The sequence below is a fragment of the Sphingobacterium pedocola genome (assembly GCF_015209965.1).
In the GTDB taxonomy this organism is placed as follows: domain Bacteria; phylum Bacteroidota; class Bacteroidia; order Sphingobacteriales; family Sphingobacteriaceae; genus Sphingobacterium; species Sphingobacterium pedocola.
The window spans coordinates 280,809-338,479 of sequence record NZ_MU158693.1; the positions used below are offsets into that span (position 1 = coordinate 280,809).

A 57,671-nucleotide genomic window follows, 5' to 3' on the forward strand; every position below is an offset into this window, starting at 1 on the left:
TTTAATGTGAAGAGTAACTTTCTGACCCCGAATCGGAAAGTCTTTAATCTCTGAAACAGGCATAAAGCCCTTGGATGCTAGTTTAGTGTTTTCATATCCTGAAGGAGCAATATTTTTTTCATCCAAATGGATGTGAAGTTCTTTGTCCTTCTGGACAACTTCCATGATATCGAAATAATCTAACAGCCCTTCGGGCATTAATAAGGCCAATAGTCTACGTTCAGCGTCTTGCAAGGTAATATGTTTTAAGACTGCTAAACTAAGAATTTATTTATCTCTCCCCAAAGATTCAGCTTGATCCTTAATTATTTTGATCGCCATATTGGAACACTTTCAGAAACACTTTATGGAATACTGCCGAAAAAAAAGCCGTTTACCTGTACATGTCGTTGGTTTCTGATTAATCTCGAAACATCTAGTACCTGTCAGATGTAACCGAATACAGTATATAAAGATAGTAGGTCATAATCAAAAAGCCACGGAACATGTCCGTGGCTGCGCTCCTCAGGCTGGGCTCGAACCAGCGACCCTCTGATTAACAGTCAGATGCTCTAACCAGCTGAGCTACTGAGGAATATTTTTCTTCTCTTTCCTGACCCCCTGATTAATCCCAACATTCGGGAAGCTAACCAGCTGAGCTATTCAGGAATCTGGTTATTTGTTTTCGAAACACCATTTCCGTTTCGGTGATGCAATTATCGGAAGTTTAAAGGAGTTGTCCAAATATTTTTTTTATTTTTTATACAAGTCATTCATTGCCAACAAGAATAATTTCTAAAGCAAAACGCCCGATAAAAGTAAGGTAGCAAAAGTAAAATAAATGAGTAGTCCTGTCACGTCGACAAGGGTCGAAACAAAAGGAGCGGATGAACTAGCCGGATCGGCTCCCATCTTCCGTAAGATGAAGGGAAGCATGGAGCCTGTTAAAGATCCCCATAACACCACGCACACTAATGAAAAACTTACAACCAAAGCAATTAAAACCCAATGTTCACCATAGTGGTCCGTAAAAAATTGCCAGGTGGCTATTCTAATAAAACCCAGTATTCCCAAAATAAGCCCAAGCGCTAAACCTGATAAAATTTCCCTTTTCATAACACGCCACCAATCTGAGAGCGACACTTCTCCCAATGCCATAGCTTGAATAATCAATGTCGAAGCCTGTGATCCACTATTGCCCCCACTCGATATAATCAATGGCATTAAAGCGAAAAGCATAACAGCGCTCATCAATTGCGTCTCAAAATGCTCAATAACTGTTGCTGTCAATAATTGCCCTAGAAAAAGAACAACAAGCCAACCCGCACGTTTTTTTACGAGGTGAAGAACAGATACATCCAGATACGGTTCGTCTAACGCCTCCGTACCCCCAAAACGTTGCATATCCTCCGTGTACTCTTCGTTGGCTACCCAAAGGATATCATCAATAGTCACAATTCCCAGCATGATCCCCTGCTCATCAATAACCGGGAGTGCAACCCGGTTATTCATACGGAACACATTGACAGCCTCTTCTTGGGGATCATTCGCATTCAAAGAAATCAAACGATTATCAATCAAATCGCCCACCATCGTATTCAGCTCTGCCAACAGAATATCTTTTATTCGGATATCATCCATTAGTTTACCCTCCGAATCGATAACGTACAGCACGTCGATCGTTTCCGAGGCATTACCATATCTACGGATGTGATCCAATATTCGGGAAATGGTCCAGTGCGCTTTAACAGTGATATAATCAGGCGTCATCAAACGACCGACACTGTCTTCGGGATACCCCAAGAGGGAGAGCGCCTCTTTACGTTCTTCTGGGGAAAGCATAATAATCAAGCGCTTTACCACATCGCCTTTTAGCTCTCCAAAAAACGAAGTCCGGTCATCCGGCGGCATTTCATTAATTATCTCTCTAACCTTCGAGGCGGAAAGCTTTTTAAATATCCGCTCCTGCGTCGGAAAGTCCAGAATTCTAAAAACATTGACAGCCCTTTTTAGATGAAGCGTTTCGAGAAATAAAGCGCCATGCTCCGGAAGTTCATCAATCAGTTCCTCGACATCAGATATATTCAACTCATTAAGAAAATTCTCCAGTCCAACCTGATTGTTCGAGTCAATCAATTGTTCAACTTGCGCGACTTGCATTTCCAGTTCTTCCATATACGCCCTCCTAAAAATATGATCTTACATCGGTCTGCTAATTATTTTTTATGCTGCAAAAGTCGTTTATTTTAATGAAAAAAAATAATGTTTTTTATCTAAGCCGCAAATAGTATTTTTTAAAAAAACACATTTACTTCTGCTCTCTAAAAATCAAATCAACGACATTTTGTCACTATAAATATCCAGTATTTTAATTGCTATTTCTGCTCTATAAACATCTAAAAAATTATCCGAAAACCTAAATTTAATATTCTCACTCAAAAAAAGCGACGTGCGCCTCTTTCCATTTTTCAATTGATCCCCTCAGCACATTTTTAAGATTTACCGTGTGTTAAAAAAAAGTCCATTAATCTCTCGAAGATGTTGCATTGTGAATTTTAGAATATAGTATAAAGAACAGACATAAAATAAAATATTAATAAAAAATTGTACATTCGTTTTGGCGAACTACTATACAGTTTATCAAAAATATTAGGTTTGGATTAAGTAAAATTAGCACGTTAAAAATCGACATATCCCATTATTATTGGATACACATAAAAAACATATAATCAGACAATAAACTTCATTAACTAAATTAAATAAGTATATAATAAAACATATTTTAACTAATATTTTTAGCAAACAACAAAATGAACCCTAAATATAAAATTAAATGCGTATATATCAGAATATTAATACTATTAATATTAACAATAAATTCATCAACAGCATTTTCTCAGTTATTTGATGGTGCGCAGTCTCATTTTCGTATTAAATGGAGACAGATAAATACCGATAAATTCCAGCTTATTTTCCCAGAAGAATTCTCTTCAGCCGCTCCTATTCTGGCGAATAGACTCGAATTATTTATTGAACAGACCGCCTCTAAACTGAATCGACCTTCAAAAAAAATAAGCATTATATTACAGCAAAATCATATCGCACAGAATGGTTTTGTTCAATTAGCTCCTCGTAAATCGGAATTCTACAGCACCCCCTCTTCTGTTGCAGACAACCAGGAATGGCTCCCAAATTTAGCCCTTCATGAGAGCAGGCATTTCGCACAATTTGACAATTTGACAGGAAATCTAAAGAGACCACTTTTTGAACAATTGGCACTTGCGCTCTTTGGGCTTAATCTCCCCGCTTGGTTTTTTGAAGGAGATGCTGTGCTTCAAGAGACACTTTTTTCAAGTGGTGGAAGAGGAAGATTGGCATCTTGGAACATGCCGATCCGCGCGAATATCCAATCTGATCTATCATTTGATTTTAACAAATATGTACACGGTTCCTTTAAAGATCTTGTTCCGAGTTACTATACAATTGGGTATTTCATGAACAGTTTTCTATATGAAAAAGACCCCGAAATCCATGGCAAAATTTTGGAAGAAATGAATGGGAAGTTACTTCGTCCTTTCAACTTTGAGCGTAGCTTAAAAAAGTACTCGTCACAAAAGAGTAATCAACTTTTTAAATCCACCGTACAAGATCTCACCGAAAAATGGAATAAGGTACCCGATATAAATGCGTCGGATTCAATTGAAATAGCCGATCGATTTCCTACAGATTACTTTCTTCCCCAAACGGTAAACAACACCGTATACGCACTTCAGCATAGCCGACAATTCACGCCTAGAATCGTCCGTTTCGAAAATAATAACACGAAGCGGCTCTATAAAAAAGTTGTACAGATTGGTCAACAATTAACGCCTTATTTCGATGCTCAAGGTCATCTGATGGTATGGGATGAATACCGAAAAGATCCCAGATTCGAAAAGCAGACATATAATATCATTAATGTATATGATGTCAACACCGGAAAAATACATCATCTTACCCAAAACACACGCTATTATTCTCCCGTACTTTCAACAGACTTGAGCGAAATAGCCGTTGTAGAGATAAGTTTAGCAAACCGTGCTCAAGTCGTTTTTTTGGATACAAAGACCGGTAACAAACTTGACTCGATTCCCGTGCCAGCGGGCACCCACGTTCAGCAGCCGCAATTTAACACAGCTAGCGATAAACTCGTTGCAATAGCAGTGAATGAGAAAGGTACAAACCTGATTGAGATAAATAGAAATAATAAAGAGATAAAATACCTGCTCGACTGGTCTAATTTTCAATTGGAAAGACCTGTTTATGCTGGAGAACGAATTATTTTTAAAGCCAATTTTAAGGATAAGGATGGTATTTATGCATTGGAAAACGACAGTGTTTCGTCATTGACAGATAGTCAATTTGGGGCGTTTAATCCCTTTGCAGCTAATGATACTTTATATTACAACACGTATACCACCAATGGTTATAAAGTAAGAAAACAGTTGCTAGCAGAAGATACTGAAAAGAGGATCATTCCATCGACAGCACAGACCTTGTATCCCCGGCAAAACGATGCCGCACAAGAGTTACTCCCCCCCCCTGCAAATGATTACCCCATTCAGGATTATAATGTCACAAAACACAGCTTTAACTTTCATAGTATTACATTAAGCGGCAGTGATTTCGAAAGCTTTGACAATTTGAAACCTGGAATATTTTGGATTTCGAACGATATACTAAATACCACCGCAACAAAAATTGGCTATGAATACGACGCGGAAATCGAAAAAAGCACCTATTCCGCGGAACTAAGTTATCAACGATATTTCCCCAAAGTATCTCTTTCTTATAGGAATAGAGGACAATTGGGTCAGGCCACTCGTAACGGCAACAGAGATTCAATCATCAATTTTGATTATCGTGAACATTATTTTGCAGCAGATATCCAACTCCCCTTTAGCGTATATAGGGGAAATAAAGTATACAGCTACGGTGTCAACATGGGAACTTCTTATCAAAAAAGATACGATCTTAGCTTAACTACGCTGAGGAATTTCAATGACGTCATTAGTTTTCCATTAAATTATCAGGCCTATTTCAATAAAAATAGCTTGAGAGCCGCCATGGACATCGCACCCCGTTGGGGACAAAACCTTAGTTTTACCTATCGTCATCTACCGTTCGAAAACGAATTAAGTGGCGACATTTGGTCCCTACGCACGAGCTTCTACTTTCCGGGAGTCCTATTAAATCACAGCCTACAGGTACGTTATTCTATGCAAGAATCCTCAGGAAGGTATTTATATTCGAATGATATCCCTCTCGTCAATGGATTCGCAAATTTCTTGTCTCCAGCAGTGAAAAACACATTGTTATTTGACTACCGCTTGCCGATTGCCTATCCCGATTGGTCTATCGGCAATATGGCTTATTTAAAAAGAATTAGAGGGGTTATTTCCGCCGACTATCAAAACCTTGCAGAAGCGAATTTGTCGCCCAAGACCGCTGGAGCGGGCCTTTCATTCGATTTCAATGCCTTTAAATATCCTTTGCCCCTATTTACATTTGGCTCTCGATTAACTTATATTAATGATAAAACGGCGAAAAACCGAATAGTACCCACATTTAGTTTGGGATATAGCTATTAGCGGACACGACACACTGTAGGGTAATATTCTTACTATCAATATGTTATTTAAAAAAAATTAAAACAAAAAATATTTGAAGGCGTTATAACAATTACAGCAAATAGTAAATCCCTCAACAAAACAAGTTATAATATGGCAATTATATCTACTGAGGCCGAGATACAAGAAAGATTATCCGCCGTTTATGAAGAATTGATAAATGCAAAAGACCTCATCCGTCATGAACTCATTGAATCTCGGTTAAACTATGATAAAGCCTGTGACAAGCATATTCAAACAGGTTTTAGATGCGAATACGAATGGATTGACGCGGAGATATCCCACCAGGAGAACTTTATAAAATATGACATCTATTGTCATCTTCTTGAAATCGTAAATGATTTCCGAGACCTGTACGGACAATTCCCTGAGTACCATCAAATGTACGTGACGCTGAATCTAATCATGCTTCAATTGGCTAGAGAGGAAAAATATGAGTTAGCAGCTATACTTAAAAATTGGGTGGATCGTATAAATTGTATAATAAAAGAAAGGTCACCAAATCTCGAAGAATCTGTTAGAAAGAATTAAAGACATCGAAAATCTTCCTAGGTTCCTATATTTCCGATGCGGAACTTAGTTTAAAAAAGTTATCAACCGAGGAATTAACGAAAATTTTTCAAACAAAAACCTGAAGTTGCCCACGATTTTAGTGGGTAACTTCAGGTTAGTTGCGACAGGTGTAATAACGTTACCTCCAACGGGGATCGCCGATACCTTCAGTGTAGATGGGGTGGTTAAGTACCTCCGGTGTGTTTTTATAACGCAGGCCATTCAAGTTATAGAGATGCGCATTCGTATCCCAGTTTGCACCCACTTTTTTGCCCTTCGGATACGGATCGACCATTAGGTTCTCCGGCGCAATCGGGGTTGGGCCGGTAGTGACTTTTGTCGCTTCCAATCCACCTGCATTAAGTACTCCATTGTTAAATCCAGCGCCTCTGCTGGCATGGCTAAACGGTTGGTTGTTGAAAATCTCTGCAGAAGAATAGTAGGTAACCGCGTTGTTTGCAGATTTGGCGGACGTCGCGTAGTTGTCGGCAATATCGAAGCTTAAACCTGGACGATACGTCCGGAAATCCATACCGCTTTGGTAAAAATCCCTATTATCTCCGGTAGCTTTAACGGAAATAAAAAGGTTTTTCTTGACCGTATATGTACTGTTGGCCGGTGGGTTTTGATGTTGGATCAAGAAGCGTCCGTTGGAAACTGAAAATGCGTTTAGAAACGTATTGTTCTCGATCGTCACATTCCAAACCACACTTGAAGCCCACGCTAAATTTGCATTCTCGCGTACCAGTTGATCCCAGCTGATGCCAATAAAGGAGTTATTTTTAATGACCACATTGTTGAAAATATTTGTTGCTACCGAAACGGCGGCGCCTGTAATTAGGGGATAACCACGTCCATTGGTATCGTACATGCCGGCGTCATGGAACAAACAATTGTCAATAATAATATTTTCGATGACCTGTCGATTAGAACCCTGTGTCCTAAACCAAGACCGCACCATACCCTGAAAATTACAATTTCGGGTCTCTAATCTGGAACAGGTGAATGGCATGGATGCCGAGTGTTGGTTGATAAAATAGTTTCCGTTAATGGACTTACCTGGATAGAGCGATTGGTTGAAAAAGTTTACGGCAAGCGGTAATTCGAAACTAATATCATCAAAGATCACATCGCCCACCGTGATACTGCCGATTTCACCAGCTTGTGCCGGTCGACCGAGTTGGAAGTTCAACGCATTGGACCCCGTATTGGTTTCATTGTAGCCAAGCCCCATATAGACAATTGGTTTCGTACCCGGAAGGTTTGATCGTAAGGTTAGGCCTTTCGCCAGCACCACGTTGCTGCCCATATAATATTTTTTGCCGGCTTCGAGCATAAATATCGTCCCCTCAGCGAGTGTATTATCAAGTAGAAAATTATTCAATATCGTATCTAAACGGGATACATTGTTTTGTTGTGCCCAGACATTTTCACTATCTAAGATGTGTGGAATAAGGATCGGTTCGCCGACCTGACCTCGCATACGCACCATACTGGTATTATATAACCTATCCCAATAACGCCCAACCTTACCGTTAAGCCCGTTAACTACATACAGGGAGTTGGAAGTCAGGCCTGTTACATCTACGTACCCATTGGCTCTGTCTGCATCTGTCAATTTAATAGACTTCGTTTCTAGGTCTCTATTTACCGAGGCAGGTTGTACGAGGATTTCATCGATTAGGAATTTTCCATCCTCATATTGAAAGCTGGGATTCAATGGCGTAGTAGGATTAGGAGGGGGGACGGTGAGGTCAAACCAAACCCGCATACTGGTTTCAGTAACATTAGCGACTGACACCACATCAGGGATTCCTATCCGCTCGCCCATTTCCCATTCTGCACGATCGTCGTTGTGTGCTCCATCACCTAGTCCATACCACTTCGAGTGATAGGCCTCGCCCATCGGCGAAAGGGTTTGGATCGCAAAATTATGCTTGGTCGAATATTGTAAATCTATTTTGGTCAATTTGAGTACGTCCGGCCCCACAATAGTATCCCATAGAATGTCGCCAGGGATGTCCCACGAACCGGATTGCACTTTCATCTTCAAACGATAGCCCGCAGCACCATGAATACCGTTCCATACGAGGTACATGTCGTTTGTATTCACCACCTGGCTGGCCAGAGGGTCGCTCGATTTACCGGTATTGCCCTGATGACGGAATACAGCCATAAAGGACCTATTCTGATCTTCATCAGTTAGGGTAAGCAGATTTTTTTGACAGCTCTGGAGGAACATGGTCAGCAGACTTGCCAACACCATGTTCCATGTTAAAATCTTAGTTTTCATTGTATCTTCTTTTTTTATCAAACTAATAACCATATTGATTTTTGTACGCGCCATTGCTCAACTGAATGGCTTGGTTAGGGAACGGCAAGATATATCGCACCGGTGGCAAACCGTTACGGTCCATCGATTCCCAATTTCCCGTAGGACCGCCTTTGATAAAGCCACGGAAGGAATACAGAATCTGCGCTCTCGGCATAGACGTGTCTTCATTATACCAGCTGTATAATGTGGTCATCTCCCAACCGGTACCCGGATGCAACACGCCTTCCCATGGGTTATAAAATTCAATAATTGGCAAGGTTGTATTTGGATAGATCTCTTTATTTCCAGGGTTTGCTACACGCCTAAAGAACTTGTTAAACGGGAGCGACTGATAGGCTTCAGAACCGTCCATAAAGTCGCCGCCCACCATAGAAGCTACGATCAGGTACTCTTTAAAGCTATCGTACACGACTTTGGAATAGAGGTTCCAGCGAACAAGGTCTTTCCATCGCATATTTTCGCCGCCAAATTCCCATTTGCGCTCCTGGACAATAGCGTTAAAGAATGATTCCTTCGAGGCGGCAGCGGCGTTGGTATAGCTTTCTACTTTGGTGGCATGGTCTGCTTCTACAAAAGCGCGTCTGCGTACCTGCTTGAAAGCATCTAGGGCTTTCGCACCGTGCGGCCCACTTAGTCCGTCTTCGACCTCATTGACGGCTTCGGCATACATCAACAAGATGTCAGCGTAGCGCATATAGGGTAGATTGATGCCGGTACCGCCTTGACTTTGGCTGCCTAAAGCTCTTGAGGGATCGGCCCATAGTTTGGCCCATTTGTTATTATATAGGCTATAGTCCACGAGTACTTGAGGAACGCCTGCTGCGTCATATCCCCACGTACCAACGGTATAATCTTTACGCACGTCTGCACGGTCAAAGGAGTACGCATAGAAGGCATTTAAGCGCATGCCGCCATTGATAACGCCCCACATATGGTTCGTCACGTTTTCGACGCCTTCAACCCGTGGACCGGTAATATTACCCAAATTGCTACTATTATTCCGTAAAAAAGGGATCTCAAAAATAGGGTCGTCGTTATTGTTTACCACGTTGTTGGTCTGATCGATAAATACATCCCGGTAGGCTTTGCCTAACTTATGCGTCCCGGATGAAATCACAGAATCGGCATATTGCATCGCTGTTAGATAGTAATCTTTGTAATCCGGCATACGCTTCATGGTGCCGCGGGTACCCTCGGAATAGAGCGCATAACCGCCACGGGTTAAGGCCATCCGTGCGATCATGCTATAACAAAAGGCTTTTGAGGCACGTTCTACACCTTCATCTATATAGGCGTCGCCATCTTCGATCTTGGAGGCGTATTTCATTCCCGCTGCTGCCCCTTTTAGATCGTTGATGAGAAAGCTGAGAATTTCATTGCGGTCTGTAACCGGGATCACAAAATTCGATTTAAGGTTCATGGCGGGCTCGGTATTAAAAGGGACATCGCCAAACATCACGACCAAATCGTGGTAAAACATCGCGCGCAACACCTTGGCTTCGCCGAGCATCTGCGTAAGGTCCTTGTCGCTCGTGCTGAAAACCGGGCTATTCTCTATGCCGGAAATAAAAATATTGGCCCGTTCGATGCCTTCGTACTGCTTATTCCAAAAGCGTTGTACGGAAGGCGCGTGTTGGGCACCGTCAAAAGCCCTGAAATCTTCGCCGTTTACATTTGGTAACTCACCGGCGAAAGGCGTAAACTCCACATCACTGTTTAAAGCGAAGGTACTGAAGTAGGCATTGCCGTAGGAGTCATTACTCATTAAAGAAGCATATACGGCGGTTAATACCCTGTTGATTTCCTCTTTGTTGCTGAATACATAATCCGTTTCGTATTTGGAATCCGAATTCACGTCCAGGAAATTTTTCTTGCACGAAGCAAGGAATAGAAATAGGGTGCTGAGAATTAGAATATATTTCCTCATGGTATACATAGTTTATACTGCAATAGGTGGATACTTAGATTAGAACGTAATATTTAAACCGGCCAAAAAATTTCGGCTCCGGGGATAGCGATTATAGTCTACGCCGGGGGTAAGCCCGGTTTGTACATCGACTTCCGGATCATATCCCTTATAATTGGTCCATAAAAATAAGTTATAACCACTCACAAATACCCGTACGTTACCCAATTTAAGACGGTCTAGTGTACTTCTTGGTAACGTATAGCCTAACGTAACGTCTTGTAAACGCAGGAAGGAACCGTCCTCAATAAAGTACGAGTGCGTGACCTTCTTACCGATATCAACCGGGTTGAATATCGTCGCATCGGCGTTGACTTCTTGGTATTGCGTAGTATACAGCGCATTGCTGACCATCCGGTCGCCGTATACATCGTCGGCATACCGCCAGCGTGCATTTTCGTTGAATTCCGGCAGGATATTGAAGTAGTTATTGGCGTTGCTCTCGAATGAGGACAGCGTGTAGCGTGTCGCGTTGTTTACATCGAAGCCATACATAAAAAAGAAGTTGGCAGACAGATCGAAATTACGCCAACCGCCGACGAGGTTTAACCCGCCGCTGAATTTAGGGTTGGTATTTCCGATTACCACTTTGTCCCGGTCGTTGACCACGTTTTCTTCACCCTCTACATCCACATGGTTTTTGAATTTTGGTCTTCCCGGTTGGGTACCGAAAAGCGCGTCGTTATTTACGGTTCCGGGCTTAGCCACCCAGTTGAGACCTTGTAAATCGAATTCATCAAATTTATAAATGCCGTCGTACTGGTAGCCATATATTAGACCCAGCTGATCGCCCACCTGCAACATATAGTCAAAATCGGAGGATTTCCAACGATCAGACGTCATCCAAAGTACGTCTTCCGCACCGTTTAGTTTGTCTACCCGCGTTTTGGTCGACCCAAAGGTGAATGTAGTATTGAAATAGGCGTGGTCCCGCTTGATAAGCTGTGCATTGATCGCGATGTCGAACCCGCGGTTGGTAACCTGCCCAATGTTTTGCATCTGTTGCGTGTAGCCCGTTGTGGTAGGGATATTGCTGAGGTACAGCAAATCGGTTGTGGTGTTCCAATACGCTTCTGGTGTAATAGTAAGACGCCCTTGCCAGGTTTCGATGTCGAAGGCTACGTTACGCGTAAGCGTAGTTTCCCATTTAATATTTGGATTCGGCAGTGTACCACCGCCCGTATTCCCGTAATATTCGTATCCCGTTTCGTTGCTTTCGCCCCAGCCCGGTCCGCCCGTCGGATAAATGGAATACTGGTACCGCCACATATCGTCCGTAATCCGGTTGTTGCCAGATTTACCGATCGCCGCACGTAGTTTAAGTTGCGAAAACACATCTTGGTCCGCCATAAATTTTTCATTCGAGATGACCCACCCTCCCGAAACGGCAGGGAAGTGCCCCCACTGGTTTCCAGGTGCAAACTTGGTCGAACCATCGGCGCGGTAAGTAAGCGATAGCAAGTATTTACGGTCATAGTTGTAGTTTGCCTGCCCGAAATACGACGATAGTCGCTCCGGTGAGGACATAAACGACGCCGCTGTCCAGGGTGTTCCTAAGGCTAGGTTTCGGATCGCGCGTTCGGCTTCGACGGCTTTTGGGAAATAACGAGAGCTATTTCCGGTCGAGTATTCCATTGCAGTCTGAAGTTCCTGGCCTGCGAGAACGGTATAGTTGTGCTTGTTTGCTGACCCCCTGTATTCTAAGGTATTGGTCCAGCCGTACCGGTTCTGCCGAATCGTTCCCAATTGCACGACGGGCAGGCCATTGTTGCTTCTGGCCAAAGGGGTTAAATCTCCAGAAAATAGGTCTGTAAACCGAAATCCCATAAACTGTGAACCTAACGTACGGAATGTCAGCTCGGGCAGAATGCTCCACTCAACGGAAGCTTGGTTAGTAAACTCATACCGATTTTCTCTCCGGTAGTTTTGATCGATGTCTCCCCTAGGGTTGGTATATTCAAAGAAGCGCTCATCTTCTGGATCAATGTCTTCTGCTGGTACAAAGGAGAATTCGCGAAGACCATTCGTCGGCCGGTAGCGCAGTACATTGATAAGACCGCCGCTTCCCACTTTATCCGCACCTGGACCTCGGTCTTGGCGGTAGGTAAAGCGTGGATTAATCAGCAATTTCAATTTTTTAGAAAGGTCGGTGCTCACTTTGGTATTGACGTTGGTTCGAATAACGCCGGTTCCAATAAGCACACCCTCTTCATCGTGGTGCGTCACACTAGTATTGAATTTAAACGTCTGTGTTCCGCCGCTCAGCGTCAGGTTGTACATCTGGCTAATCGGATTACCACCTAAAATTTCATCCTGCCAATCATTTCCTTCAAATCGTTTGTACAGACTAAAATCAGCCGGGTTACCAAAGTTTCCCCGAAATTTCTGGCGGTTGGTGTTGTTGCCGACCACCGATTCATATTGAATCTTCACGAATTCGTAAGGCGACATGACCTCTATTTTCCGGGCAAGGCTTCTTACCTGTGTATTGTGGTTGAAATTGAGACTTAATTTACCAGCTTGTGCACGCTTGGTGGTCACAACGACCACACCATTTCCACCACGGGCTCCATAAATAGCTGTCAACGAGGCGTCTTTCAGGATGTCAATACTCAAAATATCGGTGGGAGGGATATCGTTGATGTTATCCACCGGAAAACCATCCACAATAAAAAGAGGGGCGTTACTTTGGGTTACCGAAGTACCGCCGCGAATCCGGATGTTAATCTCTGCACCGGGGGCACCATCGGCCATGGTGACCTGTACACCAGCTGCTTTGCCTTGCAAAGCTTCCGCTGCCGAAGACACGGGAACGCGTGCCAAGGTCTTTCCCGAAACCGATGAAACTGAGCCCGTCAAATCTTTGATAGCGGTAGCCGAACCGTACCCGATGATGACCACTTCGTCTAAGCCCGAAGCCTCATCCACCAGTTCAATGGTGACGGGATCGCTTCCTTCCACCGGAACAAGTTGTGCGACAAAGCCTATCATTTTAAATTCCAACCGAATGGGGCCTGTGTCTTTTGTCCGGAGGGAGAATTTTCCGTTTTCATCCGTTGTGGCAGCTACCGTAGTTCCGCGAAGCAGGACGGTTACCCCGGGTAAAGTGAGCCCAGTGCCTTTTTCCGTCACAGTACCGGTAATTTGCCTTTCCTGCGCAAATACGCCGAGAGACACCCACAACAAGATTGCAATAAGGAGCAGTCTTTTCATAATGTAAGTAGTTTAAATTTATTAGTCAGTTAGCTTGTAATTCTCGAGGTTCACTAGTCTCCTCATGATTTTTTTGTAAAAATTGATTTATACTGGTTTATTATTACTCAATAAGAACATCAGCCTTCAAAACAAGGAGATTCTTCTCGGTTTCAAAATTTAATTTCTCTGTATGTATGAATTATAATAGATTCATATTGGTCTGACCCACGTATATTCCTATACAACTGTGTATCATCTATGATACAATAATAGCATAATTTACTTGTTGTGCTTCAAAAAGGTCGGTTAAAAAATACGCAATCGTTCCCGACAACGATTGCAGGACGGCACAGGATGGTTAAATCCGCTCTTCTTCGTAATTGGCAATTAGGTTATGATTTCTCAAAATTAGAACATTCGAAAAAGCAGATCTACAGAGAACACTAGTTTTACACTGGAATTTTGAGAGACACCGACTAGGCTATTTTATAAAATTTTGTTTAACAATAAAAATTGACAAATATCGATTAAGAAATTTAATACCTATCTTTGAAAGAAAACCAGCCAAATATGTCGATTCCTTCTAAAAAAACTTCGCGGCTTCGAAGTTTACTCATTTATAGTCTCATATTTTCGTTTCTCTTTCTCAGCGTTATATTCGTATATCAATACGGTCAATACAGACTTGTAGAGAAAAGGTTAAATGCGGCTTACGCTGTTGGGCACACTCCTTCGGATGGTTTATATAAGCTTTTTTCCACCTATAGTGAGGCCGACAATCTTTTTAGACTATATACCATAGATTTCACAGCGGAGAATTATGCTGCTTATAAAGGTAAACTGGATACAATTAAATATTATGTCGATTCATTATCATCTCTTCCTATTGCAGAAAATCTATTCAACAACAGTGCTACAGTGATTGCCACGAAGGATAACTTGGCTATGGAATACGCCAACCTTAAAAAAAATGTGGATCATCTCATTTTATTTGCCAAAGACTCCCTATCGATATTAGCTGAACCTATTAGTAATTATAAACCGCAAAAAAGCACTATCTCTACAGATCAAGTCATAAGTAAAATTCTAAAGGATACAAGTCATCTTGTGACTTTTCAGGATACCGTCATTAACAAGAAAAAAAGCCTGTTTAGTCGGATATTTAATTCTAAAAACGACACATTAGTTTCCAACAGGTCTAACCAAAATTTTAATATCAATCAAATCGATCTGATACAACGAAATATAGAAAATTTAGTAACACAACAGGAGAGAACATCAAATAGCAACATAAAAAATCTGCAGCGTGCCTTTTTAAAGTTACAAGAAACAGAAAGAATACTAATTTTTTCAAACTATCATTTATTAAACAATCTCAAAACCGGAATAGATCGCCTAAACCAGCATGAGCTGGAACTACGAGGAAAAGCAGAAGAACTTGATTTTATTCAATATAGGAAAAATACACAGCAATTCGGGCTACAGTTAGCAGGGGCTTTGGTCATTATGCTTTTAATGATCTTGTTTATTATTTACTATCAATACAACGCGACCACCTATGAACGAAAAATACGAAATGAAAAAGAGTATGCAAATAAGATTGCCGAAGAGAAGACTAGCGTACTTGCTACGATAAGCCATGAGATACGGACCCCAATCAATGCGTTATTAGGTGTTGTCGATATCATCAAAAAAAGCAAAGGACTTAATACGGATGATCAAAAACTCATCCTGTCGGCTAATTATGAGCTTATGCTTATCAACAGTACGGTAAACGATATCCTGGGCTTAAGCAAATTGGAAACTGGCTCATTGCATGTTATTAACGAATATTTTGCCCCTCATCAGCTGTTATCAGATGTTATAAAACTGCACACGTATCAAGCCGAAGCAAAAGGACTCCTCTTCACACATCATATCACTTTTGATCCGAAAATACAGATATATGGCAATGCACTGCGAATAAAACAGATCGCCTCCAATCTGATTGGAAATGCAATAAAGTACACCAAGAAAGGTTCTGTTGGTTTCTATGCCCGAATAGAAAAACATAAAGACAAACAAAACATACTTATAGAAGTAAGAGACACTGGAATAGGGATATCCGATGAAAATAAAGCTCACATATTCCGCAAATATTATATTACAGAGACAAAAAACAAAGTTGGCGGATTCGGACTAGGATTGTATATTTCCAAACTTTTATGCGAACAATTAAATGGTAGTATTTCATTTAATAGCAAATTTGGAGTGGGTTCGACTTTCACGTTATCGGTACCAATTGAGAAGCAACTTCTTTCTGAAGAAATATCCGAACCACCCACAATCGCTGATTTACCAGATGATCTTCGCATCGTCATAATTGATGATAGTCGGATTAACTTGCTTTTTATACAGCAGTTCTTCGGTCAAAAAAAACATGTATATACCTTCGATGAGGGACAAGATGCGCTAGATTTCCTAAAAGATAATGATGTTGACATTATACTTACGGATATGCTAATGCCCGGATTAAACGGATGGGATATTCTTAATAATATTAGGGGAACTGAAAAATATCAGCATATTAAAGTTTTCGCACTAACCTCAGAAAAAATGCTACTGGAAGGGCAAAACATTTCCAAATTCAAACATGCATTTGACGGAATCCTCAGTAAACCCATCGATGAACAGGAATTCGTTATTACTCTACTAAAGAATTCACCACACCACACTCGTTAGTCGTAATAAAAAGATAAGAAATCGAAGATCTCCAAAGAGAATATTAGTGTGTATTCTCTTTAGAGATCTTTCAAACAGGGACATTCTTATTTTAATAGCCTTAACTCAAAAACTTTCACCGTTGGTTGTTTATCAACCGCTTTAAACGCGATCTTAAACGACTGATTATCCTTCAAGCTGTCCAACAAAGGTATTTCAATGACCTCAGAGACAGATTGGCCCGAAGATTTAAAAACCTTTATAACGTCATCATTAATATGTATTTCGACTTGTTGGGCAACAACCGAATTGTCCAATTCAATTCGTAGGATTCGCGCATTTTCATCATATGGAAAAGTATACTCAAAAAAATCTGTTGTATTTCTCCAATGTCTATTATTCTCATAACCTGCTGTCGATTGGCTCATTTGGATAAAATGATCGGATTCTGGCTGCTGTTGCCCACATATAATTCGATCTATGCTCCTAGCCTCCAACTCTTCATTTTGAGAAAATTGTTCATTGGCATTTTCATACGGCCAATAAAGAATATACCGGCTATTATGTAACTGATAAAATGGTTCTAAAGCATACTCGACTATTTGTCCGCTATTGTCTTTTACATTTAATGCAAAACTCATTTCATCCACATCTTTTCGTTTAACCAAGTCAACTACATTAGCACGTTCTCCGTATAAAACAGGAATTTCGGAAAGATCCATTTTTTCACCTTTAGCGATATGTCCTCCTCGACTATCATCTGCATGTAATCCGGTGAGAGGAGATCCGTCGATTTTAGCAGATAACACGATCGGACCATATAAAAAAGCATAATAATCAGACTTATCCGGTAATTGCTCGACAGCGACTTTCATATCAAACTCTACACGTACCCTATCCCCATCCTTCCATTTTCTACTCAGTTCGTAGAAACCATTTGAAATTTTAACGCCATTGATTGGTTTACCATTTACATAGAATTTAGTGACCTCTGACCAAGCTGGTTTACGCACTTTGAAAGCAAATCGCTGGGTTTTGGTCAAATTAAGCGTAAACTCGGAAAAGTTTTGATCAGGAAAACTATTTATTTGCGTGACAGTAACGTCTTTTTCTTTCCAATTGACCTCCGAAGGAATAAACAGATTTACATAGAAGCTGTGTTTATCGTACGCATAGATCATTTCTCCATATTTCGAATGATTTTCGATACCTGACCCGACACAACACCACATGCTCGTATGCGGCTGAGAATATACACGATAATGTCCCGGTCTCATCTGCGTAAAATAAACCAACCCGCCTGTTGTTGGATTTTGGGTCGAAAGAATATGATTATAGACCGCTCGTTCATAAAATTCGAGGTATTTGGATTGCGGATGAGTTTGAAACAGCATCTTACTTAATCTCATCATATTATACGTATTACAGGTTTCCGGACCTTCCACACTTTCGATCATTTTAGAAAAGTCCGTGGTTGGATGAAAATGCTCGCCGGCTGAATTCCCTCCAATTACTACACTACGCTCTGTCGTAACTTTATCCCAAAAATATTCCGACGCACGATCCCAAGAAGCATTCTGATCCAAATCAGCGATACGTTTGTAACCGATTACTTTTGGAATTTGTGTATTCGCATGCAATCCTGTTAACTGGTCTACACCCTCTAACAAGGGATTCAAAATAGACTGATGGGAAAACTGCTTAGACAACGTCAAATATTTGGCATTTTTCGTAAAACTGTATACATCTGCAAATACTTCATTAAGTCCACCATGCTCGCTGACTAATATATTTTGAATCTGCTGATCCGATAGCGCCGAGACTTCTTCTATCATCCAATCCGTAAAATCCACCAACATCTGTCTTGCCTGCTCAGAACCCGTATACAAATATGCATCTCGTAGCCCCGCATAGGTCTTATGAATATTATATAAAGGAACCCATTTGCCGTTCAAATCAAAATTTCCAGCTTTAATTTCTCCCCTTTTTATTTCCTCCCAGATTTTCAAACCTTGCGGTACACCTCCTATATAACCGTTACCGTTTTTCTTTTGCACGGTTTGTAGTACATCAAGCATATAATCCAAACGCCTTTTAACCGCTACGTCATTATCTGCAGCATACAATAAAGATAAAGCAGACAAATAATGCCCCCCTATATGCCCGTCCAATCCAGTATTTTCCCAATTTGTATACTGTTCTTTTTTAGTATTCAGTCCCGCCTCTTTTAGAAATGGAGCTAGCAGACGGTCTGGATCCATTTCAAGGATGTACTTCTTGTTTAAATTCTGTGCATTTAAAAACGGGCTCTTTAATAACTTTACGTCTGTATTATCAAAATAATGCACTTGTGCACTAGCGCTATGCAATGTCAGAAAAATGATAACAACATAAATAACATGTACTAATTTCATTTTTTTGTTAATTTAAATATAGTTAAGGAATAGGGCTGTAATTTCAGTTGGTTTAAACACTGCAAATCGACGACTGACTTAGCGGGTTTAACCGTCTTCGAACTTGGCACGTCATTTAACTCGGTTTTCTCTATGTTAGCATCAAATGATGTTAAATGAGCTGTATCGACTTCAATTTCTGCCGTGACAGGTAACATATTAACCATTTTCAGAATTAACTCGCTTTTATTTTCATGCCAAACCACTGAGGTCGCGATACGACTTGTGACCTTGAAATCAGTTGAGTGTATACGGATAGTATTATCAACATAATGTGTACCGGCATTTTCACCAAACAACTTTTGTACCTCATAACCGACCGTTGGTTTTACCTCATCATTATTGAAATAAATCAGATCTGGATTCCACTGTGTAAATCCTTCTTTCGCTAATAAAGGTGCATACGAAGTCATTTCCACAATATCCCCATTACGCTCTAAGGCGGTTAGATGAATAGCTTCTGCTAAGGCAGTTTCCAAATTATTTGGCCTTCCGGGCAAATGAGCGGCATACTCGCCAAGATAAACTTTAGCCTTATTTCTGTCATATCGGTCGTAAAAATCCTGATTATAAATAAACCATCCCGGTGTTTGGTAATAATGTTCATCCATCATGGGTATATTCAGTTTATCAGCGATATTCCAACCTTCAACATAATCTGTCCCCTCATTGAAAGGTCCGGCTGTACCTATAACAATTATTTCAGGATATTTTGCCTTGATGGCATTGAAAATCAAGGTAAAACGTTCCTCAAAAATATCCGTGATCAGATCTTCATTGCCAATGCCTAAATATCTCAAATTGAACGGCTCGGGATGGCCTGCCGCTGCTCTTTTTTTGCCCCAATAGGTATTTCTATCGCCATTGGCGTATTCGATCAGATCTAAAATATCTTGGATGTAGTTATCCATTTCATGTAAGGGAATACCACATTGTTGCCCCGCTCCACCATCAGAAGAATTCTGACAAGGCACACCTGCTGCAATTACGGGTAGGGGCTCCGCACCCAAATCTTTACAAAATTGGAAATACTCATAATAGCCCAATCCTACGGATTGGTGATACCCCCAAAGATTGCGCTGTGGCTTACGTTCTTCCAGTGGACCTATCGTATTCTTCCAATTGTACATATTGTGAATACCGTCTCCATGGGCTACACATCCCCCTGGAAAACGAACAAATCGAGGGTGCATCGCTGCAATGGTCTCGGCCAAATCTTTCCTCAAACCATTTTTTCTTTCTTTAAACGTCTCTTGAGGAAACAATGAAACCATATCCAATGCTACTTCTCCCCGACCTTGTGGTGTTATTCTTAATATTCCCTTCTTAGCATTCCCATTGGCTATTAATACCAAAGATTTTTTTTGCCATTTTTTGTTGAATGATTTCACGATCTGCTGGGCAATTGTTTTACCATTCTCGTCCAATAATTCCACCACAAAGCCATTAATATTGCCTTTAACATTCTTCACGAATACTGAAAAATCATATTTCTGCCCGTTGCGAACGACAATACCATCAAAGCCCTCATTCAATAATGCACCGCCTTCTGCTGTTACAGAGAGCGCGATGTAATTCTTGCTATTAATATGGACCGGGTTTAGGGTGTCTATTTTATGCGCAATCCCCTTCCCTTCTAATTTCCAGGATTTGAAACTATTCCAGTTGGCGTCCGAGCCTTTTTTATCGTGAGGATGATATTCAAATCCTCTATTTTGCACAAGTTCCGCATATAGCCCTCCGTCTGCCGCGTAATTGATATCTTCAAAAAAGATTCCCATTAGGTAGTCGCTTATCCTCTTTTGGTCATTGAACTCGATTGAAAAATTTGCTTTAACCGATTTTAAATCTGCAAATCGGACCATATCATCTTCAGTACGTTCGTTGTGCAATAACGACTTATACGCTTCCAGTTTTTGCGCATTAACTATCTTGTCTATAACTTCCCACGCTACTTTATGAAGTGTCCCCTCTTCTTCTATTCCATTTAAGTCAACCTTCACACGCTGTTTTCCATATGAACTCGAGTCCAGCTCTTTCACCTCTCCATAATTTATTAAATCTTTAGAGACCGCGCTGAAAGGTTTATTACTTTTTGGACTGAACCATGAAATGATATACTGATTACTAATTTTGTCGCAGCTTATTTCGGGTTTCGACACATTGTCGCCTACCAGCACCTGTGGATACGATTGCCTGTACCAAAAAATCAAATCCTCAGAAGATGCAGATGCAAAAACTCCGTCCTGTTCATTAAGTTGCCAGATAGCATGCCATCTATTATCAACACCTTTAATCAGAACAGGCGCAATCATTCTCTTTTGGGCGCCCCATGTTCCGTAATCCGAACGCACAAAACTGTGTTCCGGACCAACAAGGTGCCATTTCTTTTGGTCGATAGTCCACGCATAATGCAGCCCGTTCTTATTGTTATTTTTCGTTGTTGCATATGCAAATAGCAGTGCTGAATCTGGTTCGGCAGTAATTTTTGAATGCGCAGAACGCATCGCCACCAGCATGATTAAAAATAGACAAATGTTTTTCATAATTATTTACCGCGGTTATTGATTAAGTAGGTGATCAGACTTACGCTCTCGTGTCCTTGATTAAAAATGTGTATATGAATAAGCACAAGGAGAAATAAAGCGGCAATTCCCATGGTTTATTTTGGTTGATTTCAACTCTAAGGTAGAAATTTATTTTTATACGTCAAAATAACAATTATAAAACCCAGCCTAACGCAACTAGAATATTACAATTCATAATGCGTTTACTTCTTAGCGAAATGCAGAATAGAAAAAATGATGTATAGCACAAATATCATTGGTATCGCCAATACCTTAACTATTAAAACCAGTATAACGGATACGATAAGGAATAGGTATTTGAATTTATTTTCTTCCCACGCTAGTGAAGAAAGTTTCATGGAAAACAATCTCAATTCGCAGACGAGTAAAAAACTGCATGTCAATACAATTGCCAATAGTACGTATATATTTTGCAATATAGATGGGTATTGCACACCGATAAAGGGCAGTGAAATAACTAAAAATGTATTCATCGGCGTATTTACACCTATGAAATCTGAAGTCTGACGTTCGTCAATATTAAATTTCGCTAAACGTAATGCCGAAAATATGGTAATAATAAATCCTAAAAATGGAACATATTCATTTGTTGTCGCATTCTCCAATAATTTAAACATAACAGCTCCGGGAAGAAATCCAAAACTGATCACATCAGCCAGAGAATCCAGCTCTTTTCCGATCAGTGATTTTACATGCAACAATCTAGCTACCATACCGTCGAAGAAGTCAAAGACACCGGAAGCCAATACACAATAGAAGGCTGAGAGGAAATCACCTTTTAAAACAAAGAGGATTCCGATACATCCGCTAAATAAATTCAAACATGTAATGGTATTCGGTATGTGTTTCTTCATCAATTGCAATTAAAAAAGCCACCTAAAATTAGGTGGCTTAAACTTAGATAAAATGCTTTGCATTCACGAATACCTAATGTAAAAAAAATAAATTATGAGTAATTTGTTTTTATATGCAATTATAATCGCATTGAATATAAAGGCAAATTTTCGGTTTACCTACGGTGAGCTCCCTACGATCGGTACCCCTCAGCCTTTAAAAACTCATTTATAGAGAAACCTGCATGAGCGACAACTCAAAAAAGATGTGAACAAAATAGCTCATGCATGCTTCACTGCCATTTAAAAATACTTTATTCAATTGATAAATATCAATAATTCGTGGGATTATCGATTCATACTTATTAAAAATTCGTCATTGGATCTGGTACCACGCATTTGTTGCAACAAAAACTCCATCGCTTCTGTGGAATTCATATCTGACAAATGGTTTCTAAGTACCCAAAGTCTTTGTAACGCATCTTTGTCCATTAATAGATCATCACGACGCGTGCTTGAAGCAGTAAGATCGATAGCAGGGAAGATACGCTTATTTGATAATTTACGATCCAATTGTAATTCCATGTTACCCGTTCCTTTAAACTCTTCAAAGATCACATCATCCATCTTTGATCCTGTTTCCGTCAGCGCCGTTGCCAAAATAGTTAACGAGCCACCGTTCTCGATATTACGTGCCGCACCGAAGAAACGTTTTGGTTTGTGTAACGCATTTGCATCCACACCACCCGATAAAATCTTACCCGATGCCGGAGCCACCGTATTGTAAGCACGAGCCAAACGGGTGATAGAATCCAATAAAACGACCACATCATGCCCGCATTCTACCATTCGTTTTGCTTTTTCCAAAACGATATTTGCAATTTTGACATGTCTTTCAGCAGGTTCATCGAAAGTAGAAGAAACTACTTCAGCGCGTACATTACGTGCCATATCTGTCACCTCCTCTGGGCGTTCATCAATTAAAAGAATAATCAAATAAACTTCCGGATGGTTCTTTGCAATTGCATTCGCTACTTCCTTCAACAAATTAGTTTTACCCGTTTTTGGTTGTGCAACGATTAATCCACGTTGTCCTTTACCAATAGGTGTAAACAAATCCATGATACGTGTAGAATAGTTGTTTGACCCCAGGTCCAAATTCAATTTTTCATCAGGAAATAACGGTGTCAAGAAGTCAAAAGGAACACGGTCCCTTACTTCTGCGGGATTCTGTCCGTTAATAGATTCGATACGTACCAACGGAAAATATTTTTCACCCTCTTTAGGAGGACGAATACTCCCTCTCACATTATCTCCTGTCTTTAACCCAAAAAGCTTAATCTGTGATTGCGATACATAAATATCATCGGGAGAAGTCAAGTAATTATAATCTGATGAACGTAAAAAGCCGTAACCATCAGGCATAATTTCCAACACACCTTCATTTACAATGACATTGTCGAAATCAGTATTTGAAGCGGAAGAAGTTTCTGTCTTTTTAGTTTCTACAGTATTTGATGATGTAGCAGTATATTGTTCTTCAGACTTAGGACCATCTGAGGGGAATAAGGTAGGCTCGTTGTCAGTGTCTGCTTTTGTGCGCTTAGTTACAGGAACAGGCTCTGTCTTTAGCGTTCGTATTCTACGTCTGGGCCTATCTTCTGATTCTTCTTCCACAAGAACAGGCTCAGTTATTGCACTTTTTTCCTCAACAGGTTGTTTTGCTATATCTGAGATTTTGTCGATAAGTTCTTGTTTACGAAGTTTATCTGCATCTACGATTCCCAAGACCTTAGCTATCTCGCGTAATTCTGACACGAGTTTAGAATTCAATTCGGTGATATCCATTAATGATATTTATGAGTTTTTGGATTTTATTGTTTGAAACTTATTCCAGGCAGTCTCAGAGATCTTTTTTCTAAGCTTTTTTATTCAAAACGAAAAAACAAGTAGTTTCTTATTTCTGAACCAGAACAAATTTGAGAATGCACAAAGAAAAACATAACTATTGTAAAAACAAAAAAAAAATTAAAAAAGTTTTCCGAAACAGGAAATATTAACAGTTTATTTTTTAATAAATTGATTTAGCAATAAAAAAAATTAAGAAAAACTATTTTAATTCTCAGAATTAAGTTCGTAAGTTTATCACCGATAAAACCACAAAATATGAACAATAAACTGAAAGAAACCAATTATCCTGCCCTATACACCTTAATTGTTGTATTCTTTTTTTGGGGATTCATTGCTGCCGGCAATAGTATATTCATCCCATTTTGCAAAAACTACTTTCATTTAGATCAATTTCAATCGCAATTGATAGACTTTGCTTTTTATACAGCTTATTATATAGGAGCATTACTTCTTTTCATTTTCAGTACTTTCTCGGGAAAAGATATTGTAGGTAAATGGGGCTATAAAAAAAGCATTGTTTATGGTCTCCTCTTTTCTGCACTAGGAGCCGGTGCGATGATTATTGCGGTAGAAGTCAATTTGTATATCGGTATGCTTATAGGTCTATTTATAGTCGCACTAGGCTTTTCTTTGCAGCAGACCGCGGCGAATCCTTTTGCTGTGCTATTAGGCGATCCTAGAACAGGCGCATCCCGCGTAAACTTGGGGGGAGCAGTAAATTCATTTGGTACTACAATAGGTCCGCTCGTAATTGGTTTTGCTTTATTCGGTACATTCGAAACCATTTCCGACACAGAAATTGCTAATTTACCGCTTAACAAGGTAATATATCTTTATATTGGAGTCGGCTTGCTCTTCATACTGGCAGCGGGTTTGTTCCATTTTTCGAAGAAAGTTCCTTCGGGAATTAACAACGAACCGATGGAATCGGCCAATAAAGCGAAAAATATGCTGATCGTCATGACCATCCTTTTATTACTCATGTTTGTTCCGGTATTCTTAAGTTATAAAAGTGATACCGCTTTGCAACTTGAAGCCTTAAACGCCCAATTAGCAGGCACAACCGATGCAAATGCAATCATACAGTTACAAAATCAAATTACAGATTTAAGCCATCCCCTTGAATTACAAAGAATGTCTTGGTTATTGGGTGCGCTAGTGGTTGTGGTGGGTTGTTTAATATTTGCCTATAATAAGGCGTCTAAAAAACCGCAGGGCTGGGGCGCCATGAAATACCCGCAATTAGTCCTGGGTATGCTGGCTCTATTTATTTATGTCGGCGTGGAAGTAGCGATTGGCAGTAACTTGGGCGAACTTTTAAAATTAGAAGAATTTGGAAACTTGCAATCTTCGGAAATAACTCCTTACATTTCCATGTACTGGGGCGGGATGATGATCGGTCGATGGGCAGGCGCTATTAGCGCATTTGAATTTTCTAGATCAACCAAGCATGTACTGCTGGTTACTGTTCCTCTTCTTGCATTTGGATTAATAATTGGGGTCAATACATTGGCAGGATTTGATATGTCACACCTTTACTTCTTTCTTGCTTGTGTAGCTGTTCAAATTATTGCATTCTTTCTAAGTAAAGAAAGACCCGTTCGTACATTAATTATTTTCGGTACACTAGGTTTGTTATCTATGCTGATCGGACTACTTTCGGTTGGAACTACAGCGATATATGCATTCCTAACAGGAGGCTTAGCCTGCTCTATCATGTGGGGATCGATATTCAGTCTTTCCATTTTGGGCATTGGTAAGTACACGGAACAAGGATCGGCATTTTTGGTGATGATGATCTTAGGCGGTGGTATCATCCCTCCTATACAAGGAAAATTAGCAGACATTATTGGTATCCATAATTCGTACGTATTGCCCTTGTTTGGATTTGTCTATATTATATTATTTGCCTTCTTAGCGAGAAACTTTTTGAAGAAGCAAAATATAGATACGGATAATATCCAGGCTTCAGTTAGTCATTAACCACAGACTAATTGTACAAAATACACTAAGAAATTTACCTTAAAATAGGCCTTAAAGAACCCTTTAAGGCCTATTTTAAGCTCTTACAGATTTATATGTTAAAATTAAATCAAAGTTGTGTGTTGTTTTTTGTTTAGAAAAATGTATCTTCGGAAAGCATATAAACATTGATACCGAAAAAATTTTAAACAAACAACAATGATAATTATTGCAGATGGCGGATCCACCAAAACCAATTGGTGCCTATTAGATGATAATCAAAAAAAGATTTATTTTAACACGGAAGGTTACAATCCTTATTTTGTAGATAGCGAATACATTCTTAATTCTTTGAAAAAAGGTCTTCCGAATGATTTGCCTCTAGATAAGGTGAAAGAGGTAAATTATTACGGAGCGGGAGTTCACAATGAGGAAAAAGCAAAAATCGTAGCAGACGCTATTGAAGCATTGTTTCCCAATGCACAAGTTGAGATCGGTCATGACCTTCTTGCTGCTGCAAGGGCTTTATTAGGTAATCAAGCAGGTTTTGCGGCGATTTTGGGTACGGGCACGAATACCTGTATTTATGATGGTGTTGAAATCACTTTTAATATCAATTCAGCAGCGTATATATTAGGAGATGAAGGAAGTGGCTGCTATATCGGAAAGAAATTATTAACGGATTTTGTTCGTGGCTTAATGCCTGAAGATGTTTCAAGAGTTTTCTTCGAGACCTACCAGCTTACTCCTGACGAAATCATTGATAATGTATATACCAAACCGTTAGCAAATCGATTCTGCGCGAGCTTTAGCAAATTTGTGTACGACAATAATGTAGACATTGAATATACACGCAAAATTGTAGATGATGCATTCGAAGCTTTCTTCGCTAATTTGGTAAGCAAATATCCGGATTATCAAGAGTATACCTTCAACTGTATCGGATCTGTTGCTTACAATTTCCGCAACGTACTGGAACATAAGGCCACTCAATATGGAATGACGGTTGGAAAAATCATCCGTTCCCCGATAGACGATTTAGTTAAGTTTCACATCGAAAGAGCTGTTGAGAAGAGCTAAAAACAAAAGCCACATTTTCAAGGATGTGGCTTTTGTTTTATACAAACGCTATAAGATGATCTTTTCTCCAATAGAAGGGAGTTCTAATCGCAATCCTGACTCCCGAAATAATGTCACAGCTTCCTTCTTATCAATAGTAATAGGGGGAAAAGTATCGTAATGTATACCAACAATGTTTTTACAATTCACAAATTCAGCAGCCCTTACTGCATCAAACATATCCATGGTATAATGTCCTCCAATTGGTAAAAACGCCCAATCTAAACCTAGGTCACTTAATAATTTCATTTCTAACGTCAATCCGGTGTCCCCCGCAAAATAAATTCTTCTTTCCCCTATAAAGAAGACATAACCACAGGGAAATCCGCCATAATTTCCATCTGGAGTGGAATTGGTATGCAGCGCGTATACCATTTTAACCATCCCGAATGGCAACCTCAATGTTCCACCGAAATTAAATTCAACGACTTTTTCCGACACTACACCTTGTTTTCTTACCCACTCCGCGGTTTCAACAATAGCAACGACAGTGGCATTGCTATTCTTTTGAATCAGCGCCATATCCGCTACATGATCTTGATGCCCATGGGATAAAAAAATGTAATCCGGTTGTATAGAATCAATATCAATACCTTTTGCTAACGGATTATACGTTATAAATGGGTCTAAAAGAACTTCTGTATCGTTAAAATTAAACGCTACACAAGACTGTCCATAATATGTTACCGAAATCTGATCCGCCATCTGATTATAAATTTAGTATGTATAAAAAACGGCTAGCCGTTGTTAAATAAATTGCCCAACCCTCCAAGCATATCCTGCGTAGCAGCCTGCATCTCTGTTTGACTTACGTTCTCCGCTTGCGTCAGTGCTTTATTTAATGCAACAACTAATAGTTCTTCGATCTGCTCCTTATCTCCATTCTGAAACATTTCCTCGCTAATGACTATTTCTTTGATTTCTTTATTTGCGGTCGCAACGACGCGCACTTTCCCTCCTTCTGCCTCTCCCGATACAGAAATATTATTCAATCTAGCTTTGATTTCTTCCGCTTTTTGTTGAGCTTGAAATAATTTATCGAACATAGTTGTTATGTATTAAATTTAAGGCAAGTTACAAAATCAGTATCGCAGCTCAAAATTCAGATTTGCATTAGGTTAATACAAAAGACCTAGTTACCTTTGCAACATGGCAAAATACGAAGAACTAATCGAGGAATTAAAATCGGTTAACCCGGAAGAAGCAGCGCGTCTGGAAGAAGAAATGAACATCATCGTACATAAATTAAAATTCCTTCCCACAGAAAGTTTTTCCAATGTAATTTTGTTGAAGCAACAAGAAGGCTTCGAACCGTATACTTCTACTGCCATAGCTGAAAAGGTAAAAATAGCAGGAGGTAATTTGACAGATAGCCTAGATGCAAATCCAGATAAAATTATTATCGTACAACAAGACGAATCGCTTTATAGCACGCTTCCTCTACTACTAAATCAACCAGCGATTATACAATCAAAAGCTTTCGCAAATAATGCAATTTATATCATTCATAACGCGGAATTCGACAAGGAAGATGCGCTTTATCTTTCCGACATCGAAATTTTAGCTGAGATATTGCAACCTAAATATTTTTTCTATGGCAGAGATGGAATCGACTGGGTCAAATTTGAAATAAACTAAAAAATAGGGGGCTTAAAAAATTTTTAAGCCCCCTATTTTTAGTTTATGAACTTCTTCCGAAGGACGACATATAATTTATCGACGGTTTGCGGCTTTTCAGACCAACCATTTTTCAAGGCATAATTAGATTGTAAAAAAGCATCCGCCTCGCCAAAATTATCAAAACGATTTAAGAGCTCTACCGCTTCACTATAAGCCAGACTATAACCATTGAATAGATCTTTTATAAATAACAGTTTATCATTCAAACTTATGGCGGATTTCAGATCTAAGACGCGTTCGGCGGATGTTGAGGTCTGAAATTGTTGTGTAAAATTCGTGCCAGTTTGTTTTTGTTGTTGAATCATCTCATTTAGCGTAAGCGGACGGGAAGGTTTAATAGGCTCTTCAAATTCCACCGACTTTTCTTCCACCACGACTTCCTTGACGATCGGAGTATCGATCACCGATTTTTTAACCGCTTCGGCCTCCACACGAGATATAGGTTGTTCGGCTTTCTGTTCTTGAATGAAAGGTTCTTCTTCTCGTTCCGGAACTTCAACGACTTCTTCTATCACTTCTTCTTCGACACCCGGAGCTTCCTCTTCCTTTGCCGAAATATCATTATCCATACTAATTTCCGTTTCTATAAACAACGGCTTTTGTTGCGGAACTTCCACAATCTCTTCCTTTACTTTTTGTACATCTACTTCATTTTGTTGCAATTCAGATGGCGGAGTAAAAATAGGACTAGAAACCTCATTTTTTTGATCTGTGGGTTTATTCTCGCGCTTTACCGAAATGTCTAAGGTTGTCAACTTTCTCAAAGCCTTGAGATGGACAGATAAATAATCAATTTTACCAGCAAGCAAAACCAACTCTACTGGATCTGTATTCTCTTCTGCTTTTACATGAGCATATTGCGAATTTATTTCTGCTAATAAAGTATCGATTTTCGCGAACAATTGTGATTCAGACGTTGCCATTAGATATATTAAAATTTATAGTAATCATTAAATTTGGTGAAGAAATCTGACAAATCAAATCTCTTGATTCTGATGCAGTTCAAAAATATCTTTCACACTAATACATCAAAAATAATATATAATTTCGATATTCGTGCAGAAGTATCAGGGTTTTATAGAAACTTAACAGTTTCTGATGTACATTCAAATTATGCTTTTTTCGGAACACAATTTCAACAATAGGAATAGACAGGTAGGGAGTATTGAAGTCATTTGTGGCTCTATGTTTTCTGGAAAAACGGAAGAATTAATACGTCGGATGAGAAGAGCACAGTTTGCGAAACTTAAAATAGAGATTTTCAAACCTTCACTAGATAACCGCTATGCGGATAAAGAAGTCATATCGCACGATAGCAACAGCATCCATTCTACTCCCATCAACCATTCTTCTGCGATATTATTACTGAGCAGCGACACGAAAGTAATTGGAATAGACGAAGCTCAATTTTTCGATGATGAATTACCGAATGTTTGTATTCAATTGGCAAATAAGGGCATTCGCGTCATCGTTGCCGGATTGGACATGGATTACCAGGGAAAACCCTTTGGACCGATGCCGAAGCTTCTTGCTATTGCCGAACATATTGTTAAAGTTCATGCGGTATGCGTGCAATGTGGGGCTCCCGCAAATTATTCGTATCGTTTTAATGATAATAAAGACATTGTTTTACTGGGGGAGAAAGAAAGCTATGAACCGAGATGTAGACACTGCTACTATAATCTACCTTTATAAGGCACCTAGAGCAAGTACTTCATAAAAGTTAGGGCTATAATTTACTCACAATGCTTTTGTCAAGCGGTGTCACCGCCGAACGATACCGATGTATCAATACCCCCTTTTCATCAATTAAATATTTTTCAAAATTCCATTTTATGTCACCGGTAAAATCGGGATTAACTTGCTCATTCAAATATTTAAATAAGGGATTTATACCATCGCCCTTCACTTCAACCTTTTCTGAAAGAAGGAATGTAACACCAAAATTTTTCTCGCAAAACGACTGGATTTCAGCATTAGTACCCGCCTCCTGATTTCCAAAGTTGTTTGCGGGGAAACCAATGATAACAACTTCTTCACCATAAAGGGTATGCAACTCCTGCAACTCTTTATATTGCTTGGTAAAACCACATTTAGAAGCAGTATTCACTATCAAAATTTTCTTCCCTTTGAAATCTGACAGGCTTATTTTTTCGCCATCCATAGAGGTAAAAGAGAAATCGTAAATAGACGTTGGCGGAATAACCATATTCAACATCATAATTAAAGACATGATAAGCATAATTTTCTTTTTTATATTAGATTTGCTGGTAATTCATCTCGCGCTGAATTACAAATTCATACAGTTCTTCTATTGGTGACTTTAAAATTTTGCCAACCCGTACACCATGCACCTCGCACACTTCACGAAGGTGCATATCAAAATGGTAGGCGATCCTTCCCACAAAGTTACATTCGTATTCCCAATAATTGGGATAGCTCATTATATTCGTTCGCACATATTCGTCAAATCCGTTTCTCAACAAGTTATCGATAAAGGGATGCAATCGATTTTCATTCATAAACTCGGCGAATGACGCCAAATAGGAATTAGCTCGCTCCTTTTGGTACACATTTTTAATAACAATATCTTTGGTCAGCCGATATTTTTCACCAAATATCTTCGCTAAATCACGCGGCATTTTTTCATACAAATAACTTGTTATTAATTGCTTACCAAACCAAGACCCTGAACCTTCGTCTCCTAGTACATATCCGTTACCATTATGACTTGGTGTCAAGTTTTCACCGTCAAAAAAGCTAATATCTGATCCGGTACCTATTGTAGAGACATAACCTTTCTTATGTCCACAGGTGGCGTATGCAGAACCTAACAAATCGCTCTCCACAGATATAAAAGCATGTGGAAATAAATTTGTAAGTGCATTCGAAACAATTTCCCGTCGATCAGGTGTAACACACCCCGCACCAAAAAAATACACCTCTCGTATCTCATCTATGTAAGGAATAATTTCAGGAACTTCTTTCACGACTTTCTCAATATCCTTTTCACTCATAAAGAAAGGGTTCAGGCCCTTAGTTCTAAATTGCAACGGTTTGCTATCTGGAACATTCAATATCCAATCTGAGCTCGACGAACCACTATCAGCCACTAATATCATAGTTATACTATTTTTTAGGTATCTACTCGTACCTCAAATTTAACTAAAATGCTTTGCATTTACAAACTTAGCAAACCATCTCATGCATACGCTAAAAATAAACGCGAATAAATAACCGGACGAAGCGATTTCATACATAATCTTATAAGGCAAGCTCAGGTGAATAACTCATCCTAAAAAAATTATTTAGGTGTAATTTACTTTTATATGCTGCAATATCTCTCTTGAATCCAACAAATATTTATTTTGGAGTAGGCTACTTTAAAGTTAATTTTGTAAATTAACTTCATTCACATAATAGCTTTTTTACTATGTCTTCACCAACCGTATTTTTTCATGTATCTTTTGTCGAACCTCAAGCTCATTATGCGGAAATAACCATGCGAATTCAAGGATTACAGAAACCCTTTGTAGATGTCAAAATGCCTGTATGGGCGCCGGGGTCTTACCTAATACGTGAATATGCCAAAAATGTAGAACGGTTCCGAGCGTATAACCTTTCCGAAGAATTAATTCCACACGAAAAGATTTCGAAAAACACATGGCGTATATATTCGGACGATAAGGAGATTCACATTCGTTATAGCATATACGGTTTTGAAAATTCAGTACGCACAAATTTCATAGATGATTCCCATGCATTTCTAAGCCCTGTAGGAACTTTTATGTACGTAGACGATTGTTTAGACTATCCTGTGCATATACAGATTAAAAGACCTGATTTTTGGTCAAAAATATCTACTGGATTGGAGAAATCCACCGATTTACCAGACACCTATATCGCTCCAAATTTTGACATTTTATTCGACTCACCTATTGAAATTGGCAACCAAGATACATGGTCGTTTGATATCGGTGGTACGCTGCATGAATGCGCAATGGTCGGTGGAGGAGTTTACGACAAACAGAAACTTACGCAAGATATCACCACCATTGTAACGGAAGAAAACCGAATCTGGGGAACCAATCCTAATACATACTATCTCTTTATTACCCACAATTACCAAAGTAACAATGGTGGATTAGAACATCTCAATTCGACCGTGCTTGCTACCTCAAGACTGGGCTATAGTCAAGACGCCACTTACAAAAGCTATTTAAGCCTGATCGCACATGAATATTTTCACCTCTGGAATGTAAAGAGATTAAGACCTAAGGCATTGGGTCCCTTTGATTACGAAGCGGAAAACTACACAACCGGACTGTGGATCATGGAAGGCTTTACGTCGTATTACGACAACCTGATTATCAGAAGATGTTCCTTCTTTGACGAAAAGGAATACCTTCAGATGCTTGCATTGGATTTCAATACGGTGTATAATAGACCAGGGCATGAAATACAAAGTGCGGCGTTAGCCAGTCATGATACGTGGATAAAACAATATCGACCCGATGAAAATTCACATAACACCAGTATTTCCTATTACAATAAAGGAGCGATGCTTGCAGCTGCAATCGATTTAAAAATACTTGTTGAAACCAATGGCCAACAACGTCTAGACGATGTACTCAAAACAGCTTATCAAAAATTCTATCTATTAGAAAATCGTGGTTTTGAAGAACATGAACTCATGGAACTCGTACATCAAGTTACAAACGTAAATGTTTCCGAAATATTCAACGCTGCACACACCTTGGAAGAACTAGATTACAATTTATATTTCAATAAAGTCGGATACGAAATTATCGATCTCAATGCAAACTCACAGTCTCTTTCAATGGGCATGAAAACCGTTAACAATGACACACGGATAATTGTTAAAAACATAGATCGTGATTCTGCTGCTTGGAAAGGTGGACTCAACGTAGATGACGAAATTCTCGCCGCTAATGGTTATCGGATGGATCCAACGGGCCGTACGATCGATTACATTTTGGCGAATTCCAAAGAGGGGGATCAGGTAAGTTTGATTATTTCGCGTGATGGCTTAATCAAAAACCTAAACGTACAACTCCAATATTCCGATAAGAAATCTTTCATCATTCAACGCAAGGAAACCGCAACTGTTGAGGAAAGAAGATTGGGAAATATATGGCTTTCTATAGAGTAAAAATAAGGGTGATTTTTCTAGTATCACCCTTTATTTTTTAAAATTTATACCGTATAGAAAGGCCAAAAGGATCAATCAATCGGATTGAACTCTCTTGTATAAAATCAAAATAAGGCTTTACATCTAGCGACACGGCTAAGGGTGTTGTAGGAATGTTGTATTCCACACCAATAATTCCATCCACACTAAGTGCCAATTCCGTGGAAGCGTTTATTTGTTCTCCAGCGGCATTTCTGTAAGCTTTGTATTTATAACTCCCTATACTTCCACCTACACCATAAAACCATGAAAAATCTCCTGTGATGGGTTTGTGCCATTGGTATAGACCAACTACTCTAAAACGACTTGATCTTGAATTACTCTGCACACTCATAATACCTTCAATCGCACGATCTTCAGCCAACGTATACCGATAAGTAATACCGGTAGCGCTACCAAACCTTGCTCCTATTGCATGCTGACTAGGAAGCTGAGCAAATGCATCTTTACCAAAAAATAAAACGGTACCTAATAAAAAAATACTGCGTAATGTGTTCTTCATATATCTATTTAAAATATCCAACTGCCAAAAGTAATACTATTTTTAAACGTATAAAATTAAAAACAGGTATATATCAATGATAATTTATGTTCGTTAAGAAGAGTTAGCTTGTTCGATTTCCTCCATGAATAAATTTTCGGAGGCAGCGGAGAGAATGTTAAATCGCATAGTGCTCATTCATCCCATTAAAACGTACATTGATGAAAAATTTGTTTTTTACAAGCGTTGTTTCTTTGGAGTTTCAAGCCGCTACGTCCATATTTTCGATGCGATTATACTTGCAAATAAAAGCAAATTTCTTTAAGTTTAGAACTGTTGATAGGAAACAAATTATAAACACACATTAAATTCAATGTATATGGAAACTGCAACTAGATTATTCGACTTACTAAAAGGCAATACTCACGCGTCTTCAAAACAACTTCTTGTTGCAAAGCGTCATGAAAATGGGTGGCGTGAATACGAATTAACGGAAATACTACAAATTATAAACAATCTAAGTAAAGGACTATTAACTAAAGGATTAAAAAAAGGGGACCGCATCGCTTTAATGTCTGGAAATAGACCCGAATGGAACTTTATAGATTTCGCGTGTAATCAATTAGGTATCGCATTAGTCCCCCTCTATCCTACCCTATCCAGCCAGGACTTATCATATATTGTAAAAGATGCAGATGTAAAATATGTATTTGTCAGCAATGCAGATCTAGCAGCAAGAGTAGACGCGGCAATTACTGAAGGTCAACTTAGTCTTGATGTATACACCTTCGAAGATGTCTCAGGCAAACCAAACTATAATGAGCTTATCGAACTCGGAAAAAGCCAAGAAACAGACCTTAAACCTTATAATGACGCCGTCGACGAACAAGATTTACTGACACTGATTTACACTTCGGGTACAACCGGCAAGCCTAAAGGGGTATATCTAACGCACAAAAACATATTAAGCAATGTCAATGCTTCTGCGCATCTACTAACAGATGATTACAAGACAGCGCTTAGTTTTTTACCGTTGTGCCACATTTTTGAACGAATGGTCGTATATCTCTATATTTCGAGAGGTTTGCGTATCTACTATGCTGAAAATCTAGATAACATTGTCGTAGATATCAATGAGGTGCACCCCGAACTATTCACTACAGTGCCGCGTGTGTTAGAAAAGGTGTATGACAAAGTAGTAGAAAAAGGAAAGGCACTAACTGGGATTAAAAAGTCTCTATTTTTCTGGGCATTGGATTTAGGACACAAATATCAAGAACCACCTTTAAATAGCTGGTGGTACAACGTTAAATTAGGTGTAGCACGCAAATTGATTTTTTCTAAATGGAAAGAAGCATTAGGCGGCAATATTAAACTAATTATTTCTGGCGGAGCAGCGTTACAAGAGCGTCTTGCTCGAGTATTTTGGGCTGCAGACATTAAAATTCTGGAAGGTTATGGCCTCACCGAAACATCGCCAGTAATCGCCGTAAACTCGTGGGTCGAAACCGATGTAAAATTCGGCACAGTAGGCCGTGTTCTCGGGAATCTAAGTGTAAAGATTGCGCCAGATGGCGAAATTTTGGTAAAAGGCCCTTCTATTACTCCTGGTTATTATAAAAACGACGAAGCAACCAAAGAATCGATTGATCAGGAAGGCTACTTCCATACCGGAGATATTGGCGAACTTACGAAAGACGGCTTTCTGCGGATCACAGACCGTAAAAAAGAAATTTTCAAAACTGCTGGAGGTAAATATGTTGCACCACAGGTATTGGAAAACAAATTAATGGAATCTACGTTAATAGGTCAAGTAATGGTGGTCGGAGAAAATCAACGTTTTCCTTCCGCATTGATCGTCCCTGCATATGAAGAGCTGGAAAAATGGAGCAAGTACAAAGGAATATCCAGCACTTCGCGACAAGATCTCCTTAAAAATGATCAAGTTCTCACTAAATACCAGCAAGAAATAGAAAAAGCAAATGCCAATTTTGGTCAATGGGAAAAAATCAAAAAATTTATACTTTTAACAAAAGAATGGACCATTGACAATGGCGAATTGACGCCGAAATTATCTTTAAAGAGGAAGGTTATATTACAAAAATATGATGGTCAAATAAAAGAAATATATGCAGAACACCAATAATGCAAATACAAGAATGGAGAAAGAATCTTTTTTATTAAAAACAAAGGGCTTCGGTCGATTATTAATAGATGCAGGAAATGGCTTCATCGAAGATAAATGCATGAAGCTTAGTGCATCATTAGCTTATTATACCGTTTTCTCCATCGGACCATTGATTATAATCGTAATTTGGGCCCTTGGATTCTTTTATGGTGCGCATCTTGAAGGATCGGTGGGTGCACGCGACGAAGTAATGGATGAACTAAATGACGTCTTCGGTCGAGATATAGCTGCTCTCTTGGAAGGCGCTATTCAAAAAATATCGTTCGAGAACAAATCGAATATAGGTTTGATCATTGGTATATCCACATTGGTCATCACGTCCACCACTATCTTCGTCGACATTCAAAGCTCAATCAATGAGATTTGGAAAGTAAAACCCAAACCGAAAAAAGGTTGGTTAAAGCTTATTATCAACAGACTCATTTCCTTTTCAATGATACTGGGATTAGGTTTCTTATTAATGGCGTCCCTGCTGATTAGTAGTGTTATCGGCATGCTTACTTCCCGTATCGAAAGCGTATTGGAAAACTGGAATATCCAATTGTGGGATTGGCTTAACACAGGAATCACCTTTCTGGTTATCGCGACGTTATTCGGTTTTATTTTTGCTTTTTTACCTGATGCCAAAGTTCGTTTTAAGGACATCTTAGGAGGAGCTCTATTTACAGCCCTCTTATTTATGGTAGGTAAATATGGTATATCATTTTACCTAGCGAACAACGCGACTGCAACGGCGTATGGTGCTGCGGGATCAATTATTATTCTTTTAGTGTGGGTTTATTATTCATCCGCAATATTATATTTCGGAGCAGAGTTTACAAAAGAATATGCCGTAAAATATGGACAGGGCATACATCCCGCGTCTTTTGCCGTTCTTGTAAAGCAAACTGAGCTAGAGATTGATCCAGAAACAGGTAAACGAGAAGTAGTCAAGAAACACAACGAACCCGTGCAATAGAGATTCGATAGGCTCTTCAAAGCGCAAAGCCTATCGAATTTCTTAGTTTACATTATAATAATAAACGGATCGGCCTATTTTTCCGGCATCATCTATCCCTTCTACTACCACTTTATATTTACCGTTACCATCCGCATTATAATAATCCAGACTGATCTCCCCACTCTCGTCGATCACAACAGAAGGGTTCCAATATACGGTGCTGCGATAATCATTCGTATTTCTACTTTGATCGGTATCGTATTTCGGAGAATAAAACGTGCGTTCTTTAATATACCCCAACGGAAACATATCAATCACGTTAGATTTCGGCAGCATCGCTTCGATTTCAGCTAGCGACATCCGCGGCCCTTTTGGTTTTTCCTTTTTTGTGATGATAGATACAACACCATCATTTTGATACATACGGCTTACCGTACCCAGGTCATCCCGTAAAAAGATCTCAATAGCCTCTACTTCAGCGGTCTGAATGGAATTAAGCGAGGGCTCATCAATCGGCATCCCATTTAAGAAAAACTGTACGGGAGTACGGCTTCCTTGGTTATAATTTCGGGTTATATAATATTTTAAAGTTTGCGAATCGTATGTAACACCTGTGAGCATTGTGGTCAAACACATGGTCAACACATTGCATCCACTTAGACGTTCCCCCTCTATACGGTGATCGGCCATGGACAGTCCCGACAAGGCCGAAAATTCCTTGCTCGTGCGCTGCTGTCTAACGACCCCGGTAACCGTTACCTCGTCGATCAGAATAGAAGTTCGGTACTCATTTTTGCTGTTGGTAAGATAAGCTGTAAGTTGCTGGTCTATGTTCAGAACTTCATTGCTGGTATACGGATTTCGGAGATCTATAGCGGGATAAAAAGATTGATCCATATTAATAACCAAATTGCGGTAATTATCATTGCTTCTCGCGTTGATGGTCACTTTGACTGAATCTGGGAACACTAAATTTTCAAAAGAAAATCGCCCATTTTGATCCGTATAGGTATCCTTACGTAAAGCACGCGCAGGTACCGACAATAAAAGCCCTCCATTGGGATAAGGTCTACCTGTATTCAGGCGTAATATCCCAGAAAGCGAAATCCCCTGCTCCGGCATAAAATTTACCTGCGGAAATTTTTCGGCGATCAATTCGGTATAATCAAATCTCCTGAACCCTTGTGTCATCATTAAAGCATCCAGTGCTTCTGCTCGATTTTCTACGTTCTCATCAAAATAAAAATTGGGTTTTTCGACATACCCTTTCAAATCCGAGGTCAATAACAAACTACTTACAATTGTATTTTCCTGGTGGTCGTCATACGGCACTTTCGCTTCATCGATGACAGATATCGAAAGGTGACTAGGTAATTTTTCTGCAGAAATATTTGTAATATCTAATTTAACTGCTTCTTTTTTTACGTAATCTTGTTTATTTGATTTGACTTGGATATTCAATTCGGAATTCCCCTTATTAAACACTAACCGCTCACTAATCGGTTTGCCTTGGGGAGTCAAAACGGTGAACTGTATGATACCGCTGGGTAGGTCTTCTTTCGGTACAGAAATCAATAGGGATGAATTTTTTAAAGTTGCCTGCGCTGCGTAAACCAAATGTCCATTTAGCTGCGCTAAAATGTAAAAAGACGAATTTTGAATTTTCGAAAAATAATTTTCACTCGTGATAAGACCTATCTGAATAGCGTTATCGTCCGATTTATGATAGACTAAATTTACAGCTTCTTCTTTTACGACAGGTAAATCAAATGTACGTTCCTCTTCACCTTCAATAGCCACTACGGCTTTATAAGATTCGCCCACTTGAGGGAGTAATGAGAAGTATCCCATTCCCAAACCTAGATCTGAAAATTCAGCTACTGTATTTTTTTTGCTGTCGATTACCTTCCCTTTTACAGCTAAGCCCTTCCCATCGGATCCAATAGCCTTAAAAGCAACATTTTTCGCAACACCGCCAATTAAATCACCTCCCTCGGGGAAAAATTGGACATCCGTTTCTTTTAGTGCATTTTTTAGCGGAAAGTCACCAATCAAAGCGCTTGCATTTTCTGCTTCGACTTTTACGATCAAACGTCCATTTTTCAATATTTCTTTATCTTTTGAAGAGAATGTAATAGAGGCTCTACCCATATCATCCGTCTCAGATTTGCCTTTATCAAACGGATCCCAACCATCAATTGCTTCCCAAGTAATTTTACGTTTGCCTAGCAAATCACCTCTTGCATCTTTAAATTGAATTTGCGCTTTAGTTTTGTTGCCTTCGGGTATATATGTGATCGTTGTTCCCATTTTTTTATTGATCGCATCACCAATAGGAACGATTTTATTAAAGAAAAATGAGCCATCAAAATTCATCATCCATTTTGTATATGCTCTAAACCGGTAGTTATCTTGCTTTATATATTGCGGATCAAGCACTAAATATCCATTTCCAGTACCTTTATCTAACGGAATACGTAAGGTTTGTACAAGGGAATCTCGCCCATTAATAACCTCCACGTAACCTACTTTACTGGGTTCATACTCTACTAAGTTACGATGCAGATACATTTTAAACCACAAGGTATCACCAACTGCATAATAAGGTTTATCAAAATGGAGATGGACTTTTTCTACTGGATAAACACCAAAATATTTTTGCACACGCTCTACAACTGTGTTAATTGGAATTTTAGGTATTTCTTGGCCCTTAGAAGGCAAAATGATCAGCACAAATAATAAAAGGAATAATAAACTTTTGATTTTGTTCATAAGACTAAATTAACAGAAATAAAATGATTTATCAAAAACGCAACAATCATTTTCCGTCCTTGGCCAACCACTAAATTTAGCTAAAGATAAAGAATTTTATTTTTCCAAATCTTTAAAAGAAGTTAAGATTTTCAAAGAGGTCACAGGACGGGGGCAAGAAGCCTACAAATAGAGTCGATTCCTCGCTTCCATTTAGGCCGCGATTGCCACATCGCTAAAGTTAATAAATCACACTCAAGCTTGTCGATTTCAAATTGTCGCTCCATTTCGGAACATAATTTTTGATCTGAAACTGCTGCTGCAACTTCATAGTTGATATAAAAACTGCGTATATCTAGATTCACTGTCCCTACAAATGCCAACTTTCCATCAACAGTAATTGTTTTCGCATGCATAAATCCTCTATTATAAAGATAAACTTTTACACCACGTTCCAACAAAGGCTTCAAAAATGAAAACGAAGCATGATGCACAAGATAGGAGTCCGATTTTGCCGGGATCATCAATTCAACCTCGACCCCAGACGAAGCAGCGATCATTAAAACAGAGGCCAGCTCGTCACTAGGTATGTAATAAGGTGTGCACAGCTGTATTTTCGTATTCGCCTCGCCCAATGCAATAAGGATCGCTTCCATGTTAAACGGCCCCTTTGAAGCAGGATCACTCGACACAAAAGCAACAGCTGCGTTCTCGTTAGTATTTTTGTATTGTCTTAGTTCTTTTAAATAACCCTTTTCCAGCATAAATGGTTCGCCATCCGCCTGATTCCAAGAATGCCAAAAACCAACTTGCAACATATTGATTGCCATTCCTTCAATACGTAGCGACGTATCCCGCCAATATACTGAATTATTGTTTTTTGGGTCATTGATATAGTTGTCTGAAATATTAATCCCGCCAATAAATCCAATCTCACCGTCTATTACTGCTATCTTTCTATGGTTCCGATAATTGCTGTTTGCCAGAGAAGAAAAGGTAACGGGCAAAAACGCGTTAAATTGAATATTCGATTTTACGCGCTCCATATACCTAACCAAAGCAGGAGAGCCAAAACTGTCTACAATAAGCCTAACTATAATACCCTCATTTGCCTTAGTTTCTAAAATATTTAAAATCTGAAGTCCTATATTATCTGGCTCGAAGATATAATATTCCAAATGAATGGAATGTTTAGCGGCTGTAAGTGCTTCGATAAAATATTCAAATTTTTCCTCCCCATTTACTAATAATTTCACCTCATTATTCATCGTGGGCGACGACAGTCTTTCATTCTTTAGAAAAGTAAAAACCCGTGAGAGATCACCTATATCATCGCGAATATCATGGATAAGTTCTTCCATGATAGGATCCAAACGCTCCCACTCTTTTTTTAACCGTACCGCTTGTCGCTGATTAATCCGCTGCATCTTTTTTACTTTGGAGAACTTCTGTCCAAAAAAATAATACAATAAGAGACCGATAACAGGCAAAAACACGATAACAAGAACCCAAGCCATTGTCTTGCTAGGGTTTCTATTTTCAATTAAAAGGGTACTAATTACACCGATATATAAAAACAACGCCGGTAACCAATACCATTCCTGCAGTATATGGAAAAGCTCTTGTATTTTTTCTGTTCGTAAGATGTGTTGCATTGTTAGCGATTGACTTGGTTAGCAATAAAAGCTTCCCTGCGAGGAAGCTTTTATATGATTTAAATCGTTCTGTCAGAATCCCAACTCTCTAAATAATCAGCTACTCTTTTTATAAATGTACCTCCTAATGCACCGTCTATAACCCGATGGTCATAAGACATAGTGATATACATCATATGCCTTATGGCAATTACATCGCCGTGCTCCGTTTCTAGTACGGCAGGTTTTTTCTTAATCGTACCCACTGCTAAAATTGCAGCTTGAGGTTGATTAATAATAGGCATTCCAAAAATATTTCCGAATGCACCAATATTTGTAAATGTAAATGTCCCTCCTTGCGTATCGTCCGGTTTGAGCTGGTTCGTGCGAGCTCTATTAGCAAGGTCATTTACAGATTTGCTCAGTCCCACCAAACTCAATTGATCCGCATCTTTTATAACAGGTACAATCAGATTGCCGGTGGGCAACGCTGCGGCCATACCTACATTAATATGTTTACGCTTAATAATATTGTATCCATCGACCGAAACATTTACCATCGGAAAATCTTTCAATGCTTTGCTTATTGCTTCTATAATCAAAGGAGTGAATGTGATATTCTCTCCTTCGCGTTTCTTGAACGCATCCTTTACTTTATTTCTCCAGTTGACAAGATTGGTAACATCTGCTTCGACCACCGAAAAAACATGTGGAGATGTCTTCACGCTGTTTACCATGTGATCCGAAATCAATCTACGCATTCTATCCATCTCTATGATCTCATCCCCATCCATGCTCTTCAAGACCTGAACTGCTGTTGATACATTTGGATTGGATATCCGTGAATCGCTTACAGGAGCTACTGAGCCAATACTAGCAGATGATTGAATCGAACTTGAATCGCCCTTGGCTGCAATATAATCTAATACATCCTGCTTCGTAACACGGCCATCAGAACCGGACCCTAGAATTTTATCCAATTCGTCCTGTGCGATCCCTTCTTCCTGTGCAATGCTTTTTACCAAAGGCGAATAAAATCTATTTTCACTCGTTATAGTCGCCTGTAAGGTATCTTGAGTTGGAAGTGCTTTATTTTCCAATGCGTCCAAACCGGGTACCGGCACGCCGAAATTATCTTGTGGTACTTCCCTTTGCTTTTCTGCTTCTTCAGCATCGCTTTCACCTTCCACTTCCAAGATGGCAATCACATCGCCTACTTGTGCAATTTCACCTTCTGTAAAAAGAATTTCTTTCAATTTACCTGCTACCGGTGAAGGAACATCCGAATCAACTTTATCAGTAGCGATCTCCACTACCGCTTCATCTTCTTGAATAGCATCCCCTAAGGACTTTAACCAATTTGTCAAAGTTGCTTCAGAAACACTCTCGCCCATTTTTGGAAGCACCAGCTTATATATTCCCATATTGATATCGTCTTTAAAGCCCCTAAATTAAATATTTATGAGTATAATATTCGCAAACAAAAATTAAATATTTAGAATTCAACAAAATTCAAAATATAATTTCAATATTTATATCGATTCCTTCACATACAAGTTCCACAGCAAAAGAAGCGCCTGCATCGCGCTTCTTTCGATATTTATTTGTCGATTATTATTAAACTGGAATTTCTTTGTAACAGTTTCATTTTTCCCAGCTACTGCTATCCAAACTGTACCGACAGGTTTTTCAAGGGTTCCGCCGGAGGGCCCCGCAATACCACTGGTCGCTACAGCATATTCTGCACCGCTTATCCGTTGCACCCCTTTTGCCATTTCAACAACAGTCTGCTCGCTCACCGCTCCGAACTCGTCAAGCGTATTTTTATTGACACCCAGTACCTCTTGTTTGATATGATTTGCGTAAGCCACTATTCCGCAATCGAACACTTTACTGGCTCCCTTGTATTTAGTTAAATTACTCGAAATTGTACCTCCGGTGCAACTCTCTGCGAATGCAATTTTCAGATTAGCCTCACCGAAGTTTTTGATGATCGCCTCTTCGAAGGAAATATCTTCCTTAGCGACCACGTATTCCTTTAATCGTTCCGAAATGCGCTCTGCGAAGTTCTCCGTATCCGTTCGTAATAAATTCGCATCTGTTCCGGTGGCAGATAGCCGCAGCCTCACTAATCCAATTTTGGGTAAATACGCTAATTTAATGTAATGGGGTAAAGATGCTTCGATATCAGCGATTTGTTCTGCCAAAAAGGACTCCCCTAATCCGGCGGTAAGAATATGACTGTGATAAACGCGCACCTGGCTTCGCATAGCCATCAGCCTTGGCATTATATGCTTTTCCATTAAAAACTTCATTTCAAATGGAACCCCGGGTAAAAAAACAAAACAGCGACTGTCTCTTTCTACCCACATGCCAGGAGCAGTACCAACATCATTAAATAAAACTTGAGCGCATTCCAATACATCGGCTTGTGTATAATTGGATATTGGCATCTCGCCACGACCGATGCGCAGAAAGATCTGTTTGACGTGATCAAGTACCTGCTGATTTCGAACAAATGGGGATTCGAAGAATTGGGAAATTGTTTCTTTAGTGACATCATCTTTTGTGGGACCTAAACCGCCTGTTACTATTACAAAATCCGAACGTGAGGAGGCCTCTAACAGCGCTTTCGAGATATCTTCTCTTCGATCAGATATCGAAGTAATAAATCGGATAGCAATATCTGCCTGTCCGAGATACTGGGCAATCCACGCAGAATTTGTATCCACAATTTGACCCAGTAAAATTTCGTCTCCTATGGTTATGATTTCAGCGTTCATAGCGCATAGTTACCAAAAAATTATTAATAATTATAATGACTATTTCGCTTCGTCAATTTAAGATCTTGTAAGATGCTCGCTTTGGCTCGTATGGTTACATTATAACTTTGATACCGCCCAAAAGGAACCCAGCCGAAAGACATGTCCCAACAATGTAGATCACGATATATAGAAAAACGTGTTAAAGAAACTTCCTTCTGTTTAAAATCATATCCACTATTAAATTGTATCTTCCATTTCGGTGTTACATTAAAGTCGCCGTGTAGGTTCACCGTAGCAGTATAGTCGCCGACTTCTTTACGCTCCACCCCATCAAAACGACGACTATATTGGAAACTAAAGGATCCGGCTAAGTTCCAAGGAATATTGAAATCTACAAAAGCATTTGGATCCGTACTTATTCTAGCCAATGCATCAGATTGCTCTTGGGTCATGGCTGGCATATTATTCCGAAGGGAATCAATATTATCACTCCTACTTTTGGATGCATCCGGATTAAAACTATAGTCAAAAGATAAACCAAAATTAGTAAGACGGGCAAGTTTCCCATCCTCAATAGCAAACCGGTTGTAGCGTTGTCCCCGGTCATCGAGCTGATAGGGATCAAATGATCCGTTAAAATTCAAGTTTATTTTCTGGTTAAATAAAGAGGTTCTTCCAGAAAAGCTGATTGTGGAAAGTTTCAATGAATCGGCAGCGAAATTGTAATTTCCGCTAAATGTCAACCCCTGTATAATTGGGACTTTTTTAAATCCCTTACCTGTCGTATCATTCTCCGTCCTAACTTTTGCTTCAATGTTGTTATCTACCGAAAAACCGATTCCCGCAGATTGTCCCGATGACGGAGAGCCATAAATTGCCCCTTCAAAGATAGAATAATCTCGTAACCTACCGCTCTCATCTACATAAGACTTATAAAAACCATACATCGGATCGGAAAAATCGGGGCGGTAGTTGAAATTCACAGATGGCGTTACCACATGACGTATGGCTTCAACTTTGCCAATTTTGGGATACATCCCGTATATCTTGGTAGAAAGTCCACTTGAAAATGAATAGTCATACGCCCTTCTAAATCCTTGAAGCGTATCTCTTACCGTTTCGAATCCGTTAATCGTGTTTTCTGAACGATTACGAATAGACTGAAGATACCATCTCTCGGTGTAATTCATTGAGGTATTAAATTGAAAGTATTTAAACGCGTTCAAACTCAAGCTCACCGGAATACTATGTTGGAATCCATTCGTAAAACGTTTTAAGGATTCTTTTTTAAACAAAGTAGAATCTCCCGTAGAAATAGTATTTCTTCCCTGTAAACTATACCCTACTGTAATGCGTTGATACCACTTCTGCTCACCTACACGGTCTTTAGAATCGAATGGATTAAAAGTGGCCACATTTAAACTAAAAGTAGGTAATTCCAAGTCCACTTTACCGGAAGTCATATCTTGACGATGGCTGAGGCTAGACGTAAAGTTTACTTTACCATCTGCAAACACTCTACCGTAACTGATCGAAGATGACATGTTGTTGCGGGTCAGCTGATCATAGTCATACGTACTATTTGCTCCTGTATTTTGAAAATAGGAACCCGTACCAAAATTAACCGACGCCGAAAAAGAAGTCCCGGGATTGGCTTCTTGACGTTGCGTGTGATTCCATGTTACATTAAAATCTTTATTAGTACCATAGTTATCCGACCCCTCAACTCCCGTCTTAGTCCATGCATAGCGAAGATTAAAACCACCGCTATATTTGTAATTCACCATATAATTGGTACGCATAGAAGCCTCCCATGAGCCTCTGGAATAAAAGCTGCCTCTAAATTCGGTATCCCAATAATCATTAAATGTTAAATACCAGCCTAAATCCCGCAAAGCAAATCCTCTCGCCGCATCCTCACCAAAAGACGGAAATAAAAATCCAGAAGATTTTTTATCCTGCTTCGGAAAAAAACCAAACGGGATTGCGACAAACTTTATGGGGATCCCTTGCACCACTAAATAAGAAGGTCCAGCTATAATCTGTTTATCGAGCACTATACCCTTGGTTATATGAATACCAAAATGAGTGTGCGGCTCAGGAAGATCACAGGTACTATATAAACCATGGTAGATAGACATCTCATCATACATATTCTTACGAACCGCGCGTGCTTGGATAAAACCTCCATCCACCTCTGTCATTATTCCAAAGGTCTTACCTTCTTGTGTTTTATAATTATATGTTAGCGAGTCTACCGCCTTAGGTGTATCATTTGGAAATAAGGCAACAGGCCGGCCTACATACTTATCGTTGTGGTCCATTACACCGCTTGCATATAAGAGATTATTATTCCGATCCAAACGGATATAATCTGCGGAAAGTTCAAAGTCTTGATATTTTACTTTTGCCCCTTTATATAAATGTACAATGTTTTTGCTCACCTCATTCCAAGAAGAGTCATTTGCTACGATAGTCACTACAGTTTCTAACCCACTGTCGTCCTTCATGACAACAGTGTCTTTCCCCGAAGAAGTGCGCAGATGATTTTTGCTTGTATCCTGTACAATTAAACTTGTATCTTGCGCGTTGTTTTTGATGCTGTCGGGTGTTACGACTTGTCCGATGACGGAATTAGATCCTAACAACAGGAACATAAAAGAAAAGAAAATACAAGTTAACGCCTTCAAAATGAATTACGAATATTATTTTTGTGGTAAATTTAAACTGTTGTTGGCAAAATTAGTCAAAAAACAATTAGAAAAAACTAGTATTTTTCGCATGTTCCATTATTCAAATTATCGTTGTCACCCATCGTTAATGAAACTACAACGGCAAATTTGTAAAATATTATACAGATGAAGTTTATAAATAATGTTAAAAAATCAAGTTTAGTTGTCACCCTCTGCTTCATACCCCTCCTTTTTACCGCTTTTCATCCGATAAAAAGGAGTGGCTCTCCTCCAAAAATGAGCTTCACCGTAGTAATAGATCCCGGTCACGGAGGAAATAAACCGGGTGCAAGAGGCCGGCAATCGGCAGAAAAGGACATTGTTTTGGATGTATCCAAGAAACTAAAAAAAATGTTAGAAGACAGCATTCCCGATATACAGGTTATCCTGACCCGTTCTACGGATGTTGACGTGGAATTTTACAAACGGACGGATATCGCAAATAAAAACCATGCGGATCTTTTTATATCCATTCATGCTAATTCCGCTGATCGGGATATCCGAGTAAAGAATAGGCAAGGACGATACGTTAATTCAGTAAAGCGCAATCCCGGTGTCAAGGGAACCGAAACCTTGGTGTTGGGTTTCCATCGAATCAATGAACAAGATGTAGCCATCCGTGAAAATGCAGATATATTATTAGAAGACAACTATGAAGAAAATTATCATGGTTTTGACCCCAAAGACCCCTCCAGTTATATTGTATTTAAGCTGATGAAAAGACAGTTTAGGGACCAAAGCATTAAATTAGCATCACTTATGCAGCACGAATATATCAAATCTTCCCGTGGGAGTCGGGGTGTTAAAGAACAGGGGCTTGCTGTTCTAGCCAAAGCAGGGATGCCCGCGGTACTGACAGAAATCGGATTCATAAGTAGCCCCGAAGAAGAAGCTTATATGCTCTCTCAAACTGGACAACAGGAAATCGTGACTAATCTTTTTTACGCTATCAAAACGTTCAAAACCGCAAATAAAAAATAACAATCTTACTTCCTAAACTGGAAAAGCTAAATATCAATAACTTTGAAAAACTACAAGAGAATAAATATACTCCATTCAGCAAGTAAAACTGCATTACTACTAACCGTATTTATATTGATCACTGCATGGGTGCCTAGCAAGTATCATGACGCTGTTTCTCCCCGAGGCATGGAACACAAAATGAAAACCATCGTACTTGATGCCGGCCATGGCGGTCATGATCCCGGTGCAGTGGGCAGGAAATCAAAGGAAAAAGACATTGCCCTACAAGTGGTGTTAAAACTGGGCAAGCGTATAGAAGAGAGCCTGCCCGGTGTAAAAGTTATTTACACCCGGACGACAGATGTATATCCCAAACTATACGAACGTCCGGCACTAGCGAACAAACATAAAGCCGACTTATTTATTTCTGTACATTGTAATTCTGGAGGAGCCACTACCCGTAGGGTCAAGAATTCAAAAGGGAGGTACATAACAAGATCTGTATTAAACACTTCCGCGAAAGGGACGGAAACACTGGTATGTGGTTTTAACAGATTGGATCAGCAAGATGTCGCTATCCGAGAAAATGCTTCCATCCTGTCCGAAGAAAATTACCAAGACAACTATAATGGATTCGACCCCAACGACCCATCCAGTTATATCGTCTTTAAGTTAATGAAAAGACAGTTTCGAGATCAGAGCATTAAATTAGCGACGTACATGCAAAACGAATATTCAAGTGCATCACGTACTAACCGCGGCGTGAAAGAACAAGGACTTGCGGTATTAGCTACAGCGGGCATGCCGTCCGTATTAACGGAGATCGGTTTTATCAGCAATCCAAGCGAAGAAGATTTTATGATGTCATCAGCTGGCCAAAAAGAAATTGTAGAAAATCTTTTTAATGCGATTAAAACTTACAAAACATCCGTTGAAAAATAAATAATTTACTATTTTCGTGTACTGACGTATTAGAGTTCCCTAAAACATATCATTTTGAAAATATCAAACGAAACAAAAGTAGGTGCCCTGACAGCAATAGCGATTGCTATTTTATTTATTGGATACAGTTTTCTTAAAGGAAATGATGTTTTTAGCAGTGAAAACACCTATTATACCGACTACGACAATGTAGACGGACTAACCGTATCCAAACCCGTAATGGTAAATGGATATCAGATCGGTCGTGTTTCTAAAATGGATCTGGTGAAAAATGGTAAAATAAGAACTGAATTTAAAATCAACGACAATTACGATATACCGTCTAATACAGTGGCCCGTATCGTAAGCGCTGATTTATTGGGAAGCAAGGCTATTGTTTTCGATCTGGGAAATAGTAAGACTTTTGCAAAAAGTGGAGATCCCCTCCTTTCAGACGTACAAGCTAATTTGATGGAAAAGGTAGAACCACTCCAAAAGAAAATCGAAAATTTAGTTGTCAAATTGGATTCAGTATTATCAGCAGTCAACACCGCATTGGATGACGAATTTCAAAGAGACTTCAAAAGTAGCTTGAGCAGTATTTCCATCTCCTTGAATAATATGGAAAAAATCACGAATGAAGTAGAAGGGTTAATGGGCTCTGAACGGATTAGACTGGCTAAAATCATGCAAAATCTCGAGTCGATTACAGGAAATTTCAAAAACAATAACCGCAAGATCAATTCGATATTATCCAATCTGGACAATTTTTCTGACGATTTAGCGAAGACTGAAATCAAAGCTACTATCGATAATGCCAATAAGGCAATGAAAGATGTGCAGGCGATAACCGACAAGATTAATAACGGAGAAGGTTCAATTGGCCTATTGGTCAACGACGACCAACTGTACAATAATTTAAATAATGCGTCCGAAAACTTAGATCAATTAGTCGAAGATGTTAAAAATAATCCGGGCAAGTACTTAAAGATTTCAATCTTTGGTAAAAAGGATACAAAATAACAAAAAGAACCCCGATTTGAGCTCAAATCGGGGTTCTTTTTGTTCCAATATTTTTCACAGTGTTTCTTTCAACCATCCGAAAAATTCACGCTGCCATACCTGTGCATTATGACCTGAAAGAACCCAATGATTCTCTTCCGGTAGATAGACCAGTCTACTTTTGACGTCTTTTAATCTCGCAGCCTGAAAAGCTTCCAAACCTTGTCCGATCGGAACACGATAATCCTTTCCTCCCTGAAAAATTAATATTGGAGTATCCCATTTATCTACATGATTGATAGGATTGAACGCCGTATATGTTTTCTCATTTGCTTTATCCCAATATGGCCCGCCTAGATCATGGTTAGCAAAAAACAATTCTTCAGTAGTGCCGTACCAAGAAGTCATATCAAACAATCCGCAATGGGAAATAAATGATTTGAAACGTCCCTCATGTACACCTGCTAGCATAAATACCGAATAGCCTCCATAGCTCGCTCCCACTGCGCCTATGCGTTCGTTATCCACATAAGGTTCTTTTGCCAGGTCGTCAATCGCCGATAGGTAATCCCGAATAGATTGCCCGCCCCAATCCTCGCTGATATCTTCATTCCATTTCACGCCCCAACCTGGCATACCCCTGCGGTTAGGCGCAATAACAATATATCCCTGTGAAGCCATTAGTTGAAAATTCCAACGGAAAGAGTACGATTGCGTTGTTGCGGATTGAGGTCCGCCCTGACAAAATAAGAGTGTAGGATATTTCTTAGTGGGATCGAAATCAGGAGGATAAATAACCCAAGAAAACAGATCTTGTCCGTCCGACGCTTTTGAGAACCGCCCCTCCACTTTCGTAGGAGCAATTTGTGCATAAGCTTCATCGTTCACTTTAGTGATCGGATTCAATTTTTTAGATTTAAGATCATACAGATATACTTCCGTTGCTTGCGTCAGCGTAGTAGATGTAACCACTAAGCCCTCCTTTGTTTCTCCTACAATTCCTGTAATATCAAACTGTCCCTCTGATAGTTGCTGAATCTTAGGAAGCGCTCTATTTTTAAGGTTAGCCGGAATTGCGACTTCAAACAACTGCACTGTACCTTTTACGGGTGCTATAAAATAGATCTTACGATTATCTTTACTCCATGTAAACGAATTGATGGTTCCGTCCCAATGCGCGGTCAAATTCAAGTTGATATCCGCAGCAGCATCCCAAAGAACAATATCATTCTTATCTGCCTCGTATCCATCCGTTTTCATGCTCAGCCAGGCTAGCATCCCTCCATCTGTGTTATACATCGGATTGGTATCATAGCCATTCATTCCTTCAGTAAGGTTTGTCGTTCTTTTCGAATTTAGATCGTAACGATAGATATCGGTATTTGTACTTTGTGCATAATCCTTTCCGAATTTCTTTTTGCATACATATAGAACCGACTTCCCGTCAGGCGACCATGCGAAATCTTCGGCTCCTCCAAACGGAGCCTGTGGACTATAATAAGGTTCTTCCGCCAACAAGTCTATTGCTTCATTAACCTTGCCCTGATCGTAACTCGCGACAAAAGGGTGATTGAAACGGCCATCATTGAATGAATCCCAATGCCTATAGTCCAAATCGTCATAGATATACACATTCGATTTAGACAAATCAGCATATTTGTCTACACTGTGATTCTTATTTACTAGCACTGATTTACTGAAGAGGATATGCTTCCCATCAGGCGAAAACTTCACATTCTCCAACCCACCGTCAACATCCGTTAATTGCTTTGCTTCACCTCCCTTTATATTTTTACGCCACAGTTGACCTTTGTAGGAATAAATTGCATCACCATTGTCTTCTATATGTAGCAGCGATTCTCCACCAGCTTCAGAAGTAAATTGAAGAGGAGTACCGCCATTTAACGCCACAACGAAGAGATTCTTTTCCGATTTATTTTCATCAAAGTTGTAGTTTGAAACGCCATAAATCAGCTGCGTCCCATCAGGGCTTAGTCCTTCAGCGGACACCCGACCCAGCTTCCACAATCTTTCAGGGCTCATGACTTCTTTACCAAAACTTTGCATCCTATGGGTAATAAGGGATTTGTTAATTATTTTTTCTGGAGCACGTTGCGCAAAAGCTGATGCACTCAATAGCAGTGCAATTGCTAGAATAGAATTTCTTCTCATCATATTCATTTTATTGAAGCCGCAAGGTAACAAAAACTGATGGTTTTTGTTATATCATCGATACCTCCTCTGCATGATCCACAAAGCAGTTAAGTACATTTGTATGTAGCACCATTTCGTACCCATCACATTTACTTCCGATCAAATTGATACCAATTTATTCGTGTCGACACACGCATCAATACCGCGAGAATAATGAATATCCCAATAGTTCCTACAATTAAAGAGTAATCGCGTAACTGCATTAAAACAAATATAAATCCGTAAAACAAGCTCAGAATTCCGGTAAAAAGCAATGCTATTTTTAGATCTTTTATAATCGACTTAATAAAAGAAGCAATCAATCCAACGGTGGCAACAGCAGCCAAAACATAAGCGGTGTTAAAATCTAAATATTCAGAGATTGCTAACAATAATGAATAGAATAATACCATGGCCACGCCAATCAAAATATATTGGATAATATGGATACGCTGTTTTTTGATAATTTCTGTAAAGAATAAGGATGCAAAGGTAAGGATGATGACTAATATACCATATTTAGCTACACGCGTTGTCTTCTGATAGTTATTTACTTCGGGTAAAAAATTAATCTGTACCATATCCGAATCGGTTGATTTGGTAAAAGACGACGGCGTATTTCCAGATGGATTTATTTCGGGCGTTACATCATCTGGTATGGAATATCTATTTTCAGTTAAATCGATGCCTGAAAAAGAATACAAGCGACCGGGATTCCCCTCCCATTGCGCAGGAAGACTTCTGCTGAAACTTGGTATTTGCCAAGTCGCCTGAAATTGATCAGCCTCTACATTCCGATCCTCGGGTAAATATCCACCGTTAAAACTCGGGTTATTCCATTTACCTGTGACATAAATAGAAGTTTGATTCGCTATAGGGAAATAATTCAACGACTTGGAACCTCTCAAATTCATTTTTATTGAAAAAGATTGCTTTGTATCTGCGATAGAAGATAGTGGAATATTTGCTACCAAATTGCTTTCAAAGAGTTGCAACGTTTTCTCGAACGTTCCTATTTCCATTATAGTGGTATCCCAGGTTAATGTTGGAGAATTCAGCAGCCCCTTGAGATCACGGATACCAAAAACTAGCTTTGCGTCGTTCCAACGCACATTCGTAAGATCCATCCCCAGTTTTTCGTGTTCCAGTCCTGAAAAATCTCCTTCCATTTCAATCTGAGCATTGTACACAACAGATTGATAGATTCCCCTTTTCAAATATTCAGGAGTTACATTCGTCTTGATATTTACTTGATTCGGTAATAAAAATAACCAATCCTGCTGTATGCTTCTTATGACATTATCTTTTCCTTTTTCGTCCCTCTCCGTAGTTTCCCGTACATAATCATAAGGTATAGCAAGTACCGGGCTCGAAATCACTTGCTCTCTTCCCCATTTGGAAGAAATTTCTGCGGTGACATCTTGCTCTCTATATTTCCTTTCTCTAATGAGATCATCTACCAACGACATTGGTAAAAGTAGCAGTAGAATGAGAAAAAAAATAACACCCAGTTTCAAGAGGACAGAATTAAACACCCTTTCCCAAAACGGAGGTTCATTTGGAGGTAATTGCGGAGGCATGTTGTGTGATGTAGTTTCCATATTAATTTATTTTATTGTAATTAAGTTTGTTTTTAACGTCAAAGATGCGCGTAGTTCCTCAACAGAACGATGCAGAAGCACTTTAAATTCGATTTCGTGAAAAGGAGCCATGTTTCTTCCCTTTGTAAAGGCCTGCCTGTAAAACGAGAAATATTCCGGGAAAATGAATCCGCCAATAAAAATCATTGCAAACAAGTATAGACTCCATTTCCCATTGCCCAACAAGAGGTATTGCATTGCAATCTCGTCTTGAATTTTCGTGTCTGTATCAGTAAGGATATGAAATACATCGTGATTTTCTAACTTAGGCATCACATCAAAATCATTGCGCAAATAAAAATCACCTAGCGCCCTACCCAACGTGTCCTCTGGATAAGACAAGAACTCCATTTTAGTTATCCCCCACGCTTTCTTATTGATTTTAAACGTATTGGCATACACTCGTGACGACCACCCATATAGGTGTAACATAAATTTCAAACGAAAACCTCGCATATATTAATAATTTAAAAGAACTTTGAATTCCAAAGTGTATAATTAAAAAAATTATTTGTATTGTTGTTTTATTAAATTTTCTAAAGCTTTTAAGTGGTTTTCAAAAGATCGTTGTCCTTTCTCCGTCCTGCGGTACCGCGTGTTGGGTTTACGATCAACGAAACTTTTAAATACAGTTAAATACCCTTCTTTCTCCAAACTTTTCAGATTAGATGCTAGATTTCCATCGGTAACATCCAATAGATCCTTCAGGGAATTAAAATCGTATTCCTCATTTGCGACCAATACGCTCATGATCTGAAGACGTATCCTATTCTCCAATACTTTGTCATATAATGAAAAATCTAAGCTCACTATTCGTATCTTTTATAGACAATCAAACCATAAATAATATGTAACACGCCGAATCCTAGAGCCCAAAACCATAATCCGTAACCGGGAAAACAAAGTGCAAGAAGACCCAATATGATCTCAAAAATACCGAGCCATTTAACTTCTTTAAATGTGTAGGTACTTGCTGCATTTAATGCTAATCCATAGAAAATCAATAAGGAAGATGCTATTAATCCGTAGTAACCTTTGGCAAATATAATCAGTGAAAACACCCCACCCGTTATCAGCGGAACAGCAACTGCAAATAACAAAGAGCGACTCGTGGCATTCCAAATCGATTGATTTATTCGCTTGGCCTTACGCTTAGCCATCAATACACCTGTAACAATAGAAATCAATAAAACAAATAAAGCAATCAGAAGCAGTTTAACAATAATGATTTCGTCGGTGACAAAGTGATCACGATATCCAAATTGACTCTTAAAACCGTATACTATTAAGTAACCTAGTGCAGCTCCAATTAAGGCATACGTACCAATAAGTACGCCTGATAAGCCGCTAATAGAAATGAATTTGCTAGACTTTTCCATAATCGAGCGAATCTGTCCTATTTCTTTTATAATGTCCTGTTGATTCATAAAAGTACTTTGTTTTCCAAAGTAAAAGAATAATAATGACTTACGCAACAGAAATTTCATATTTTATTTTTTTTTGAAAAATAATCAAAAAAGACTTGACAGATATAGTAAACGTTTCTATCTTTGTGGCACAAAAGAAATCCTAACTGCGGAAGTGGCGTAATTGGTAGCCGCACCAGACTTAGGATCTGGCGCCGCAAGGCGTGGGGGTTCGAGTCCCTTCTTCCGCACTTGATATCCTCCCGAACATAAAGACATCGGGAGGATTTTTTATTATAATGCGAAAAATAACGCTAAGAAGAGTATGAATATTTCACATCAAAAAACCGATGACATCAACGCAAACATTATAGTTGAGTTAACGCCAGAAGATTATAACCCCGCGGTTGACAAAGCTATTAAAGATCAAGCAAAAAAAGCAAAATTACCTGGATTCCGCCCCGGATTAGTACCGACTGGTCATATTAGACGTACTTACGGTAAATCCATTTTATTTGATGAGGTTAATCGCATTATCAATAATAAAATCTCTGAATATATCGGTGAACAAAAGTTGGAGGTACTAGGCCAACCTCTTCCAAAAGAAGACGATGCTGAGGTAAATTACAACTGGGATTTTAAAGATACATTCAAATTTAACTATGAAATTGGTTTAGCTCCAGAATTTGATGTTCCTTTTACCGCAGAAACTGAATTTATCGAATACGATATCAAGGCCGACGATGCTACATTACAAGAGCGTATCAAAAATTTACGCCGTAGCTATGGCAAAATGACAAATCCTGAAGTTTCTGAAGAAGGTGACGTCTTATACGCAGCTTTGAAACAAGTGAAGGATGAAGGAATAGAAAAAACAACTTCTATCCGTACAGACATTATCGAGGATGCAAAAATCAAAAAATCACTAGTGGGTCTTAAAAAAGAAGATGTAGTGAAAATAGATGTAAAAAAAGCATTTAAGGTAGATGACTTAGCTCGTATCTTGGGTATAACAGAAGAAGAAGCGGAGAACTTAGATGTAACGAAATTTGAACTGACCGTTCAAAACATCAACCGTCTTGAGGAATCTGATTTAAATCAAGAATTCTTTGACAAACTGTTCCCGGCTGGCGAAGTTACAACAGAGGAACAATTTAACGCTAAAGTAACAGAGGAAGTAGAAAATCTATTCAAACAAAATTCAGCACAAAAGTTACGCAATGATATGTATACTTTTGGAATGGATAAAGCAGATACTAAATTTCCGGAAACGTTCTTAAAAAAATGGTTAAAAGCTACTAATCCAAATCTTTCCGAGCAAGAAATCGAAGAAGGTTTTGCAGACTTCGTTAGCAATTTAAAATGGACTATCATCGAAAATCGAGTAGTAACAGCCAATAATCTTGAGGTAAAATACGACGAAGTTGTTGATTTAGCTAAAGAGCGTATTTATTCACAGATCAAAATGTACAACATGAATGATGAGCCCACTGATGAGCAATTAAATCAGTTTGCGCTTCAATTGTTAGCAGATAGAGAACAGGCAAATCGTTTGTTCGAAGAAGTGAAGGCGCTAAAGGTGTTCGATAAGTTGAAATCCACTGTAAAAATCAAATCGAAAAAAATCGCCTACGATAAATTCGAAAAGTTAGACAAATAACCGAAATTCATTTTGGTATACCATATAAAAGCGGTTAACAGTACATTGCCCTTAAAAGTATCTAACTTTTAGGGGCATTTTTTGTATTAGGCTTTATCCTATACATAAAAGGTGGCCCTATAAAAGCCGAATTAAACCTTCGTTTTGGTATGCCTTTTACGTTTTAAAAATTAACCCTAAAACTGAATATTATAACCAATAGAGATTCGCCCAAAAGGAAATTCACGATGAAAATCGTCAT

40 protein-coding genes and 2 tRNA genes (2 of these 42 cut by a window edge) are annotated in these 57,671 nt (G+C 39.2%); 15 read left to right on the top strand and 27 right to left on the bottom strand.

The annotated features are described in order from the left end of the window. The 3 genes from C4F40_RS20790 to mgtE all read right to left on the bottom strand — a co-directional run. A protein-coding gene (locus C4F40_RS20790; protein ID WP_196937956.1) for an ISAon1 family transposase N-terminal region protein crosses the window boundary here: on the bottom strand, positions 1-234 show its 5' portion. 120 nt of this gene lie to the left of the window's left edge; the window shows 234 of its 354 coding nt (coding positions 1-234); its start codon is at positions 232-234; the stop codon falls past the left edge of the window. 266 nt (positions 235-500) lie between these two features. After that, positions 501-574, bottom strand: a tRNA-Asn gene (locus C4F40_RS20795). A gap of 200 nt (positions 575-774) precedes the next feature. After that, positions 775-2,154 carry a magnesium transporter gene (gene mgtE, locus C4F40_RS20800; RefSeq protein WP_196941347.1) on the bottom strand — a complete coding sequence of 460 codons (1,380 nt, stop codon included), beginning with the start codon at positions 2,152-2,154 and terminating at the stop codon, positions 775-777. Positions 2,155-2,789: 635 nt separating this feature from the next. Between mgtE and C4F40_RS20805 the strand changes: the two genes are divergently transcribed. Both C4F40_RS20805 and C4F40_RS20810 read left to right on the top strand, forming a co-directional pair. Beyond that, the gene (locus tag C4F40_RS20805) at positions 2,790-5,609 is read left to right on the top strand and encodes a hypothetical protein (RefSeq protein WP_196941348.1); all 2,820 of its coding nucleotides are present in this window, start codon (positions 2,790-2,792) and stop codon (positions 5,607-5,609) included. A 132-nt stretch (positions 5,610-5,741) separates the two neighbouring features. Next, complete coding sequence (locus C4F40_RS20810; RefSeq protein ID WP_196941349.1) at positions 5,742-6,179, top strand: hypothetical protein; 438 nt, start codon at positions 5,742-5,744, stop codon at positions 6,177-6,179. Positions 6,180-6,339: 160 nt separating this feature from the next. Here C4F40_RS20810 and C4F40_RS20815 read toward each other — a convergent pair whose 3' ends face one another. Genes C4F40_RS20815 through C4F40_RS20825 form a run of 3 tightly spaced genes read right to left on the bottom strand, consistent with a single transcriptional unit; the run spans position 6,340 to position 13,714 of the window. Next, positions 6,340-8,493, bottom strand: coding sequence for a hypothetical protein (locus tag C4F40_RS20815; protein WP_196941350.1), 2,154 nt, complete (start codon positions 8,491-8,493; stop codon positions 6,340-6,342). 22 nt (positions 8,494-8,515) lie between these two features. Continuing rightward, positions 8,516-10,462 carry a RagB/SusD family nutrient uptake outer membrane protein gene (locus C4F40_RS20820; RefSeq protein ID WP_196941351.1) on the bottom strand — a complete coding sequence of 649 codons (1,947 nt, stop codon included), beginning with the start codon at positions 10,460-10,462 and terminating at the stop codon, positions 8,516-8,518. Between the two features lie 39 nt (positions 10,463-10,501). Further along, complete coding sequence (locus tag C4F40_RS20825) at positions 10,502-13,714, bottom strand: SusC/RagA family TonB-linked outer membrane protein (protein ID WP_196941352.1); 3,213 nt, start codon at positions 13,712-13,714, stop codon at positions 10,502-10,504. A gap of 531 nt (positions 13,715-14,245) precedes the next feature. Here C4F40_RS20825 and C4F40_RS20830 point away from each other — a divergent pair. Then, positions 14,246-16,417, top strand: coding sequence for an ATP-binding protein (locus tag C4F40_RS20830; protein ID WP_231390161.1), 2,172 nt, complete (start codon positions 14,246-14,248; stop codon positions 16,415-16,417). Between the two features lie 86 nt (positions 16,418-16,503). On the opposite strand, the gene C4F40_RS20835 is transcribed toward C4F40_RS20830, so the two are convergent. From C4F40_RS20835 to rho, 4 genes are all read right to left on the bottom strand, one after another. Further along, entirely contained in the window at positions 16,504-18,810 is a 2,307-nt protein-coding gene (locus C4F40_RS20835; protein ID WP_196941353.1) for a glycoside hydrolase family 127 protein, read from the bottom strand. Next, a complete protein-coding gene (locus C4F40_RS20840; RefSeq protein ID WP_196941354.1) occupies positions 18,807-21,395 on the bottom strand; it encodes an alpha-L-arabinofuranosidase C-terminal domain-containing protein in 2,589 nt (862 codons plus the stop codon). The genes C4F40_RS20835 and C4F40_RS20840 overlap by 4 nt, the downstream gene beginning before the upstream one ends. A gap of 224 nt (positions 21,396-21,619) precedes the next feature. Continuing rightward, positions 21,620-22,291: a CDP-diacylglycerol--serine O-phosphatidyltransferase gene (pssA, locus tag C4F40_RS20845; RefSeq protein ID WP_196941355.1), complete on the bottom strand. Its 672-nt coding sequence runs from the start codon at positions 22,289-22,291 to the stop codon at positions 21,620-21,622. Positions 22,292-22,618: 327 nt separating this feature from the next. Next, positions 22,619-24,118, bottom strand: a complete 1,500-nt coding sequence (gene rho / locus C4F40_RS20850) for a transcription termination factor Rho (RefSeq protein ID WP_196941356.1) — start codon at positions 24,116-24,118, stop codon at positions 22,619-22,621. A gap of 318 nt (positions 24,119-24,436) precedes the next feature. On the opposite strand from rho, the gene C4F40_RS20855 reads away from it, so the two are divergent. Next, positions 24,437-26,164 carry an MFS transporter gene (locus C4F40_RS20855; protein ID WP_196941357.1) on the top strand — a complete coding sequence of 576 codons (1,728 nt, stop codon included), beginning with the start codon at positions 24,437-24,439 and terminating at the stop codon, positions 26,162-26,164. Positions 26,165-26,362: 198 nt separating this feature from the next. Continuing rightward, on the top strand, positions 26,363-27,223 hold the full coding sequence (locus C4F40_RS20860; protein ID WP_196941358.1) for an N-acetylglucosamine kinase: 861 nt from the start codon (positions 26,363-26,365) through the stop codon (positions 27,221-27,223). 48 nt (positions 27,224-27,271) lie between these two features. Here C4F40_RS20860 and C4F40_RS20865 read toward each other — a convergent pair whose 3' ends face one another. Together C4F40_RS20865 and C4F40_RS20870 are read right to left on the bottom strand one after the other, a co-directional pair. Further along, on the bottom strand, positions 27,272-27,967 hold the full coding sequence (locus C4F40_RS20865; RefSeq protein ID WP_231390162.1) for a metal-dependent hydrolase: 696 nt from the start codon (positions 27,965-27,967) through the stop codon (positions 27,272-27,274). A 32-nt stretch (positions 27,968-27,999) separates the two neighbouring features. Further along, the gene (locus C4F40_RS20870; protein ID WP_196941359.1) at positions 28,000-28,308 is read right to left on the bottom strand and encodes a YbaB/EbfC family nucleoid-associated protein; all 309 of its coding nucleotides are present in this window, start codon (positions 28,306-28,308) and stop codon (positions 28,000-28,002) included. Between the two features lie 103 nt (positions 28,309-28,411). Here C4F40_RS20870 and C4F40_RS20875 point away from each other — a divergent pair, with 103 nt between their 5' ends. Next, the gene (locus C4F40_RS20875; RefSeq protein WP_196941360.1) at positions 28,412-28,900 is read left to right on the top strand and encodes a substrate-binding domain-containing protein; all 489 of its coding nucleotides are present in this window, start codon (positions 28,412-28,414) and stop codon (positions 28,898-28,900) included. A 38-nt stretch (positions 28,901-28,938) separates the two neighbouring features. Here the strand turns inward: C4F40_RS20875 and C4F40_RS20880 are convergent, their stop codons facing one another. Then, complete coding sequence (locus C4F40_RS20880) at positions 28,939-29,865, bottom strand: hypothetical protein (RefSeq protein ID WP_196941361.1); 927 nt, start codon at positions 29,863-29,865, stop codon at positions 28,939-28,941. A 175-nt stretch (positions 29,866-30,040) separates the two neighbouring features. Between C4F40_RS20880 and C4F40_RS20885 the strand changes: the two genes are divergently transcribed. Further along, positions 30,041-30,637 (top strand): thymidine kinase, encoded by a 597-nt coding sequence (locus C4F40_RS20885; protein ID WP_390881667.1) that lies wholly within the window; start codon positions 30,041-30,043, stop codon positions 30,635-30,637. 34 nt (positions 30,638-30,671) lie between these two features. Here C4F40_RS20885 and C4F40_RS20890 read toward each other — a convergent pair whose 3' ends face one another. Both C4F40_RS20890 and C4F40_RS20895 read right to left on the bottom strand, forming a co-directional pair. After that, positions 30,672-31,184 (bottom strand): glutathione peroxidase, encoded by a 513-nt coding sequence (locus C4F40_RS20890; protein ID WP_196941362.1) that lies wholly within the window; start codon positions 31,182-31,184, stop codon positions 30,672-30,674. 16 nt (positions 31,185-31,200) lie between these two features. After that, complete coding sequence (locus tag C4F40_RS20895) at positions 31,201-32,064, bottom strand: N-acetylglucosamine kinase (protein WP_196941363.1); 864 nt, start codon at positions 32,062-32,064, stop codon at positions 31,201-31,203. Between the two features lie 311 nt (positions 32,065-32,375). Here C4F40_RS20895 and C4F40_RS20900 point away from each other — a divergent pair, with 311 nt between their 5' ends. After that, positions 32,376-34,115, top strand: coding sequence for a M61 family metallopeptidase (locus tag C4F40_RS20900; RefSeq protein WP_196941364.1), 1,740 nt, complete (start codon positions 32,376-32,378; stop codon positions 34,113-34,115). 37 nt (positions 34,116-34,152) lie between these two features. Here the strand turns inward: C4F40_RS20900 and C4F40_RS20905 are convergent, their stop codons facing one another. Further along, entirely contained in the window at positions 34,153-34,656 is a 504-nt protein-coding gene (locus tag C4F40_RS20905) for a hypothetical protein (protein WP_196941365.1), read from the bottom strand. Positions 34,657-35,014: 358 nt separating this feature from the next. On the opposite strand from C4F40_RS20905, the gene C4F40_RS20910 reads away from it, so the two are divergent. Further along, entirely contained in the window at positions 35,015-36,781 is a 1,767-nt protein-coding gene (locus tag C4F40_RS20910; RefSeq protein WP_196941366.1) for an AMP-dependent synthetase/ligase, read from the top strand. Next, on the top strand, positions 36,765-37,781 hold the full coding sequence (locus tag C4F40_RS20915) for a YihY/virulence factor BrkB family protein (protein WP_231390163.1): 1,017 nt from the start codon (positions 36,765-36,767) through the stop codon (positions 37,779-37,781). Before C4F40_RS20910 ends, C4F40_RS20915 begins: the two co-directional genes overlap by 17 nt. Before the next feature lie 42 nt (positions 37,782-37,823). Here C4F40_RS20915 and C4F40_RS20920 read toward each other — a convergent pair whose 3' ends face one another. The 5 genes from C4F40_RS20920 to C4F40_RS20940 form a co-directional block, all read right to left on the bottom strand. Continuing rightward, positions 37,824-40,535 (bottom strand): carboxypeptidase-like regulatory domain-containing protein, encoded by a 2,712-nt coding sequence (locus tag C4F40_RS20920; RefSeq protein WP_196941367.1) that lies wholly within the window; start codon positions 40,533-40,535, stop codon positions 37,824-37,826. A gap of 140 nt (positions 40,536-40,675) precedes the next feature. Next, positions 40,676-42,169 (bottom strand): cardiolipin synthase, encoded by a 1,494-nt coding sequence (gene cls / locus C4F40_RS20925; RefSeq protein ID WP_196941368.1) that lies wholly within the window; start codon positions 42,167-42,169, stop codon positions 40,676-40,678. 59 nt (positions 42,170-42,228) lie between these two features. Next, positions 42,229-43,572 (bottom strand): dihydrolipoamide acetyltransferase family protein, encoded by a 1,344-nt coding sequence (locus tag C4F40_RS20930; protein WP_196941369.1) that lies wholly within the window; start codon positions 43,570-43,572, stop codon positions 42,229-42,231. 108 nt (positions 43,573-43,680) lie between these two features. Then, positions 43,681-44,931 carry a competence/damage-inducible protein A gene (locus C4F40_RS20935; RefSeq protein WP_196941370.1) on the bottom strand — a complete coding sequence of 417 codons (1,251 nt, stop codon included), beginning with the start codon at positions 44,929-44,931 and terminating at the stop codon, positions 43,681-43,683. A gap of 23 nt (positions 44,932-44,954) precedes the next feature. After that, positions 44,955-47,570, bottom strand: a complete 2,616-nt coding sequence (locus C4F40_RS20940; protein ID WP_196941371.1) for a putative LPS assembly protein LptD — start codon at positions 47,568-47,570, stop codon at positions 44,955-44,957. Between the two features lie 201 nt (positions 47,571-47,771). Between C4F40_RS20940 and C4F40_RS20945 the strand changes: the two genes are divergently transcribed. The 3 genes from C4F40_RS20945 to C4F40_RS20955 are packed head-to-tail and all read left to right on the top strand — an operon-like array spanning position 47,772 to position 50,552. After that, entirely contained in the window at positions 47,772-48,626 is an 855-nt protein-coding gene (locus tag C4F40_RS20945) for an N-acetylmuramoyl-L-alanine amidase family protein (RefSeq protein ID WP_196941372.1), read from the top strand. Positions 48,627-48,668: 42 nt separating this feature from the next. Then, positions 48,669-49,550 (top strand): N-acetylmuramoyl-L-alanine amidase family protein, encoded by an 882-nt coding sequence (locus tag C4F40_RS20950; protein WP_231390164.1) that lies wholly within the window; start codon positions 48,669-48,671, stop codon positions 49,548-49,550. Positions 49,551-49,604: 54 nt separating this feature from the next. After that, positions 49,605-50,552 carry an MlaD family protein gene (locus C4F40_RS20955; RefSeq protein ID WP_196941373.1) on the top strand — a complete coding sequence of 316 codons (948 nt, stop codon included), beginning with the start codon at positions 49,605-49,607 and terminating at the stop codon, positions 50,550-50,552. 54 nt (positions 50,553-50,606) lie between these two features. Here C4F40_RS20955 and C4F40_RS20960 read toward each other — a convergent pair whose 3' ends face one another. From C4F40_RS20960 to C4F40_RS20980, 5 genes are all read right to left on the bottom strand, one after another. Continuing rightward, positions 50,607-52,706 carry a S9 family peptidase gene (locus tag C4F40_RS20960; RefSeq protein WP_231390165.1) on the bottom strand — a complete coding sequence of 700 codons (2,100 nt, stop codon included), beginning with the start codon at positions 52,704-52,706 and terminating at the stop codon, positions 50,607-50,609. Positions 52,707-52,834: 128 nt separating this feature from the next. Then, positions 52,835-54,325: a cell envelope integrity protein CreD gene (creD, locus tag C4F40_RS20965; RefSeq protein WP_231390166.1), complete on the bottom strand. Its 1,491-nt coding sequence runs from the start codon at positions 54,323-54,325 to the stop codon at positions 52,835-52,837. A 6-nt stretch (positions 54,326-54,331) separates the two neighbouring features. Further along, positions 54,332-54,796, bottom strand: coding sequence for a Coq4 family protein (locus tag C4F40_RS20970; RefSeq protein ID WP_196941374.1), 465 nt, complete (start codon positions 54,794-54,796; stop codon positions 54,332-54,334). 75 nt (positions 54,797-54,871) lie between these two features. Beyond that, positions 54,872-55,174: a winged helix-turn-helix domain-containing protein gene (locus tag C4F40_RS20975; RefSeq protein ID WP_140939102.1), complete on the bottom strand. Its 303-nt coding sequence runs from the start codon at positions 55,172-55,174 to the stop codon at positions 54,872-54,874. Beyond that, positions 55,174-55,851, bottom strand: coding sequence for a hypothetical protein (locus tag C4F40_RS20980; protein WP_231390167.1), 678 nt, complete (start codon positions 55,849-55,851; stop codon positions 55,174-55,176). The genes C4F40_RS20975 and C4F40_RS20980 overlap by 1 nt, the downstream gene beginning before the upstream one ends. 88 nt (positions 55,852-55,939) lie before the next feature. On the opposite strand from C4F40_RS20980, the gene C4F40_RS20985 reads away from it, so the two are divergent. Next, a tRNA-Leu gene (locus C4F40_RS20985) sits at positions 55,940-56,021 on the top strand. Positions 56,022-56,095: 74 nt separating this feature from the next. Continuing rightward, the gene (locus tag C4F40_RS20990) at positions 56,096-57,430 is read left to right on the top strand and encodes a trigger factor (protein WP_196941375.1); all 1,335 of its coding nucleotides are present in this window, start codon (positions 56,096-56,098) and stop codon (positions 57,428-57,430) included. Positions 57,431-57,606: 176 nt separating this feature from the next. Here the strand turns inward: C4F40_RS20990 and C4F40_RS20995 are convergent, their stop codons facing one another. Next, a protein-coding gene (locus C4F40_RS20995) for a DUF3943 domain-containing protein (protein WP_196941376.1) crosses the window boundary here: on the bottom strand, positions 57,607-57,671 show its final stretch. 1,393 nt of this gene lie beyond the right edge of the window; 65 of the gene's 1,458 nt are visible here — the last part of the coding sequence; its start codon lies beyond the right edge, outside the window; its stop codon occupies positions 57,607-57,609.

What these genes read in the sequence shown, in the direction of transcription:
- mgtE (WP_196941347.1), bottom strand. Translation starts at nt 2,154, where the DNA reads ATGGAAGAACTGGAAATGCAAGTCGCGCAAGTTGAACAATTGATTGAC.
- C4F40_RS20805 (WP_196941348.1), top strand. Translation starts at nt 2,790, where the DNA reads ATGAACCCTAAATATAAAATTAAATGCGTATATATCAGAATATTAATA.
- C4F40_RS20810 (WP_196941349.1), top strand. Translation starts at nt 5,742, where the DNA reads ATGGCAATTATATCTACTGAGGCCGAGATACAAGAAAGATTATCCGCC.
- C4F40_RS20815 (WP_196941350.1), bottom strand. Translation starts at nt 8,493, where the DNA reads ATGAAAACTAAGATTTTAACATGGAACATGGTGTTGGCAAGTCTGCTG.
- C4F40_RS20820 (WP_196941351.1), bottom strand. Translation starts at nt 10,462, where the DNA reads ATGAGGAAATATATTCTAATTCTCAGCACCCTATTTCTATTCCTTGCT.
- C4F40_RS20825 (WP_196941352.1), bottom strand. Translation starts at nt 13,714, where the DNA reads ATGAAAAGACTGCTCCTTATTGCAATCTTGTTGTGGGTGTCTCTCGGC.
- C4F40_RS20835 (WP_196941353.1), bottom strand. Translation starts at nt 18,810, where the DNA reads ATGAAATTAGTACATGTTATTTATGTTGTTATCATTTTTCTGACATTG.
- C4F40_RS20840 (WP_196941354.1), bottom strand. Translation starts at nt 21,395, where the DNA reads ATGAAAAACATTTGTCTATTTTTAATCATGCTGGTGGCGATGCGTTCT.
- pssA (WP_196941355.1), bottom strand. Translation starts at nt 22,291, where the DNA reads ATGAAGAAACACATACCGAATACCATTACATGTTTGAATTTATTTAGC.
- rho (WP_196941356.1), bottom strand. Translation starts at nt 24,118, where the DNA reads ATGGATATCACCGAATTGAATTCTAAACTCGTGTCAGAATTACGCGAG.
- C4F40_RS20855 (WP_196941357.1), top strand. Translation starts at nt 24,437, where the DNA reads ATGAACAATAAACTGAAAGAAACCAATTATCCTGCCCTATACACCTTA.
- C4F40_RS20860 (WP_196941358.1), top strand. Translation starts at nt 26,363, where the DNA reads ATGATAATTATTGCAGATGGCGGATCCACCAAAACCAATTGGTGCCTA.
- C4F40_RS20865 (WP_231390162.1), bottom strand. Translation starts at nt 27,967, where the DNA reads ATGGCGGATCAGATTTCGGTAACATATTATGGACAGTCTTGTGTAGCG.
- C4F40_RS20870 (WP_196941359.1), bottom strand. Translation starts at nt 28,308, where the DNA reads ATGTTCGATAAATTATTTCAAGCTCAACAAAAAGCGGAAGAAATCAAA.
- C4F40_RS20875 (WP_196941360.1), top strand. Translation starts at nt 28,412, where the DNA reads ATGGCAAAATACGAAGAACTAATCGAGGAATTAAAATCGGTTAACCCG.
- C4F40_RS20880 (WP_196941361.1), bottom strand. Translation starts at nt 29,865, where the DNA reads ATGGCAACGTCTGAATCACAATTGTTCGCGAAAATCGATACTTTATTA.
- C4F40_RS20885 (WP_390881667.1), top strand. Translation starts at nt 30,041, where the DNA reads ATGTACATTCAAATTATGCTTTTTTCGGAACACAATTTCAACAATAGG.
- C4F40_RS20890 (WP_196941362.1), bottom strand. Translation starts at nt 31,184, where the DNA reads ATGCTTATCATGTCTTTAATTATGATGTTGAATATGGTTATTCCGCCA.
- C4F40_RS20895 (WP_196941363.1), bottom strand. Translation starts at nt 32,064, where the DNA reads ATGATATTAGTGGCTGATAGTGGTTCGTCGAGCTCAGATTGGATATTG.
- C4F40_RS20900 (WP_196941364.1), top strand. Translation starts at nt 32,376, where the DNA reads ATGTCTTCACCAACCGTATTTTTTCATGTATCTTTTGTCGAACCTCAA.
- C4F40_RS20905 (WP_196941365.1), bottom strand. Translation starts at nt 34,656, where the DNA reads ATGAAGAACACATTACGCAGTATTTTTTTATTAGGTACCGTTTTATTT.
- C4F40_RS20910 (WP_196941366.1), top strand. Translation starts at nt 35,015, where the DNA reads ATGGAAACTGCAACTAGATTATTCGACTTACTAAAAGGCAATACTCAC.
- C4F40_RS20915 (WP_231390163.1), top strand. Translation starts at nt 36,765, where the DNA reads ATGCAGAACACCAATAATGCAAATACAAGAATGGAGAAAGAATCTTTT.
- C4F40_RS20920 (WP_196941367.1), bottom strand. Translation starts at nt 40,535, where the DNA reads ATGAACAAAATCAAAAGTTTATTATTCCTTTTATTATTTGTGCTGATC.
- cls (WP_196941368.1), bottom strand. Translation starts at nt 42,169, where the DNA reads ATGCAACACATCTTACGAACAGAAAAAATACAAGAGCTTTTCCATATA.
- C4F40_RS20930 (WP_196941369.1), bottom strand. Translation starts at nt 43,572, where the DNA reads ATGGGAATATATAAGCTGGTGCTTCCAAAAATGGGCGAGAGTGTTTCT.
- C4F40_RS20935 (WP_196941370.1), bottom strand. Translation starts at nt 44,931, where the DNA reads ATGAACGCTGAAATCATAACCATAGGAGACGAAATTTTACTGGGTCAA.
- C4F40_RS20940 (WP_196941371.1), bottom strand. Translation starts at nt 47,570, where the DNA reads ATGTTCCTGTTGTTAGGATCTAATTCCGTCATCGGACAAGTCGTAACA.
- C4F40_RS20945 (WP_196941372.1), top strand. Translation starts at nt 47,772, where the DNA reads ATGAAGTTTATAAATAATGTTAAAAAATCAAGTTTAGTTGTCACCCTC.
- C4F40_RS20960 (WP_231390165.1), bottom strand. Translation starts at nt 52,706, where the DNA reads ATGATGAGAAGAAATTCTATTCTAGCAATTGCACTGCTATTGAGTGCA.
- creD (WP_231390166.1), bottom strand. Translation starts at nt 54,325, where the DNA reads ATGGAAACTACATCACACAACATGCCTCCGCAATTACCTCCAAATGAA.
- C4F40_RS20970 (WP_196941374.1), bottom strand. Translation starts at nt 54,796, where the DNA reads ATGTTACACCTATATGGGTGGTCGTCACGAGTGTATGCCAATACGTTT.
- C4F40_RS20980 (WP_231390167.1), bottom strand. Translation starts at nt 55,851, where the DNA reads ATGAAATTTCTGTTGCGTAAGTCATTATTATTCTTTTACTTTGGAAAA.
- C4F40_RS20990 (WP_196941375.1), top strand. Translation starts at nt 56,096, where the DNA reads ATGAATATTTCACATCAAAAAACCGATGACATCAACGCAAACATTATA.